This is a genomic window from Pseudomonas sp. Colony2 (genome assembly GCF_019382755.1).
Classification (GTDB): domain Bacteria; phylum Pseudomonadota; class Gammaproteobacteria; order Pseudomonadales; family Pseudomonadaceae; genus Aquipseudomonas.
On sequence record NZ_CP080030.1, the window covers coordinates 235,228 to 280,349 of the forward strand.

The window sequence follows — 45,122 nt, forward strand, 5'->3', positions numbered from 1 at the left end:
AAGGAGCCTGCATGGGCGGTCCCAAACTCACATTTATCCTCGGCCTTGGCCTGCTGGCGCTGCTGAGCGGTTGCGGCCAGGAAAAAGCCGAACCCAAGGAACATTCCCGGGTGTTTGTGCAGACGGTGAAGTCCACCGACTTTGCCGCCGCCGTGACCTTGACCGGCGATATCCAGGCCCGGGTGCAGACCGATCTGTCGTTCCGCGTCGGCGGCAAGATCATCCAGCGCATGGTGGATGTCGGCGACCGCGTCAGCGCCAAGCAGGTGCTGGCCAAGCTCGATCCGAAAGATTTGCAGACCAATGTCGACTCCGCCCAGGCCCAGGTGGTCGCCGAGCAGGCGCGGGTCAAACAGACCGCCGCCGCGTTTGTGCGCCAGGAAAAACTCTTGCCCAAGGGCTACACCAGCCGCAGCGAATACGACTCTGCCCAGGCCGCGTTGCGCAGCAGCCAGAGCGCGCTGACCGCCGCCCAGGCGCAGTTGGCCAATGCCCGCGAGCAGTTGGGCTACACCTCGCTGGTCGCCGACGCGCCGGGCATCATCACCGCCCGCCAGGCCGAGGTGGGCCAGGTGGTGCAGGCCACCGTGCCGATTTTCAGCCTGGCCCGGGATGGCGAGCGCGACGCGGTGTTCAACGTCTATGAATCGCTGCTGGTGGAGCCGCCGCCGGACAAGCCGATTACCGTCAGCCTGCTGGAAAACCCGCAGATCACCGCCGTGGGCAAGGTGCGCGAAGTCACCCCGGCCGTTGCCGCCAATACCGGCACGGTGCAAGTCAAAATCGCCCTCGACGCGCTGCCCAAGGGCATGCAACTGGGCTCGGTGGTCAGCGCCACCGCCAACGGGCCGGCCAAGGCCAGCATCGAATTGCCGTGGGCTGCCTTGACCAAAGACATCAGTGCGCCGGCTGTCTGGCTGGTGGACGACGACGGCAAGGCGCAACTGCACAAGGTCACGGTCGCGCGTTATCTCACCGGCAAGGTGATCATCAGCGACGGCCTCAAGGGCGGCGAAAAAGTCGTGGTGGCCGGCGGGCAATTGCTGCATCCCGGCATGATCGTGGAAATCGCCCAGCCGCCGGATCAGGCCCAGGCCCAGGGAGTGCAGCCATGAAGCAGTTGACGTGTGTGCTCGCCGCCAGCCTGCTGTTGATGGCGTGTTCCAAGGAAGAACCGGCACCGGAACCGGTGCGCCCGGTGCTGTCGATTGAAGTGAAAGCCGAGGACCAGGAAAACCTCGGCCGCTTCGCCGGCACGATCCAGGCCCGCTACGAAAGCAATCTCGGTTTTCGTGTGCCAGGCCGTATCGCCCGGCGCGCGGTCGACGTGGGCGCTGAAGTGCAGCAGGGCGCGTTGCTCGCCGTGCTCGACCCCACCGATCAACAGAACCAGTTGCGCGCCGCCCAGGGCGACCTGGCCCGGGTCCAGGCACAGTGGATCAACGCCCAGGCCAATGCCCGTCGCCAGCAGGAATTGTTCAACCGTGGCGTCGGCGCCCAGGCCCAGCTGGACATCGCCCAGACCAACCTGAAAACCACCCAGGCTTCCCTGGATCAGGCCAGGGCCTCGGTCAACCAGGCCAAGGACCAGCTCAACTACGCCGAACTGCGCACCGACCATGCAGGCATCGTCACCGCCTGGAATGCCGAGGCCGGCCAGGTGGTCAGCGCCGGGCAGCAAGTGGTGACCCTGGCACGACCGGACATCAAGGAAGCCGTCATCGACTTGCCCGCCGGCCTCGCCGAGCGCCTGCCGCCGGATGTGGTGTTCCTGGTCGCCGGGCAGATGGACCCCACGGTCAGCACCACCGCCACCGTGCGCGAGATCGAACCCCAGGCCCAAAGCGCCACGCGCACCCGTCGCGCCCGCCTGACCCTGGCGGAAACACCGCCCGCGTTCCGCCTTGGCACCGCCATCAGCGTGACCCTGAGTTCAGCCATCGCGCCGCGTATCGAATTGCCCCTCAGCGCCTTGCAGGAAGCCGACGGCAAGACCCGCATCTGGGTCATCGACACCCAAAGCCAGACCGTACAGCCCCGAGACGTCACCATCGTCAGCCGCGACGCCGACAGCGCCTTGCTCAACGCAGGCGTCAAACCCGGCGAGCGGGTGGTGAGTGCCGGCGTGAACAGCCTGAAGCCCGGGCAAAAAGTCAAAATCGACGAGGACAGCCCGCGATGAAAGGGAGCTTCAACTTATCCGACTGGGCCCTCAAGCATCAGTCCTTCGTCTGGTACCTGATGTTCGTCGCGCTGCTGATGGGCGTGTTCTCGTACATGAACCTCGGTCGCGAGGAAGACCCGTCGTTCACCATCAAGACCATGGTGATCCAGACCCGCTGGCCGGGCGCGACCCAGGAAGAAACCCTCAAGCAGGTCACCGACCGCATCGAGAAAAAACTCGAAGAGCTGGACTCCCTCGACTACGTGAAGAGCTACACCCGGCCCGGCGAGTCCACGGTGTTCGTGTTCCTGCGGGACACCACCAGCGCCAAGGACATCCCGCAGATCTGGTACCAGGTCCGCAAGAAGATCGACGATATTCGCGGCAGCTTCCCCCAAGGCTTGCAGGGGCCGGCGTTCAACGACGAGTTCGGGGATGTGTTCGGCTCGGTGTACGCGTTTACCGCCGACGGCCTGTCGATGCGCCAGCTGCGCGATTACGTGGAGCAAGTGCGCGCCGAAATTCGTTCGGTACCGGGGCTGGGCAAGGTCGAGATGATCGGCCAGCAGGACGAAGTGATTTACCTGAATTTCTCCACTCGCAAACTCGCAGCGCTGGGGATCGATCAGCGCCAGGTGGTGCAGAGCCTGCAATCGCAGAACGCCGTGACCCCGGCTGGGGTGATCGAGGCCGGGCCGGAGCGGATTTCGGTGCGCACTTCCGGGCAGTTCGCCTCGGAGAAGGACCTGGCCAACGTCAACCTGCGGCTCAATGACCGTTTCTATCGGCTGGCCGACGTGGCGGAAATCACCCGTGGCTATGTCGACCCGTCGACGCCGATGTTCCGCTTCAACGGCAAGCCCGCCATCGGCTTGGCCATCGCCATGCAGAAGGGCGGCAACATCCAGGACTTCGGCAAGGCCCTGCACAAACGCATGGACGACCTGACCGCCGACCTGCCAGTGGGTGTGGGCGTGCACAAGGTTTCCGACCAGGCCGAAGTGGTGGAGGAGGCCGTCGGCGGCTTTACCAGCGCGTTGTTCGAGGCGGTGATCATCGTGCTGGTGGTGAGCTTTATCAGCCTCGGCGTGCGTGCCGGGTTGGTGGTGGCGTGCTCGATCCCGCTGGTGCTGGCGCTGGTGTTCGTGTTCATGGAATACAGCGGCATCACCATGCAGCGGGTGTCGCTGGGCGCGTTGATCATCGCCCTCGGCCTGTTGGTGGACGACGCGATGATCACCGTGGAGATGATGATCACGCGCCTGGAAAAAGGCGAGACCAAGGAGCAGGCGGCGACGTTCGCCTACACCTCCACCGCGTTCCCGATGTTGACCGGTACGCTGGTGACCGTCGCCGGGTTTGTGCCGATTGGCCTCAACGCCAGTTCGGCGGGGGAGTACACCTTCACGCTGTTCGCGGTGATTGCCGTGGCGATGCTGGTGTCGTGGGTGGTCGCGGTATTGTTCGCGCCGGTGCTGGGCGTGCACATCCTCAGCAGCAAGGTAAAACCCCACAATGCCGAGCCCGGCCGAGTGGGCCGGGCGTTCAATGGTGGCATGTTGTGGGCCATGCGCAATCGCTGGTGGGCCATCGGCATCACCGTGCTGTTGTTTGTGGCGTCGGTGTTTTCCATGCAGTTTGTGCAGAACCAGTTTTTCCCGTCTTCGGACCGTCCGGAAATTCTCGTCGACCTCAACCTGCCGCAAAACGCCTCGATCAACGAGACCCGCAAGGCCGTCGACCGTCTTGAGGCGATCATCAAGGACGACCCGGACATCGCCCGCTGGAGCACCTATATCGGCCAGGGCGCGATCCGTTTCTACCTGCCGCTGGACCAGCAACTGGAGAACCCGTACTACGCGCAACTGGTGATCGTCAGCAAGGGCCTGGAAGAGCGCGGCGCCTTGATTGCGCGCCTGCAAAAACGCCTGCGGGAAGATTTTGTCGGCGTGGGCAGCTTTGTGCAGCCGCTGGAAATGGGCCCGCCGGTGGGGCGTCCGATCCAGTACCGGGTGTCTGGCAAGGACATCGACCAGGTGCGCAAACACGCGATCGAACTGGCGACGATGCTCGATAAAAATACCCACATGGGCGAGATCATCTACGACTGGAACGAGCCGGGCAAAGTCCTGCGGGTGGACATCGCCCAGGACAAGGCGCGGCAACTGGGGCTGTCGTCGGAAGACGTGGCGCAGTTGATGAACAGCGTGGTCAGCGGTGCGTCGGTGACCCAGGTGCATGACGATATCTACCTGATCAACGTGGTCGGCCGCGCCGAAGATGCCGAACGCGGTACGCCGGAAACCTTGCAGAACCTGCAGATCGTCACGCCCAACGGCACCTCGATTCCGCTGCTGGCGTTCGCCACCGTGCGTTATGAGCTGGAACAGCCGTTGGTATGGCGTCGCGACCGCAAGCCGACCATCACCATCAAGGCGGCGGTGCGCGACGACATGCAGCCGACCGACCTGGTGAAACAGCTCAAGCCGGACATCGACAAGTTCAGTGCTGGGTTGCCGGTGGGCTACAAGGTCGCCACCGGCGGCACCGTGGAAGAAAGCGGCAAGGCCCAGGGCCCGATTGCCAAGGTAGTGCCGTTGATGCTGTTCCTGATGGCGACCTTCCTGATGATCCAGCTGCACAGCGTGCAGAAGATGTTCCTGGTGGCCAGCGTGGCGCCGCTGGGGCTGATTGGCGTGGTGTTGGCGCTGATTCCCACGGGCACGCCCATGGGCTTTGTGGCGATTCTGGGGATCCTTGCGCTGATCGGCATCATCATCCGTAACTCGGTGATCCTGGTGACGCAGATCGACGCCTACGAGCGCGACGGCTACACGCCGTGGGACGCGGTGGTGGAAGCCACCGAACACCGGCGCCGGCCGATCCTGCTGACCGCAGCAGCGGCCAGCCTGGGCATGATCCCTATCGCCCGTGAAGTGTTCTGGGGCCCGATGGCCTACGCGATGATCGGCGGGATCATCATCGCCACCTTGCTCACGCTGCTGTTCCTGCCGGCGCTGTACGTGGCCTGGTACAAGATTCGCGAGCCGAAGAAAGAACAAGCCTGACGGCCACAGCGGTGACATTCCTACACGGACGTGGGAATGTTCCCTGAAACATTTTTTTGCCCTTCGCACCCGATCAATTGTTTTACCCTCCGGGCCTGATCCTTTGCCAAGGCCTGCCCCATGCGTTGTTTCCTGCTGGTTTGTAGCTTGTTACTGTCGCCCGTGGCCCTTGCCGGCACGGTGCTGGAGAACGCCCTGTGGCGGGTTGAGATCGACCCGGCGACCCTTGCGATCCACGTTATCCCCAGCGACAAGACCGCCGTGCAGGCTTCAAGCGGAGGCCCTGCGCACAGGGTCAACCAGCTCTCCCAAAGCACCCGTCAGGCCAGTTGGCAATGGGACGATGGCGCCTATCGCCTGAGCGCCACCCTCGAGCAACGGGATCTTGCCCTGACGATTACCGCCCGTGATGCCGGTGAGTTGGCGATCCTGCGCCAACCCGCCAGCGCCATGGGCAAGGGCCTGATCTGGCCCCTGGCCGAAGGGCATTACGTGCCGGCGGGCAATGGTGTGTGGCAGGACTTCCTGCTGGAACAGGGCGACGTCAACACCACCCAGGACCTCAGCTTGCCGCTGTGGGGCGTGGATCACGGCGCGTTTACCCTCAACTGGCTGATGACCAATCCTTACAACAACCGTCTGCACTGGCAGGCCGACGGCAAAGGACTGGCGTTGTCCGCCTTCCATGAATTCACCACGCTGGACCCCGCGGCACCGATGACCGTTCTGTTGCACCTGGGCGAAAGCGACCCGCTGGCCGGCGCCAAGCGTTATCACCAGTGGCTGGTGGAGCAGGGGCTGTTTGAACCGTTGGCGGACAAGTTGCGGCAAACCCCGGAAGCGGAAAAGCTGCTGGGCGCCAGCCATATCTACCTGTGGGGCAATGATCTGCTGGCTCCGGGGGATGTGCGCGACTGGCCGCAACTGCTCAAGCTGCTACGCAGCGGCAAAGGCTTGGCGGCTGAATTGAATGGCTTGCTGGACAAAGAGGCTGCGCAGGTTCGGCAGGTCAAGCAACCGTATGAGCAGGCTGTCCTGCTGCGCGGCCTGAACGCGGCGATCAACACAAAGGCCCGGCAAAGCTGGCAGCCCTCCACCGAGCCGAATATGACCCAACTCGCTGATGGCTATGGTGCGCTGCGTCGCGAGTTGGCCGTGGCTTTTGCCGGTGCCTTGAGCGCAACGCCCGAGACCTGGGGCAATACCTTGTCGGTCACCAATGCATTGAAAGGCGCTGGCCTCAAACGCTTGTTGGTGACCCAGGGCGAAGGCTGGGAAGGCGGGCTCTGGCATCCTGAGGCGGTGAAGACCGGGGTCGAAGCCGGTTACCTGATGGCGCCCTACGACTCTTATGAAACGGCACTGTCTGCCACTGAAAATCCCGACTGGACCACCGCGCACCTGGGCAGCAAGGCCTATGGCGAGTGCGCGATCGTGTTGAAGGGCGGCCAGCTCAAGACAGGCTTCCAGAAGTCCGGCCACTACACCGACCCGCGCTGCGTGCGGCCGTTGCTGGAGGCGCGGATCAAGGCGGTGCAGGCCAAGTCCGGGTTCAACGCCTGGTTCCTCGACGCCTATGCCACCAGCATGTTGTTCGACAGCTATCGCACGGGTGCGAGCATGACCCAGGCACAAAACGCCGAAGGCAATATCGATGCGGCCCGCTGGATCAATACGGCGCTGAAGTTGCCGGCAGGTTCCGAGGACGGCAACGCGATCACCGCCCGAGGCATCCTGTTTGCCCACGGCATGCAAACGCCGGTGCTGGGCTGGGGTGATCGGGAGATGACCAAGGACAAGCAGTCGCCGTATTACGTCGGGGCTTGGTACCCGCCGGAACAGCCGGCGGTGTTCTTCAAGTCGGTGCCGTTGAAAGAGCCGTTTCGCACGGTCTACTTTGACCCGACGATGCGCCTGCCGCTGTATCAGGCGGTGTTCCATGGCTCGGTGATCACCACCCACCATTGGCTGTTCGACAGCCTGAAACTGAGCAACGTGCGGGCCGAAAACGAGCTGACGCAACTGCTCTACAACGTGCCGCCGCTGTATCACCTGAGTGCGGCGACGGTGAAGCAGCGCTTGCCGGTGATTCAGCGCCAGGACGCGTTCTTTCGGCCGCTGCATGAGCGGTTGGCGACTCAGGCCATGACGGATTTTCGCTGGCTGACGGAAGATAAACAGGTGCAGCAGACCACGTTTGCCGATGAAACGCGGTTGGTGGCGAATTTTGCTGAGGGGCGTATTACGGCTTTTGTGCCTGGCGCCCAGGCTGTGGTGTATCAGGTGGATGAGTGGCGGCTGTGAGTCCTTCGCGAGCAAGCCCAAACAACAAAGACCTACAGCTTGCGCCACACACTCGCCAGCCACGGCTGTTGTTCCCGAGGCAATCCCGCTGGCCGGTAGTAATGCTCCAGCTCCACAAACCCCGCAGCCGTCAGCAATTCCTGCCACGCCTGCAAGTCGTGATACGAGCCATACCGTGGCCCATTCCAGCCCTCCTGGTTTTCACCCCGAGGGTTTGAGCTGAACAACACTCCACCGACCTTCAACGCCCCATGCAACTGCCCAAGAATGCGCGGCAGTTCCTGCTTGGGAATATGAAACAGCACCGCATTGGCGAAGATCCCGTCGAAACGGCCGGCTGGCAAACCCAGCTTCAGGAAGTCCTGTTGCAGCACTTCACAGCCGCTGTCTTCCCGGGCCATCTGTGCAAAGCGCTCCGAACCATCGAGCCCCACCGCGATGTGGCCCATGCGGGTAAACGTCTGCAAATCCCGCCCCGGCCCGCAGCCGAAATCCAGCACGGTAAACGGTGCGTCGCCCTGGATATGCCGCAGCAACGCATCAATGTTCTGGCTCACATCGTGATCGCGGGTGCCTTCACGAAAATCCTCGGCCACTTTGTTGTAGTGGCCAAGGGTGGTGGAGGTGATCTGGTCGAGGTCGTCGGGGGCAAGTTTCATGGCAGGTTATACCGGGCGCTGAGATGGCCCGACTATACCTCACCTCTTGTTCAGAACCCTGGCCAACCGATCGCCGCCCAACTGAATCACGGCTACCAGGATCACCAGCAGCACAATCACGGTGAGCATGATCTGCGTGTCAAAACGCTGATAGCCATAGCGATAGGCAATATCCCCCAGCCCACCGGCGCCAATTGCGCCGGCCATGGCCGAGGAGTTGATCATCGTCACCAGGGTAATCGTGAACCCGCCGACAATCCCCGGCAGCGCCTCCGGCAGCAGCACATGCCAGACGATATGCCAGCGCCGGCAACCCATGGCTTGCGCCGCTTCGATCAAGCCGTGATCGACTTCGCGCAAGCTGACTTCGGCGATCCGCGCAAAGAACGGCGTGGCCGCGATGGTCAACGGCACCACCGCCGCCCACACGCCATAGGTGGTGCCGACGATCAACCGGGTGAACGGAATCAGCGCCACCATCAAAATCAAAAACGGGATCGAGCGGAACAGGTTAACGAACGCCCCCAGCACCCGATTCAAGGCAGGCGCCTGATAGATGCCGCCCTTGTCGCTGGTCACCAGAAACACCGCCAGCGGAATCCCCACCAGCAATGCAATCAACGACGACACTCCGACCATCAACAGTGTGTCGATGGCGCCCTGCAATAAACGATCAAACCACATAGCCCAGCACCTCCACCTGTTGTGCCCAGCGCCCGGCGCGGCTGCGCAGTTCTTCGGCGGTCAGGGACGAGCCGCTCACCGCCAGCAGCAATTGCCCCAAGGCGTGGCCCTGGATGCGTTCCACACCGCCTTGCAGCAAGCGCACGCGCCCGCCGAGGGCGCTGAACAACGCAGCAAGATCGGGTTCGTCTTCGGCACTGCCAGTCAGTTGCAAGCGCAGCACCACGGCGGCGTCCTTTGAGGTCGGATTGGCCTGCAGGCGGCTTTGCAACTCTTCAGGCAGGCCATGTTGCAGTGGCGCCAGCAGGGTTTTACTGACCTCATGCTGCGGGTTGCCGAACACTTCCCACACCGGACCTTGCTCGACCACATGGCCGTGTTCCAGCACCACCACGCGGTCGCAGATTTCGCGAATCACGGCCATTTCGTGGGTGATCAGCACGATGGTCAGGCCCAGGCGTTTGTTGATCTCCCGCAGCAGGCCGAGGATGGATTGCGTCGTCTCAGGGTCGAGCGCCGAAGTGGCTTCATCGCACAACAGAATCTGTGGGTCATGCACCAGTGAGCGGGCGATGCCCACCCGCTGTTTCTGCCCGCCGGACAGCTGCGCCGGGTAAGCCTTGTGCTTATCCTGCAAGCCGACCAATTCCAGCAGTTCACGAACCTTCTTCTCGCGCTGCTCCTTGGGCACGCCTGCGACTTTCAACGGCAGTTCGACGTTCTGCCACACGGTCTTGGCCGACATCAGGTTGAAGTGCTGGAAGATCATGCCGATGCGTCGGCGCAGGGCGACCAGGCGGTCTTCGTCGAAGTCGCCGATGTCCACCTGGTCAATCAATACCCGGCCGCTGCTCGGTTGTTCCAGGCGGTTGATGGTGCGGATCAGCGACGACTTGCCGGCGCCGCTGCGGCCGATGATGCCGAAGACTTCGCCGCGCTGGATCGCCAGGTCGATGCCTTGCAGGGCGGGCACGGATTGGCCGTCATAGGTCTTGCCCAGGTTGATAAAGCGCACGTGCGCGCGGTTCAGGTCCGGGTGCAGTTCTGTCTGTTCGGCGTCCCTGGGCGGCAAGCCCAGGTCGCGCAGTTGAGAGTGGGCGGCGGTCATTTTTTATCTTCCCAGCCCACTTGGTAGAGCTTGCCAAGGGATTTATCCAACGCGGCGCGCACCACCGGCGAGTGCTGGTAGATGTCGACGAACTTGATCACCCGCGGGTCGGTTTTGCTCTTGGGCTGGACCACGAACTGGATCACGTATTCCGGATGGTCGAGGCCGTCGAACAGCAGCGCCGACTCGGCATCGAAGGTCTTGGACAGGCGGATATACGCCGGGTAGCCCTGCACCAGGTCGGCGTCGTCATAAGCGCGCACCAGTTGCACGGCTTCGACTTGCAGGATCTTGATCTTCTTCGGGTTGGTGACGATGTCTTCTTCAGTGGCCTTGTAGCCCACGCCCGGCTTGAACGTGATCAAGCCGGCCTTGGCCAGCAGTTGCAGGCCGCGACCACTGTTGATCGGGTCGTTGGCAATCGCCACGCTTGCGCCCTGGGGCAGGTCGTTGATGCTCTTGTACTTCTTCGAATACAGGCCGACGTTGTTGATGATGCCCGGCGCGTACGGCACCAGGTCAAAGCCCGCAGCGGCCTTGGCGTTTTCCAAAAACGGGATGTGCTGGAAGTAGTTCACGTCGATATCGCCGGCTGCCAGGCTGACGTTGGGTGCGATCCAGTCGGTGAATTCCACCAGTTCGACTTTCAAACCCTGTTTGCCGGCCTCTTCGACGGCGGCTTCCAGGGGAATGGCGAAGGCGGCGGTGGTGCCGACTTTCAACGGTGCGTCAGCGGCGAATACCGCCGAGCTGAACAATCCGAGGGCGAGAGCCAGTGCTTTGACTGGGTGGCTGAGCAATGTTTTTTTCATAGTGGATTTCCAGTCATAAGGTGTGAGTGCAAACAACTCGGTCAACTGTGGGAGCGGGCTTGCTCGCGAAAGCGGTGTGTCAGTGAATGCATCCGGCGACTGATACAGCGCTTTCGCGAGCAAGCCCGCTCCCACATTTTGGTTCAGTGGCGGTAGGTGGAGCCGGTGTGTTGTTCAGGTAAGTGCGCCGAGTGGTGGAAGACTTTCTCCCGCAACGTCCCGGTCTCATACGCGGTCTTGTACGAGCCCCGGCGCTGCAGCTCCGGCACCACCAGTTCGATGAAGTCGACGTAGCTTTCCGGGGTGACGATGCGCGTCAGGTTGAAGCCATCCAGGCCGGTTTCGCTGATCCATGATTCAAGTTCATCCGCCACCTGTGCCGGCGAACCCACCAGGGTGATGTAGCGCCCGCCCAGGGCGTGCTGCTCAAGCAACTTGCGCCGGGTCCAGTCATTGTTCTGCAGGTTCTTGGTCGCGGACTGGATGGCGTTGCTCTTCACGTACTGGATCGGTTCGTCGATTTCGTACTGTGAAAAATCAATCGCCGTAGAGGCCGAGAAATGCGCCACGCCGGCTTCCGCACTGGCGTAGCTCAGGTACTCGGCGTGCTTGGCCCATGCGGCTTCTTCGGTGGCGCCGACAATCACGTTCAGGCCCATGAACACCTTGATATCGTCCGGGTTGCGCCCGGCTTCCACGGCGCTGGCGCGCACCTTGTCCACCTGGATCTTGGTCGAGGCCTTGTTCTGCCCGCTGATGAACACGCACTCGGCGTGGCGCCCGGCAAACAGCAGCCCACGGTCGGAGCTGCCCGCCTGGAACAGCACCGGCGTGCGTTGCGGCGACGGCTCGCACAGGTGATAACCCTCCACCTGATAGAACTCGCCCTTGTGCTCGACCTTGTGCACCTTCTCCGGCTGGGCATACACCCGCGCCTGCGGATCGTTGATCACCGCGTCGTTTTCCCAGCTGCCTTCCCAGAGTTTGTAGAGCACCTCCAGGTATTCGTCGGCCTGGTCGTAGCGCCGGTCGTGCTCGACCTGCTCGGTCAGGCCCATGGCCTTGGCGGCGCTGTCGAGGTAGCCGGTGACGATGTTCCAGCCCACCCGGCCACGGCTCAGGTGGTCGAGGGTCGACATGCGCCGGGCGAACAGATACGGCGGTTCGTAGGTGAGGTTGGCGGTCAGGCCGAAGCCAAGGTTTTTGGTCACCGCCGCCATGGCCGAGACCAGCAGCAACGGGTCGTTGACCGGCAGCTGGATCGCTTCCTTGAGCGGCACGTCCACCGAGTTCTGGTAGACGTCATACACGCCGACGATGTCGGCGATGAACAGCCCGTCGAACAGTCCGCGTTCCAGCAACTGCGCCAGTTCGGTCCAGTACTCGATGGTTTTGTACTGGGTCGAGTTGTCCCGTGGATGGGTCCACAGGCCATGGTTGATGTGCCCGATGCAGTTCATATTGAAGGCATTGAGCAGGATCTTTTTCTTCGCCATCAGATAGTCCCCCGCAGTGGCGGGTTTTCATCGTTGAGGTAGTAATTGCCCACAGCAAAGTACTTCCAGCGCACCGGGTCGTGCAGGGTGTGCACCCGGGCGTTGCGCCAGTGGCGGTCCAGGCCGTGTTCGGCGAGGGTCGCCTGGCTGCCGGCGAGTTCGAACAGGGTGCTGCCGGCCGCCAGGGAAATCTCGGTGCTGAGGGCGCGCACTTCGGCGACCGCGATGGATGCGGCCGCGACGGTGCCGGCATTGCTGTCGGCCTGGGCGCGGTCGAGGAATTCGCCTGAGCGTTCCAGCAGGGCTTCGGTGGCGTGCAGGCGGATGCTCAAGTGGCCGAAGCTTTTCAGGGTCAGCGGATCTTCGGTGGCCTTGTCGCTGGTGGCATCGATCCACGGCCGGGTCTTGGTGCGCACGAAGTGCAGCGCATCCTCATAGGCTGCGCGGGCAATGCCGGTGTCGATGGCGGCGTGAAGGATCTGCGCCAGCGGGCCGACAGTAGTCGGGCGTTCGAAGGCACTCTGGAACGGGATCACGTCCTGGGCCGCGACCCACACGTTATCGAATACCACCGAACCGCTGCCGGTGGTGCGCTGGCCGAAGCCGCTCCAGTCGTCGATCACGCTCAGGCCCTCGCTGTCACGGGTGACAAAGGCCAGTTGCTGCACACCGTTTTCGTCCACCACTGACGTGGGAATACGTTGGGCGTAGATCGCGCCGGTCGAGTAGAACTTGCGGCCGGTGATACGGAAACCGTCACCGTCGCGGGTGATCTTGGTGATGCGGTCGTGGGCGGTCTTGGTGCCCAGTTCTGCCAGGGCATTGCCGAAGCGCTGGCCGGCGAGCACTTCGGCGTACAGGCGTTTTTTCTGCGCCGGGCTGCCGTTCACCCGCAGCACTTCGAGGGCATAAAAATGGTTTTGCGGGATCTGCCCCAGGGACGCATCCGCCTGGGCAATCAGTGCCGTGACCTTGGCCAGGGTGACGTTGGAAACGCCGGCACCGCCGAACTCCTTGGGTACGCTGATGCCCCACAGGCCGGAGCGGGAAAACACGTCCAGCTCAGGCAAGGGCAGGCGGCGTTCACGGTCACGCAAGGCGCTGTCGCGGCGGAAGTCTTCGGCCAGGTCGCTGGCGACAATGAGGGCTTGTTCATCGCTGGTAATAACCGCGACGTGATGAGAAAGGGTCATGCGTTTCTCCAGAGGTCTGGTCGGTTAAATCCAGGAATGTCGGGCAGGCAAAGTGCCGTTGAGGTGGTAAGCGCCCACCGCGTGGTACTTCCAGCGGACCGGGTCGTGCAGGGTGTGCACCCGGGCGTTGCGCCAGTGGCGGTCGAGGTTGAATTCGGCGAGGGTCGCGCGGCTGCCGGCCAGCTCGAACAGCTTTTCGCTGGCGAGCAGGGAAATCTCGGTGGTCAGCACCTTGGCTTCGGCCACGGCAATCGAGGCGCGTGCGGCGGACTGCGCGGTGATCGGCGCGGCGCTGACTTGGTCCAGTACCTGGCCGGCCTTGCGCAGCAGGGCTTCAGCGGCGTGCAGTTCGATCTTCAGCTTGCCGATATCGGCGATCACATACAGGTCATCGCTGGCCCGTTCGACCTTGGCGTCGATCCATGGCCGCGAGCGTTCGCGTACAAAGCTGATGGTGTCGTCGATCGCGCCACGGGCGATGCCGGCATCGATGGCCGCCTGGATCAATTGCGAGACTGCTCCCTGGATGCCCGGTGTTTCGCCGAGTCGCCAGGTTTCCACCACCAGTTCGGCGTCCACCGCCACTTGATCCAGCAGCACTGTGCCGCTGGCGGTGGTGCGTTGGCCAAAGCCGGACCAGTCATCGACGATGCGCAGGCCTTCGGTGCCACGGCGCACGAACGCCATGACGACTTTGCCGTCATCGTTCAAGGCCTTGACCGCCACCCAATGGGCGAACAGCGCGCCAGTGGAGTAGAACTTCTGGCCACTGACGACGTAGCCGTCACCTTCGGCGGTGATGCGTGACTTGAGGTCCAGGGTGTTTTTAGTACCGCGTTCCGGGCCGCCGTTGCCGATGCGCCAGCCGTCCAGAACGCTCTGGAACAGCTGCTTTTTCTGGCGCTCGCTGGCCGCACCTTGCAGCACGTGCAGGATGCCGAAATGGTTCTGCGGGATTTGCCCCAGCGCCGGGTCGGCCGCGCTGATGATCGCGAACACCTCGGCCAGGGTCACGAAGGACACCTGCGGGCCGCCGTACTCACGGGGAATGGAAATACTGCCCAGGCCGCTGCGGGTGAAGTGTTCGATTTCAGCCCAGGGCAGTTTGCGTTGCTGATCGCGCCTGGCCGCTTGCAGGCGCGCGGCCTGTGCCAGCTCGTGGGCGGCGCTCAGGGCCTCGGCGTCGTTGCGCAGCACTTTGGCGGGCAACAACAGCGGGGCAACGTCCAGATCACTCTGGGGGGGTGTTTGTGCCAAGTTAGACATCAGCGCCGCTCCTTGGCTGCACGCAATGCCCTGGCGTTACGCACCGGGGTAATTTTGACCATACCTACCTCACATCCGTTGAAAAGATAAAAAAATCAGGAATGTCCGGTGGTCCGGTGCATATACCCTAAGCGTGTTAAATTTTTTAATAAACTAACTTTTAGGAATATGCATAGAAGGTCTGTCACCCCGGTTCACAGGGCGAGCCGGGGCGACGGGGTTGGTAGGCCAGCGGGGCCCTGGCGGGGCTGGTCGGGGCCTGGGGAGCGAGCGCGGCGATGCGCAGGATGCGGGCTGGCGCCCAGCTTGAATTGTTGCCGACCCGGTCGAGAATGCAGTAGGTCACTTCGAGGCGATGGTCGTCCCCAGCCTCGACAATGATGGCCGACGGCACCCACACCTGCACCGCCTTGCCCACATCGCCAGCCTGGATGCTCGGCAGGTCCAGGCGCACGTCACCCCAGCGCAGGGTGATCTCGTCATCGGTCGCCATGTTCAGGTACGGCTCGATGGTCAGGGGCACGCCACGGCGGATCTGGCTGCTGTTGACGCCATGGCGACGGATGGTCTCGGGCAGGCTGACGGCGGCCAGGTTCTGGTTTTCATCAAGGCTCAGTGCCGAGGGCATGCCGCCGGGGTAGTCGGTCTTGACCTGCACCCGGGTGATGGCCGAGCGCGCCGGGCCGTGGCCGACCTGCATGACCCGGTAATGAATCCGTGCCGGGCCATTTTGCACAAAGCTCTCCGGCACTCGCAGGCTGGTGGGCATGCCGATCTTGCCGGCGGTGATGCGCCGGGAGGCGGCAAAGCAGTTGTTCCAGAACAACTCGATCAGGTCGCCCTCGTCCATGCCGCAGTAAGGCGCGATATCGACCTGCAGGTTTGTCGCAGCGAGGGCATTGATGCCTTCTCGATGGGCCTGGGGCAAGGTCGGGGCAGTGAGCAGCGCCTGGGTGGAAATACGCTTCATAAATAATCTCCTTGGTGCAGCCAGCAGCAATCGTTCCGGACATCAGGCGCGGGCAGGCGACGTAGTCCGAAAGAAACGATTTAATAAAAAACCAGAATGGATCCAATCCTCTGGGCGTTAGATAAGAGGCTTGGTTAGTTGGCGTCAAGAGGCTGGGCGGGGCAAACAGGGGGTTATGGAATATTCAGAAGGGTCTTACCGGGAGGGCGCTGCAAGTGCGTGCTTCAGGGTGACTTTTACCCAATGAATAAAGGGTGTTTCCCCAAAAAAACTAAAGAGGCGAGTTGCCTTTCGGCAACTCTATAAAGCGAAGCTTCTTACAATGAATCGGCGCAAGTTAGTTGTTGATGAACTTGCTGAGAAACTGCCGGGTACGTTCTTCTTTCGGGTTGGCAAACAGCGCCTTGGCTTCGCCTTGTTCAACAATGACGCCCTTGTCGAAGAAGATCACCCGGTTGGCCACATCCCGGGCGAAACTCATTTCGTGGGTCACGATGACCATGGTGCGGTTTTCTTCCGCGAGGCTGCGAATGGTCGCCAGTACTTCGCCTACCAGCTCCGGGTCCAGGGCCGAAGTCGGCTCATCGAACAGGATCACCTCCGGCTCCATCGCCAGGGCCCGGGCAATGGCCACCCGTTGCTGCTGCCCACCGGAGAGGCGGCGTGGGTAGGCGTCTTCCTTGCCTGCCAGGCCGACCCGGGCCAATAGCTTGCGGCCCAGGGCATCTGCGGCGGCCCGGGGCATCTTCTTGACCACGACCGGGCCTTCGATGACGTTCTCCAGGGCCGTGCGGTGCGGGAACAGGTTGAAGTTCTGGAACACAAAACCCACGTGCTGGCGCAGGCGCCGCACCAGGCTTTGCTGTTGGTTGAGCGGGCGGCTGCTGTCGATCTCGATGTCACCGACCTTGATTCGGCCACTGGTGGGTTCTTCGAGGAAATTCAGGCAGCGCAGCAAGGTGGTCTTGCCGGAACCGCTGGGGCCGATGATGGCGACGACTTCGCCTTCCTTGACCTCAAGGTCGATCCCGTTAAGCACCACCTGACCCTTGAATTGTTTGGTCAGTTTTTCAACCACGATCATGCTTCAAGACTCCAGGTCATGCCGGTTGACTCGTGCTTCCAGGCGGTTTTGCACGTGTGCCAGGACGCTGGCAAGAATCCAGTAGATCAAGGCGGCGGACAGATACATGGTGAAAATTTCGAAGGTACGGGCCGAGACCAATTGCGCCTGGCGGAACAGCTCCGGCACCTGGATGGTGGCGGCCAGGGCAGTGTCCTTGACCAGGGAAATAAAGCTGTTGCCCAGCGGCGGCAAGGCCGTGCGCATGGCCTGCGGCAGGATGGCCCGGCGCAGGGTCTGCGCACGGGTCATGCCGATACTGGCCGCAGCTTCCCACTGGCCGCGCTCGATGGAACCGATGGCGGCACGCAGGATTTCACAGGCGTAAGCAGCCATGTTCAGCGAAAAGCCGATCATGGCCGCCGGGATCGGATCCAGCTCGATGCCCACTTGCGGCAAGCCGTAGTAGATCAGGAACAGCTGTACCAGCAAGGGCGTGCCGCGAAAGAACGACACGTAGACGCGGGCGGTCCAGCTCAACAGCTTGAAGCGCGACAGGCGCATCAAGGCCAGGCCGAAGCCCAGCAGCAAGCCGAAAAACATCCCGCCGAGGCTAAGGATGACCGTGAAGTACGCGCCCTTGAGCAGAAAGGGCGCGGAGTCCAGCGCGAGTTGGAAACCTGCTTCCATTATTGAGTAACGTCAGCGTTGAAGTACTTCTCGGACAGCTTCTTCAAGGTACCGTCGGCGCGCAGTTCGTCCAGAGCCTTGTTCACCGCGGCCAGCAGTTCAGGCTCGCCTTTGCGCAGGGCAATACCGGCTTCCTGACGGGAGAACGCAGCACCTGCAGCGGCGGTGTCCTTGGCTTTCTTGGCGTATTCCAGCGCGGCGAGGCGGTCGATCAGGATGGCGTCGACACGGCCGATGCGCAGGTCCTGGAACTTGGTTGGGTCATCGTTGTAGGTTTTGACGATGGCTTTCGGTTGGTTTTCCTTGAGCCATTGTTCGTAGTTGGTGCCCAGGCCCACACCGATTTTCTTGCCGGCCAGGTCGTCGGCGGTCTTGATGGTGTCGACGTTCTTCGCCAGGGTCAGCGCCTGGATCCCGGAAACGGTGTAAGGCTTGGAGAAGTCATACTTTTCCTTGCGCGCATCGGAGATGGTCACCTGGTTGACGACCGCGTCCAGACGCTTGGATTCCAGGGCGGCGAGGATGCCATCCCACGGCGTGGCTTGCAGCTTGACCTTGACGCCCAGCTTCTTGGCCAGCGCTTCAGACAACTCGACCTCGAAACCGCTGAGCTTGCCGCTTTCGTCGACGAAGCTGAACGGCGGGTAGGTGCCTTCCAGGCCAATCTTGATTTCGCCGGCTTTCTTGATGTTGTCCAACTGCTCGCCAGCAACTGCCTGACCGAGCCACCCGGCGCCAAGCGCCAGCCCCAATGTGCCAACCAGTAACGTGCGACGGAATACGGAAATAGTCATGAAAAGCCCCTGTGTTTTTTATGTTGAGCGATGCAGGTGACGCGGTAGTCGTATCCTGCCTTAAAAGCGCCGTGTGTGGGAGCCGGGCTTGCCCGCGATTGCATCAACTCGGTGTTTTGGATCTGCCCAGTCATGCGTATCGCCATCAAGCTCGCCTACGGCGCGACTATAAAGCCGGTTTTTAAGACTTGAAAATAATATAAAATCAGATTGATATTTCTTTATGGAATATCAAAAGCTCGAATCATAAGCAAACAACGCCGGTGCGCCACCCGTGTGCAGGAAGATGATCGGCCCCTCTTCAAAGCGCTGGCGTCCAATGCCATCCAGCAACCCGGCCATGGCCTTGCCCGTGTAGACCGGGTCCAGCAGCAGGCCTTCCTGGCTGGCCACCAGCTTGATCGCCGCCAGCGTGCCGGCACTCGGCTCGCCATAACGGGGGGCGAAGTACTCGTCCCACAGGATCACCTTGAACGCGTCCGGCAGCGGCACGCCGAGCAGTTCGGCGGTACGTTCGGCCAGGCCCTGCACCTTGGGGCGCTGGGCTTCGTCGGTACGGGACACCGTGATGCCAATCACTTGCAGGTCGGGCAGCACTTCGGCCAGGGCCAGGGCCAGGCCGCTGTGGGTGCCGGCGCTGCCGGAGGCCAGGACCACGGTGGAGAACGGGATGCCGCTGTCTTCAATCTGCCCGGCCAGCTCCAGCCCGGCGCGCACGTAACCCAGGGCGCCGAGGGCGTTGGAGCCGCCGATGGGCACCAGGTACGGCTTCTTGCCGTTGCTGCGCAGGCGGTCGGCGAGGGCGTTGAGCTGGTCGTCGACGTTGTCCAGGTTCTCCACCAACTCGACCTTGGCGTCGAACAGCTCCAGCAACAGGCGGTTGCCGTTGGCCAGGTAGTTGGGGTCTTCGGTGCCCGTCGGGTTTTCCAGCAGGGCAACGCAGCCCAGGCCCAGCTTGGCGGCCAGCGCAGCGGTCTGGCGTACATGGTTGGACTGGATCGCGCCGGCGGTCACCAGGGTGTCGGCACCCTGGGCCAGCGCATCGGCGGCGAGGTATTCAAGTTTGCGCAGCTTGTTGCCGCCCATCGCCAGCGGCGTGGTGTCGTCGCGTTTGACGTAGACGTCACGCCCCAGCCAGGCCGACAGCCGCTCGAGTTTTTCCAGGGCGGTGGCGCCGCCCAGCAGTTCCAGACGGTTAAAGCGGTCGAGCTGTTGTTTGATCATGGCTACGCACGGGTGGTCAGAGATGCTGGGACTATAGGCAGGCACTTTTGCGTCGGCAACCGCCAATCGCTTATGTCGACGGGTTATTAGCATTGCACTATTGGTTCTTAAGGACGCTCAGGTTCCTTGCCGTAAAGTGATGGGCATTTCGTCAGGAGTGAAAACCGTGAGTGAGCGTTCCAGTCATTGGCAATTACAGACCATCGTCAGCCAGCTGCGCAGCGCCCGGGACCAGTGGCGCACCCGCAACGGCCGGGTCAGCGGCGAGCAGGGCGGGCGCGAGCTGCCTTCACGGGAAGCCGTGGCGCAGATTCTCGAGGCGTTGTGTGGTGCGCTGTTCCCCATGCGTCTGGGGCCGGTGGACCTGCGTGAAGAAAGTGAAGACTTCTACGTCGGCCACACCCTGGATGTGGCGCTGAATGCATTGCTCGCCCAGGCGCGCCTGGAGCTGCGATATGCCGCGCGGCAAGGTGGCCAGGATGACAGTGAAGTCGACGCCCATGCCATCCACCTGATCCAGGATTTCGCCCTGGCGTTGCCAGGCTTGCGCAGCCTGTTGGACACCGACGTGCTCGCCGCCTACCACGGCGACCCGGCGGCGCGCAGCGTGGACGAAGTGCTGTTGTGCTACCCGGGGATTTTGGCGGTGATTCACCATCGCCTGGCGCACCACTTGTATCGGGCAGGCTTGCCGTTGCTGGCGCGCATCAGCGCGGAAATCGCGCATTCGGCGACCGGGATTGATATTCACCCGGGCGCGCAGATCGGCCCGAGCTTCTTTATCGACCACGGGACGGGTGTGGTGATTGGCGAGACGGCGATCATCGGCGAGCGGGTACGGATCTACCAGGCCGTGACATTGGGCGCCAAGCGTTTCCCGGCGGATGAGGATGGGCAATTGCAGAAAGGCCATCCGCGGCATCCGATTGTCGAGGATGATGTGGTGATCTATGCCGGGGCGACGATCCTGGGGCGGATTACGATTGGCAAGGGCTCGACCATTGGCGGCAATGTGTGGCTGACGCGCAGTGTGCCGGCGGGGGCGAACCTGACCCAGGCGAATCTGCAGCATGATGATGGGACGCAGAAATAGAGCAGCGCCCTCTCTAACGATCACACAGATCCAATGTGGGAGCGGGCTTGCTCGCGAATGCGGTGTATCAGTCGCCAGAAGTGTTGGCTGACACGCCGCATTCGCGAGAAAGCCCGCTCGCACATTTTGTCTGCATTCCAAATTTGAGCCGCACTACTCAAATTCGAGCCGTATTTCACTCAGCAATCGCTGAACGTTTCGTCATCCCCATACGTCATACCTTTCCTTGAGCTAGTGTAGGAAACACCTACCACTCGGCCCTGCGATTAGTCCTCAAACCCCTATCCATGTTTAACTTGACTGTTCGTTCAAGTTAAATCGGTGGTTCGCTGCCCGCTCACAACAGGAGGCTTACCTTTGCTGAGTCCGTTTTTTACAGCCACATCCCATACCCTTGAGGTGCGCCCTACATGAGTGCATCGTCCACACCTTCCAGCGGTCTGGTCCGCATGAACCCGCCGGTGTTTTACTTCGCCGCGAGCTTCATCCTGCTGTTCGGCCTGACCGTCATCGCGATTCCCGAACAAGCCGGCGCCTGGCTGCTGGCCGCACAAAACTGGGCGGCCAACACGGTCGGCTGGTACTACATGCTGGCGATGACCCTGTATCTGGTCTTCGTGGTGGTCACCGCGTTATCGGGCTACGGCAAGATCAAACTCGGTGCCGACCACGACGAGCCCGAATTCAGTTACCTGTCCTGGGCCGGCATGCTGTTCGCCGCCGGGATCAGCATCACGCTGTTTTTCTTCTGCGTGTCCGAACCCCTGACTCACCTGGTGCAACCGCCCCAGGGCGAGGCCCTGAACGGTGACGCGGCGCGCCAGGCCATGCAGATCCTGTTTCTGCACTGGGGCCTGCATGGCTGGGGCGTGTTCGCCTTCGTCGGCATGGCCCTGGCGTACTTCGCCTACCGGCATAACCTGCCGCTGGCGTTGCGCTCGGCGCTGTATCCGCTGATCGGCAAGCGCATCAACGGCCCCATCGGTTATGCGGTGGACGGCTTCGGCATCATCGCCACGGTGTTCGGCCTCGGCGCCGACATGGGCTTTGGCGTGTTGCACCTCAACTCAGGGCTCGATTACCTGTTCGGCGTGGCCCACACCCAGTGGATCCAGGTCGGCCTCATCACCTTGATGATGGGCGCGGCGATCCTGGTGGCGGTCTCCGGTGTCGATAAAGGCGTGCGGGTGATGTCCGACATCAACATGCTGCTGGCCTGCGCGCTGCTGCTGTTCGTGTTGTTCGCCGGCCCTACCCAACACTTGCTCAACACCCTGATCCAGAACATCGGCGACTACCTCGGCGCCTTGCCGACCAAGAGTTTCGACCTCTACGCCTACGACAAACCGAGCGACTGGCTGGGCGGCTGGACCGTGTTCTATTGGGCCTGGTGGATCGCATGGTCGCCGTTCGTAGGCCTGTTTATCGCGCGCATTTCCCGCGGTCGTACCATCCGTGAATTCGTGTTCGGCGTGCTGTTGATCCCGCTGGGCTTCACCCTGGCGTGGATGTCGATCTTCGGCAACAGCGCCATCGACCAGGTGCTCAACCACGGCCTTACGGCGCTGGGACAGTCGGCCATTGATGACCCGTCGATGAGCCTCTACCTGCTGCTGGAAACCTACCCGTGGAGCAAGACGGTGATCGCGGTCACGGTGTTTATCAGCTTCGTGTTCTTCGTCACCTCGGCCGACTCCGGCACGGTGGTGCTCTCGACCTTGTCGGCCAAAGGCGGCAACGCCGATGAAGACGGGCCGAAGTGGCTGCGGGTGTTCTGGGGCGCGATGACCGCGTTGGTGACCAGCGCGCTGCTGTTTGCCGGCAGCATCGACTCGCTCAAGTCGGCCGTGGTCCTGACCTCGCTGCCGTTCTCGATGATCCTGCTGCTGATGATGTGGGGGCTGCACAAGGCGTTCTACCTTGAGTCGCAGAAGCAGATTGCGCAGATGCATTCCCTCGCGCCGGTATCGGGCTCACGCAAGGGCACGGGCGGTTGGCGCCAGCGCCTGAGCCAGGCGGTGCATTTCCCGTCACGGGATGAGGTGTACCGTTTCCTCGAGACCACGGTGCGCCCGGCCATCGAAGAAGTGACGGCGGTGTTTGTCGAAAAAGGCCTCAACGTGGTCACCCAGCCTGACCCGGCCAATGACAGCGTCAGCCTGGAGATCGGCCACGGCGAGCAGCACCCGTTTGTGTATCAGGTGCAGATGCGCGGCTATTTCACCCCGTCATTCGCACGGGGCGGCATGGGTTCCAAGCAGCTCAACAACCGCCGCTACTACCGGGCGGAAGTGCACTTGAGCGAGGGCAGTCAGGACTACGATCTGGTGGGCTACACCAAGGAGCAGATCATCAACGACATCCTCGACCAGTACGAACGGCACATGCAGTTCCTGCACCTGGTTCGTTAAGGCTCAGGCCCTGATAAACAGGGCCAGTGCCACCAACGGCGCACCGAATACCCCGCTGCCGATCACCAGCTCCGAGACCAGGTGCTGGCCGGCAGTGACCACGCCTACCGCGCCGTTCACCACCGACACCACCAGCCAGATCCCGACAAAGCTGTAGGCCAGAATGTGCCGGCTGACGCCCAGCTTTTGGCCGATGAACAGCATCAGCGCGAGGAGGATCAGGCCGCAGGTGATGACGAGGGCGGTGTGCATATCTGAAGTCTCCTGATACCCGCTGATTTTCCATGGACAGCAAACCTGTGGCGAGGGAGCTTGCTCCCGCTGGGCTGCGCAGCGGCCCCAAAAAAGATGGGAGCGCTGCGCACTCCAGCGGGAGCAAGCTCCCTCGCCACAATAGTAGTTTGCCGTTGAACGAGCGTTTGCCGGCCTTCAGACCAAACCACCATTGGCCCGCAGGATTTGCCCGTTCACCCAACCACCGGCCGGGCTCACCAGGAACGCCACCACGCTGGCGATATCTTCCGGTTGGCCCAGGCGTTCCAGCGGTGCCATCTTGGCCAGGCCCTGAATCTGCTCTTCGCTTTTGCCATGCAGGAACAGTTCGGTCGCCACCGGCCCCGGGGCAACGGCGTTGACGGTGATGCGCCGGCCGCGCATTTCCTTGGCGAACACCTGGGTCAGGGATTCCACCGCTGCCTTGCTGGCGATGTACACCGCATAACCGGGGAAGTTGAGGCCGACGGTGCTGCTGGAGAAATTGACGATGCGCCCGCCGTCGTTCAGGCGGGTGGCGGCTTCACGCAGGGCGTTGAAGGTGCCGCGGGTATGGATGTCGAAGTTCTGGTTGTAGAGCTCATCGCTGTGTTGGGCCAGCGGCAGCACCTTGAGGATCCCGGCGTTGTTGATCAGCACATCAACCTTGCCCAGCTGGGCTTCGGTCTCGTCGAACAGGCGCTTGACGTCGGCGGCGCTGGCCACGTCGCCCTGGATCGCTATGGCTTGGTGGCCGGCCTGGCGCAACTCCACTACCAGCCTTGACGCTTCGGTGGCGCTGTTGGCGTAGTTGATGGCGACGGCATAACCGTCGGCAGCCAGTTGTCTGGCAACCACGGCGCCGATGCCGCGAGAGGCGCCGGTAACGATAGCAACTTGGGTAGTCATGATCTGGTTTCCTTGGGGCAGTGGTTGGGTGTGGAGGCAGATTCACATGTTTACCCAGGCCGATAAATGCGCCAGAGTTGCCTTGACTGTTCAAGAATCGCCAACAATGGAGACGCGCCGTGGACCAGGTCAAAGCGATGAAAGTGTTCGTGAGGATTTACGAACGCAGCAGCTTCACGCTGGCGGCCGATGACCTGAACCTGCCGCGCGCCACCCTGACCCACACCCTCAACCAGTTCGAGGCCTGGCTCGGCACGCGCCTGCTGGAACGCAGCACCCGCCGCGTCCGCCCGACCCTCGATGGCGAGGCCTATTACCTGCGCTGTGTGCAACTGCTGGCGGAGCTGGAAGAGGCGGAACTGGCCTTCCGTTCGGTGGCCCCCAAGGGCCGCCTGCGGGTGGATTTGCACGGCACCCTGGCCAAGTACTTCGTGATCCCGGCGCTGCCGCAATTCATGGCGCGCTACCCGGAAATCGAGCTGTCCATCAGCGAGGCGGACCGCTTCGTCGACCTGATCGCCGAAGGCGTGGATTGTGTGCTGCGGGCGGGCACCCTGGGGGATTCGGCATTGATCGGTCGCCGGGTTGCGACGCTGCGCCAGGTGACCTGCGGGAGCCCGGCCTACCTGCGCAAATACGGCGAGCCGAAGCGCCTCGCCGACCTGGGCGAGCACCGTGCGGTGAACTATGTTTCACGCACCACCGCGAAGCTGTTCCCCTTCGAGTTCATGGTCGACGGCCAGGTGCAGGAAGTGACGATCGAGGGGGCACTGTCGGTGTTCGGCGCAGAGATTTATTCCGCCAGCGCAGTCGCCGGACTGGGCATTATCCAGTGCCCGCACTACCGCATCGCCGAGCTGATCAACCAGGGCGTGATGCAGGAAATCCTCATTGATACACCACCGCCGCCCATGCCGGTTTCGGTGCTCTACCCGCAAAACCGACACATGTCGCCGAGGGTGCGAGTGTTCGTCGATTGGCTCGCCGAAATCTTCGCCACTGCCCGCTAACCCGCGTCTTTACTGGGTTTCTTAAATTTAATTTCATCCGGGTAAAGGGTGTTTTGACTCCGAACTGTCACATGGCCATCGCCTAATTGTGTGAAGCGTTTGACGCTTTCATTTCAGAACAGTGACGGAGACCGGTACCAATGAAGACGTTATTAAGCCCCATGGTGGGTGCCGCCATGGCGAGCTTTATGCTGTCCGCCCACGCCGATTTTATCGATGACAGCCACGCCGACGTGACCCTGCTCAACCGCTACCTCAACCAGCAGGGGCGGGATGTGGTGAACAGCAATAACAAGGCCCACAGCATCCGTGATTGGGGCCAGGGTTTTGAGTTCAATTTCAAGTCCGGCTACACCGATGGGCCGGTGGGCTTTGGCCTGGACCTGCAGGCGTTCTACGGTTTGAAACTGGACTCCGGCGGCGACCTCAATGACAAGGATCACCAGGGCCGCTACCCCGGCAGCATGTTCCCGCTGGATAACGGCAAGTCGGCCGACCAGTTCGGCGTGCTCAGCCCGACCTTCAAGATGCGCTTCGCCCAGGATGAATTGCGCGTCGGTACGCTGTACGGCAACAACCCGGTGCTGGCCAACACCGACGGCCGCCTGTACCAGCAGACCAACACCGGCGTGCAGTTGGTTTCCAAGGACTTGACCGACTTCACCTTTACCGCCGGTGACATCCTCAAGACCAAGATCCGCAACGAAACCGGCGACCAGGGCATGATCACCGCCGGCGGCACCAAAGAGAGCGATCGCTTCCTCTACGGCGGCGCGGACTACAAAGGTTTGCCGGACACCACCGTCAGCCTGTGGTACTCCAACCTTGAGGATTACTACCAGCAGTTCTTCCTCGGTGCCAAGCGTCATGACGCCTTGCCTGTCGGCGCGATCGACACCGACGTGCGCCTGTACCGCAGCCTGGGTGTGGGTGAAAACGCCGCGGGCGACAAAGACTATTCGGCTGCGGGTCTCTACGGCGATGGCACCTCCAAGGGCCGCATCAACCAGTCCACCGTCAGCCTGTTGGAAAGCTACAGCCTGGACGGCCATACCGTCGGCCTGGGCATCCAGAAAAACAGCGGCGACAGCGACTTCCCGTACCTGGATTCCGGCCTGAACAGCGGTGCCAGCAACCAGGGCCCGGGCTCGGGCGCCGACACCCCGGCACTCACCAACATGCAACTGAACAAATTCCAGCATGCCGGCGAGCGCACCTGGCTGGCGCAGTACAAATATGACTTCGGCAAACTCGGCCTTAACGGCCTGACCTTCGCCACGTCCTACGCACACGGCGATGACATCCGCACCACCCAAGGCACTACCAGTGAATGGGAACGTAACGTCACCGTGGCTTACCAGGTGCCCACCGGCACCCTCAAAGGCCTCGGCGTAACCTGGCGAAATGCCCACGCCAGCCCGGATATCACCGGTGCCACGGTGCAAGATGAAAACCGCTTCTATGTAAGCTACGTCGTTCCACTCTGGTAGGACTTTGCTGTAAAAGGGATAGGCAGACTTAAGCGATTCAGCTGCTTAAAAGGCCCGGGAATATGCTTATTCCCGGGCCTTATTTGCCCCAAGTCCAAGAGAGGATTCGATGACTTACATTGCTGCCGAAAACCGCTATGAATCTATTCCTTACCGCCGCGTAGGTCGCAGCGGACTGGTGCTGCCGGCACTGTCCCTGGGGCTGTGGCACAACTTTGGCGACAGCACCCCGATCGATACCCAGCGCGCCTTGCTGCGCACCGCGTTCGACCTGGGTATCAACCACTTCGACCTGGCCAACAACTACGGCCCTCCATACGGCAGCGCCGAGATCAACTTCGGTCGTTTGCTGCGGGAAGACTTCAAGCATTACCGCGACGAACTGATCATCTCCAGCAAGGCGGGCTGGGACATGTGGCCGGGCCCTTATGGCCAGGGCGGCGGTTCGCGCAAGTACGTGCTGGCGAGCCTCGACCAGAGCCTGCAACGCCTGGGCGTCGACTATGTGGACATCTTCTACTCCCACCGTTTTGATGCCGACACCCCGCTGGAAGAAACCGCCAGCGCACTGGCCACCGCCGTGCAACAGGGCAAGGCGTTGTACATCGGGATCTCGTCCTACTCCGGCGTGAAAACCCGGGAAATTGCGGCGCTGCTCCAGGAGTGGAAAGTCCCGCTGCTGATCCACCAGCCGGCCTACAACCTGCTCAACCGCTGGGTGGAAAAAGACCTGCTGGACGTCACCGAAGAACTCGGTGCCGGGGTGATCGCGTTCACGCCATTGGCCCAGGGCCTGCTGACCGACAAATACCTCAACGGCGTACCGGCGGATGCGCGGGTCAATCGTCCGGGGGGTGGTTCGTTGCAGGCCAAGCACTTGTCCGAGGCCAACATCGCCCACGCCCGCGCGCTGAATGAAATTGCCAAGCGCCGTGGCCAGAGCCTGGCGCAGATGGCGTTGGCGTGGACGTTGCGTGATCCACGGGTCACCAGCGCCCTGATCGGCGCGAGCCGGCCGGAGCAGATCATTGAAAACGTCGGTGCGTTGCAGAACCTGAGCTTCAGCGCGCAGGAACTGGCGGAGATTGATCGGTTTGCCCAGGAAGGCGGGATTAACCTGTGGGAGAAGCCGTCTACGGCTGAATAAGCAGTAGAGCCCGATTCCTGCATCAACCTCTACCCAATGTGGGAGCGGGCTTGCTCGCGAAAGCGGAGTGTCAGTCACTGGATATGTCGACTGATTCACCGCTTTCGCGAGCAAGCCCGCTCCCACATTTGATTTGTGGTGTGCCTGCTAGAACGGCACATCTCCAAGAATCGTCGCCCGATGCATCACCCGCCGCTGCGGCCGGTAATCATCCACCGCGTAATGCTGGGTCACGCGGTTATCCCAGAACGCCACGTCATTTTCCTGCCAACGCCAGCGAATGGTGAATTCCGGCCGTGTTGCATGGGCAAACAGCAGCTTCAACACCACGTCGCTTTCCGCCGGCTCCAGTTCGTTGATCTTGCTGGTGAACCCCTCGCTGACGAACAGCGATTTACGCCCGCTCACCGGGTGCGTACGAATCACCGGGTGAGACAGCGGCGGGTTCTTGCGCCGGGCTTCTTCCCAGCGCGCCAAATCTTCCGGCGTGTTGCCGTAACGCTCCAGCGGGAAGGAGCGGGTGAAGTCATGGGTTGCCGTCAAACCGTCCAACAGCTTCTTGAACGGCTCGGACAACGCCTCATACGCGGCAATCCCGCTGGCCCACAACGTATCGCCACCAAACTCCGGCAGCAGCTTGGCGCTCAGTACCGCACCGAGGGCCGGGGTCGGSAGGAAGGTCACATCGGTGTGCCAGATGGCGTTGTCGCGSACRTCGGTCACGGCGGTGTCGAGGATCAGCACTTCAGGCTGCTCCGGCACGTTGGGGTAGATCGGGTGAATGTGCAGGTCGCCGAAATTCGCCGCGAACCGCGCCTGTTGCTGCGGGTTGATCGGCTGGTTGCGGAAGAACAGCACCGAATGCTTGAGCAGCGCCTGTTCGATGGCGTCGCGGTCTTCAATGTTCAACGGTTGGGTGATGTCGACGCCACTGATCTGGGCGCCAAGGGCGGTGCTGAGAGGTGTTACGGTCAGGCTGCTCATGGGATTCTCGTCGAAAATTTTTCAGTGTGCCTGGCCATGCCACGGCACCAATTTGCGCTGCAGGGCACGCAAGCCCATTTCCATGGCGAAGGCGATCAGCGCGATCACCAGAATCCCCAGCACCACCACGTCGGTGACCAGGAATTGCGCGGCGGACTGCACCATGAAGCCCAGGCCGCTGGTGGCCGCGATCAATTCTGCGGCTACCAGGGTCGACCAACCCACGCCCAGGCCAATTCGCACGCCGGTGAGGATGTCGGGCAGGGCGCTCGGCAGGATCACATGGCGAATCAGTTGTGCCCGGGTAGCGCCCAACGACTGCGCAGCGCGCAGTTTGGCCGGGTCGACGGTACGTACGCCGGTGGCGGTCGCGATGGCAATCGGCGCAAAAATCGCCAGGTAGATCAGCAGTACTTTGGACAGCTCGCCGATGCCGCACCAGATCACGATCAGCGGCAGGTAGGCCAGTGGTGGAATCGGCCGGTAGAACTCGATCAGCGGGTCGAGAATGCCCCGGGCGATGCGGTTGGAGCCGATGGCAATCCCCACCGGCACGGCGGTCAGCACGGCAAAGCCGAGGCCCAGGCCGATGCGCTTGAGGCTCGCGCCCAGGTGCTGCCACAGGGTGGAATCCATATAGCCGGTGGTCGCCAGCAGCCAGCCTTTTTGCAGCACGGCCGAAGGCGGTGGCAGGAACAGCGGCTCGATCAGCCCGCTGGCGGTCACGGCCCACCAGATGGCAACCAGGGTCACCAGGGTCAGCACGCTGATCCAGCGGGTGCTCAGGCTGCGGCGTACGGGCACGACGGGTTTGCTCGCCGGCTTGGTGGCCGTGGCCGGTAATTCGTAACTGCTCATGCGGACACCTGCCTTTGCGAGAACACCTTGCCCAGCACGTGTTCGCGGGTTTCGATAAAGCGCGGGTCGGACTTGATCGCGCGTGCCGACTCACCGGCGGCGTAGCGCTGGCCGAAGTCCAGGCTCAGGCGCTCGACGATCTGGCCGGGGTTGGGCGCCAGCAGAATCAAATCCGTGGCGAGGAACACCGCTTCTTCGATGTCGTGGGTAATCAGGAATACCGGTTTGGCCGTGCGCCGCCAGACTTGCAGCAACAGCTCCTGCATCTGTTCGCGGGTGAAGGCATCAAGGGCGCCGAAGGGTTCGTCCATCAGCAGTACGCGGGGGTCGGCAGCCAATGCACGGGCCAGTCCGACACGTTGCTTCTGGCCACCGGAGAGTTGCCAGATACGGCGGCGGTCGAAACCGGCGAGGTCCACCAGGGCGAGCATTTCCCGGGCGCGGATTTCCCGCTGGTCCTTGGGCACGCCTGCCAACTCCAGGCCGAAGCCGACGTTGGCCAGCACGTCCTGCCAGGGCAGCAGGGCGTCGTCCTGGAACACCACGCCGCGTTCGGCGCTCGGCCCCTTTACCGGCACACCGTCAAGGGTGATGCGCCCGGCGCTGGGTTCGACAAAGCCGGCAATCAGGTTCAATAGCGAAGTCTTGCCACTGCCGGAAGGGCCGAGGGCCACCAGCAATTGCTGGGGCCCAAGGCTCAGGGAAATATCTGCCAGTACTGGCTCCGGGCTGCCTGGGTACTGTGCGCTGATGCGCTCCAGTTGTAGCAAGGCCATCGCGGTTAACTCCTGGTATCAGTTAGTGATGAACTTCGGGCTGACGTACGGGGCGTAGTCCGGCAGTACGGCGTCGACCTTGCCTTGTTCCTTGAGGAACGCGGCGGTATCGGTGACAGCCTTGGTGGTCGGTGCGCCGAGCAGGGTGACCTGGTCAGCCGCCAGCGGGTAGACGTTGCCTTGCAGCAGCAGCGGAATGTCGCTGGCCTTGGCCCCGGAGAGCTTCACCAGTTTGTCGACGTTGCCTTTGTCAGCCAGCCAGGCTTGTGGGTCTTTGCGGTAAGCGGCATAGGCATCCAGGGTGACCTTGGCAAAAGCCGTGACGATTTCCGGGTGCTTCTCGGCGAAATCCTTACGCACGATCCAGGCATCGAAGGTCGGCGCGCCGAACTTGGCCAGTTCGCCGGAGGTGATCAGCACCTTGCCGTTTTCCTTGGCTACGCCAAGCGCTGGGTCCCACACGTAGGTGGCGTCGATATCACCACGTTTCCAGGCGGCGATGATGGCCGGCGGGGCGAGGTTGAGGATGGTCACTTTGGACGGGTCGATGTTCCAGTGCTTCAACGCGGCCAGCAGGCTGTAGTGGCCGGTGGAAACGAACGGCACGGCGACTTTCTTGCCGATCAGGTCCTGCGGGCTGTTGATCCCGGAACCGTTGCGGGCCACCAGGGCCTCGGCCCCGCCGATCTGGGTGGCGATCAGGAAGGTTTCCACCGGAACCTTGCGGGTCACGGCAGCGGTCAGCGGGCTGGAACCGAGGTAGCCGATCTGCACGTCACCGGAAGCGATGGCGGCGATGATGTCGGCACCGTTGTCGAATTTGCGCCAGTCGATCTTGGCGTTGGTGGCTTTTTCGTACGCGCCGTCGGCCTGAGCGACTTTCGCCGGGTCAACGGTGGTCTGGTAAGCGATGGTCACGTCGGCGGCCTGGGCAAACAGGCTGGCACCGGCCAGGGACAACGCCGCCAAGAGGCGAAGGGGGAAGTGCAGTTTCAAGGGGGAAGTCCTCATCAGGCGGCCGGAGGTCGGCGTGTGAGAAGACTAAATGATCTAAGAATCCGAAAATAAATAACATTTTCGAATTAGCTTATGAGGAGAAACTCGCGCGCCAGGCTAGAAGGCGCATAGGTCAAATGTGGGAGCGGGCTTGCTCGCGAAAGCGGTGAATCAGTCACCGAATACATCGACTGATACAACGCTTTCGCGAGCAAGCCCGCTCCCACAGGGGTCTGTGTCAGGCTTTTAGTTGCTGATGGCGAGGATGCTCGCCTGGTACGACCCGACAAACACGTCAAAATCACCCACTTCGTTCTGCTCAAGCTCCGCCTGCTGCGCCAGCGAACTGCGCGCCAGCTCCTCAAAACGTGCCTGTTCCTCTGCCTTCAACGGCTCGCTGCGGAAGTACTCCGCATGCACCTGGCTCTGATGCAGCGAGAACTGCGCAAAGCTCTCTTTACGCTCGCTCATCGCCGCCAGCACCTGGGCCGACGGGGTCAGGGACGAATCCTTGACCTTCGCCAGCTGCGCGTCCAGCGCCTGGCTGTGTTCATTGATGCCCTGGCTCTGGTCCAGCATCGCCGCCAGCGGAGCAATCTGCTCCAGCAGCTCTGCCGCCCATTCCTTCATGTCCACCGATTCGCCACGGCGCTGCAATTGCAAGCCCGGACGGCGGCCTTCCTTGACCACGCTGAGGAAGTTGGAGGTGGCGTTGCCGCACTCATTGTCGGCGAACAGCGGGCTGTCATTCAGCGCGCAATACAGCAGGAACGCATCGAGGAAGCGCGACTCTTGCAAGTCGATGCCCATCGGCAGGAACGGGTTGATGTCCAGGCAGCGCACTTCAATGTACTGGATGCCACGGGCCATCAGCGCCTGGATCGGCCGTTCGCCGGTGTAGGTCACGCGCTTGGGCCGGATGTTGGAGTAGTACTCGTTTTCGATCTGCAGGATGTTGGTGTTGAGCTGAACCCACTCACCGTCCTTATGGGTGCCGACTTCGACGTACGGTGCGTAGGGTGTTGCCACAGCTTCGCGCAGGCTGTCGGTGTAGCTCGCCAGGTCGTTGTAGCACGGCGTCAGGCCGGCCTGGGCGTTGCTCTGGTAACCCAGGTCGCTCATGCGCAGGCTGGTGGCGTACGGCAGGTACAGGGTGTCGGCGTCCAGCACTTCGAGCTGGTGCGAGCGACCGCGCAGGAAACCCGCGTCCAGGGCCGGCGAGGCGCCGAACAGGTACATCAGCAGCCAGCTGTAGCGGCGGAAGTTACGGATCAGCGCGATATAGGCCGTGGACTGGTAATCCCGGTCGGTGCCCACAAAGCCTTCGGCTTCCTTGAGCAACGGCCAGAGGTCTTCCGGCAGGGAAAAGTTGTAGTGGATCCCGGCGATGCACTGCATGGTCTTGCCGTACCGCAGGGCCAGGCCCTTGCGATACACGTACTTGAGCTGTCCGATGTTGGAGGTGCCGTAGTAGGCAATCGGAATATCTTCCTCGGCCGGCAACGGGCACGGCATCGATGGACTCCACAGGTACTCGCTGCCGAGCTTGCTGTAGGCAAAACGGTGGATCTTGTCGAGGCTGCTCAGGGTATCGGCCGGGTTGGGCAACGCCGGCGTGATGAATTCAAGCAGCGACTCGGAATAGTCGGTGGTGATCTGTTCGTGGGTCAGTGCAGCGCCCAGGGCCTCGGGATGCGGCGTTTGTGCCAGTCGGCCTTCACCGGTGACGCGCAGGCATTCGCGCTCGATGCCGTGCAGGCATTGCTCGAGCAAAGAGAGGTGTTCGTGCTTGCCGAGCAGGGCCAGGCGGCGGTTGAGAAGTTCGCTCAAGTTGGATTCCTTCACGCGTCAGTCGCCCCAATATGGGGGTGGTCAGGACGGTCTACAAGGGTGAAGTGGAAACTGGCGTTATCGCCTGGTTTTTGAGCCGGATTGACCCACTCTGAAAGAGCCGCCCTCGTCCCTGAATCTGGCTATCGCGCACGAGGAAAAGTTCGGCGCAACTTTCGAAGCGCCGAAATTAACTCAAATCGATGACAGGGAGCTATAGGACAGCGAAGGTGCCTTGTGCTTTTGCGACCAGTTTTTCGTCCTGGTACACGTCCGCCTCGACCACCAGCGTGCGCCGACCCGGGTGAATCACCCGGGCGGTGCACAGCACATCGCCGTCGGAAACGGCGCGGATGTAGTTGATCTTGCATTCGATGGTCGCGCTCTGCTGGTCGAAACCATGGGAGCTGGAACACGCCAGCCCCATGGCAATGTCCACCAGGCTGAAGATCGCCCCGCCATGGAGCTTGCCAGCGCGGTTGCGCAACTGCGGTTCCAGGGTCAAGGCCACCTCGGCAACACCGGTTTCCAGGCGCTGCAGGCGGCAGCCAATGAGTTCGCTGAACGCGCTGTGGGTCAAGCCGGCTGGCAGTTCCATTAACGTTTCTTCAGTTGTTTGGCGTTGGCGAACAGCGAAGCCATGGCGTTGTTGGCCGGGGCTGGCGCAGCGGTTTCCTTGCGGGGGGCGGCGCCTTGGGACTGGCGTGGCGCCGAGCCCGGGCGTGCGCCGCGGGCACCGTCGATTTTCTCGCCCGGGGTGTCGCTCATGCGCATCGACAGGCCGACGCGTTTGCGCGGGATGTCGACTTCCATGACCTTGACCTTGACCACATCACCGGCTTTCACCGCTTCACGCGGGTCCTTGATGAACTTCTCCGAAAGCGCAGAGATGTGCACCAAACCGTCCTGATGCACGCCGATATCCACAAACGCGCCGAAGTTGGTCACGTTGGTCACCACGCCTTCGAGGATCATCCCCAGTTGCAGGTCCTTGAGGTCTTCGACGCCTTCCTGGAACTCGGCGGTCTTGAACTCGGGACGCGGGTCGCGGCCAGGTTTTTCCAGCTCTTGCAGGATGTCGGTGATGGTCGGCACGCCGAAGGTTTCGTCGGTGTACTTCTTCGGGTCCAGGCGCTTGAGGAACGCGGCGTCGCCGATCAGCGAGCGGATGTCGCGGTCGGTTTCGGCGGCGATGCGTTGTACCAGCGGGTAGGCTTCCGGGTGGACAGCCGAGGAGTCCAGCGGGTTGTCACCGTTCATGACGCGCAGGAAGCCGGCGGCTTGCTCGAAGGTTTTTTCGCCAAGGCGTGCGACTTTTTTCAGTGCTGCACGGGTCTTGAACGCACCGTTTTCGTCGCGGTGGGTCACGATGTTCTGCGCCAGGGTGGCGTTGAGGCCGGAGATTCGGGCCAGCAGCGCAACCGAGGCGGTGTTCACGTCCACGCCGACCTTGTTCACGCAGTCTTCCACTACCGCATCCAGGCCGCGAGCCAGTTTCAGTTGCGATACGTCGTGCTGGTACTGGCCGACGCCGATGGATTTCGGATCGATCTTCACCAGCTCGGCCAGTGGGTCCTGCAGGCGGCGAGCGATGGACACTGCGCCACGGATCGACACGTCGAGGTCCGGGAATTCCTTGGAAGCCAGTTCAGACGCGGAGTACACCGAAGCGCCGGCCTCGGAGACCATCACCTTGGTCATCTGCATGCCTGGGTATTTTTTGATCAGCTCGGCGGCCAGCTTGTCGGTTTCACGGCTGGCGGTGCCGTTGCCGATGGCAATTAGGTCCACCGAGTGCTTGGCGCACAGGGCGGCCAGGATGGCGATGGTCTGGTCCCACTTGTTGTGCGGCACGTGGGGGTAAACCGTGGCGTGATCCAGCAGCTTGCCGGTGGCGTCGACCACGGCAACCTTGCAGCCGGTGCGCAGGCCCGGGTCGAGGCCCAGGGTCGCGCGTGGGCCGGCGGGTGCGGCCAGCAGCAGGTCGTGCAGGTTGTGGGCGAATACGCTGATGGCTTCGGTTTCGGCGCCGTCGCGCAACTCGCCCAGCAGGTCGGTTTCGAGGTGGGTGTAGAGCTTGACCTTCCAGGTCCAGCGCACGACCTCACTGAGCCACTTGTCCGCAGGACGATTCTGATTCTGGATGCCGAACTGTTGACCGATCATGCCTTCGCACGGGTGCATGGTGCCTGGCAGCTCGTCGCCGACTTTCAGCGCGGAGCTCAGGATGCCTTCGTTGCGGCCGCGGAAAATCGCCAGTGCACGGTGGGACGGCATGCTTTTCAGCGGCTCGTCGTGTTCGAAGTAATCGCGGAACTTGGCGCCTTCCTCTTCCTTGCCGGCGATCACGCGGGCACTCAGGGTGGCTTCCTGCTTCAGGTAGTTGCGCAGTTTTTCCAGCAGGTTGGCGTCTTCGGCGAAGCGCTCCATGAGGATGTACTTGGCGCCTTCGAGGGCGGCCTTGACGTCGGCCACGCCTTTTTCGGCATCGACAAAGCGTGCAGCTTCGGTTTCCGGGGCCAGGGACGGGTCGTTGAACAGACCGTCGGCCAGCTCGCCGAGGCCGGCTTCCAGGGCGATCTGGCCCTTGGTGCGGCGCTTCTGCTTGTACGGGAGGTACAAGTCTTCGAGGCGGGTCTTGGTGTCGGCGAGCTTGATGTCGCGTTCCAGCTGCGGGGTCAGCTTGCCTTGTTCTTCAATGCTGGCGAGGATGCTGATACGCCGTTCGTCGAGTTCTCGCAGGTAGCGCAGGCGCTCTTCCAGATGCCGCAACTGGATATCATCGAGGCTGCCGGTGACTTCTTTACGGTAACGGGCGATGAAGGGCACTGTGGAGCCTTCATCCAGTAGAGCGACGGCCGCTTCGACCTGTTGTGGGCGTACGCCGAGTTCCTCGGCGATGCGGCTGTTGATGCTGTCCATAAAACCACCTGAAATTCTGAAAGCAGGCTCGCAGGCCCGGAAAACAAGGCTCGCGAGGCTGGTTGAGCGGCCCGTCTGGCGCCGCTGCCTGGGTCAAGAGGCAGCCTATTGACCCTCGAAATCGAAAAAATCACTACAAGCGGGTGAAAAAAATCCCCTGGCAGTAAACGGTAACGAACTGACGTTGCCCTGCACAAAGGCGCCGCATTATAACCAGCGTTCTGCCCTTGGGGGGATTGCCGCCAAGGTTGTAGGGCGCGGGTTCGCTGGCGGTAGAGGAAAAATCTGCTAACAATGCACACGGTGCGTATAACGGCAGCTACGCCATAATGCGCGCCGAGATAAGAGGAGCATCTAATGAGCAGCACTGCACAAACTGCTGAAGGCGAAAAAATTCTCATCGTTGATGACGATCCGGGGCTGAGCAGCCTGCTGGAGCGTTTCTTCAACTCCAAGGGCTACCGTGCCCGCGCGGTGCCAAACACCGAACAGATGGACCGCCTGTTGGGACGTGAAGTCTTCAACCTGGTGGTGCTGGACCTGATGCTGCCCGGCGAAGACGGCCTGACCGCCTGCAAACGCCTGCGCGGCGCCAACAATCAGATCCCGATCATCATGCTGACCGCCAAGGGCGATGAGCTGAGCCGCATCAAGGGCCTGGAACTGGGCGCCGACGATTACCTGGCCAAGCCGTTCAACCCGGACGAGCTGATGGCACGGGTCAAGGCCGTACTGCGTCGCCAGGCCGCCCCGGTACCGGGCGCTCCAGGCAGCGAAGACGAAAGCGTGACCTTCGGCGACTACGAGTTGTCGCTGGCCACCCGTGAGCTCAAGCGTGGCGATGAAGTGCACATGCTGACCACCGGCGAATTCGCCGTGCTCAAGGCACTGGTGATGAACGCTCGCCAGCCGCTGACCCGCGACAAGCTGATGAACCTGGCCCGTGGCCGTGAGTGGGACGCCCTCGAGCGCTCCATCGACGTACAGATCTCCCGTCTGCGCCGGATGATCGAGCCCGATCCATCCAAGCCGCGTTATATCCAGACGGTGTGGGGTGTGGGTTACGTGTTTGTGCCGGATGGCACTGCAACCAAGTGACCGATGATTTGCAGAGGCGGGCGTGCCGGTGATGACTCGATAAGAGTCAGCCGGTTGCCCGGCGTTTGCAATTCTGCGAGCCTCGCTCGCTCCTGCAAGGTGTCCAGCTGTCTTTTATGAAAACCCCGTTGTGGTTCCCGCAGAGTTTCTTCTCACGCACCCTTTGGCTGGTGCTCATCGTCGTACTGTTTTCCAAGGCCCTGACACTGGTTTATCTGTTGATGAACGAAGACGTGCTGGTCGACCGGCAGTACAGCCACGGTGTCGCGCTGACCTTGCGCGCCTACTGGGCCGCAGACCCCGAGAACCGCGAGAAGATCGCCAAGGCCGCTACCCTGGTCCGGGTCGCGGGCGCGGGCGTGCCCGAGGGCGAGCAACATTGGCCCTACAGCGAAATCTACCAGCGCCAGATGCAGGCCGAACTGGGTGACGACACCGAGGTGCGGCTGCGCATGCATGTGTCGCCGGCGCTGTGGGTGCGAGCGCCGAGCCTGGGGGAGGACTGGCTGAAAGTGCCGCTGTATCCGCATCCGTTGCGGGGGCAGAAGATCTGGAACGTGCTGGGCTGGTTCCTGGCGATTGGCTTGCTTTCCACCGCGTCTGCCTGGATTTTCGTGCGCCAGCTCAACCAGCCGCTCAAGCGCCTGGTGTTTGCGGCACGCCAGCTGGGCCAGGGCCGCAGTGTGCGCCTGCCCATCAGCGATACGCCGAGTGAAATGACCGAGGTGTACAGCGCGTTCAACCAGATGGCCGAGGATGTCGAACAGGCGGGGCGCGAGCGCGAGCTGATGCTGGCGGGGGTGTCCCATGACCTGCGCACGCCGCTGACGCGTCTGCGGCTTTCCCTGGAACTGATGGGTAACCACACCGACCTTACCGACGACATGGTTCGAGACATCGAGGACATGGACGCGATTCTCGACCAGTTCCTGGCGTTTATCCGCGATGGCCGGGACGAGGTGGTGGAAGAGGTCGACCTGACGGACCTGGTTCGCGAGGTGGTTGCGCCCTACAACCAGAATGGCGAGCAGGTGCGCATGCGCCTGGAGCCGATCCAGCCGTTCGCGTTGCGTCGGGTTTCGATGAAGCGCCTGCTGAATAACCTGATTGGTAACGCGCTGCATCACGCTGGTTCCGATGTGGAAGTGGCAGCCTACGTTTCCGGGGATACCAGTGCGCCTTACGTGGTGCTGAGTGTCATGGACCGTGGGGCCGGCATCGATCCGGCGGAACTGGAAGGTATCTTCAACCCGTTCACCCGCGGCGACCGTGCCCGGGGTGGCAAAGGCACGGGCCTGGGGCTGGCGATTGTGCGGCGGATTGCTTCGATGCATGGCGGCAATGTCGAATTGCGCAACCGGCCGGATGGCGGCCTGGAAGCGCGAGTGCGCTTGCCGTTGGGGCTGATGTTGCCCAGGGACGCGGTCTAAATGTGGGAGCGGGCTTGCTCGCGAAGGCGGTGGGTCAGTCCATAGAAATGTCGACTGATCCACCGCCTTCGCGAGCAAGCCCGCTCCCACACTGGTTTTGCGGTGCTTTATAGGTTGGGTGTATTCAGCCCTTGCCTTTGGTGCGCGTCATATTCGGCCCACCACTCTTCTCCAGATGCTGAATGATGATCCCCGCCACATCCTTGCCGGTGGTGGTCTCAATTCCTTCCAGGCCCGGTGACGAGTTCACCTCCATCACCAGCGGCCCGTGGTTGGAGCGCAATATATCCACACCCGCCACGCTCAACCCCATGACCTTGGCTGCCCGCAGTGCGGTCATGCGTTCTTCCGGGGTGATCTTGATCAGGCTGGCACTGCCGCCACGGTGCAGGTTGGACCGAAACTCACCCGGCTTGGCCTGGCGCTTCATCGCGGCAATCACCTTGTCGCCCACCACGAAGCAGCGGATATCCGCACCGCCGGCTTCCTTGATGTACTCCTGCACCATGATGTTCTGCTTGAGGCCCATGAACGCCTCGATCACCGACTCGGCCGCAGTCGCGGTTTCACACAGCACCACGCCGATGCCCTGGGTACCTTCCAGCACCTTGATCACCAGCGGCGCGCCGTTGACCATCTCGATCAGGTCGGGAATGTCATCCGGGGAGTGCGCAAAGCCGGTGACCGGCAAGCCAATGCCACGGCGCGACAGCAACTGCAGCGAGCGCAGCTTGTCCCGCGAACGGGCGATAGCCACCGATTCATTGAGGGGAGACACCCCCATCATTTCAAACTGGCGCAGTACCGCGCAGCCATAGAACGTCACCGAAGCACCGATACGCGGGATCACCGCATCGAAGCCTTCCAGCGGTTTGCCCCGGTAGTGGATCTGCGGCTTATGACTGGCAATGTTCATATAAGCGCGCAACGTATCGATCACCACCATCTCATGGCCACGTTCGGTGCCGGCCTCGACCAGGCGACGGGTGGAATACAGACGCGGGTTACGCGACAGCACAGCGATCTTCATGCAGCACCTGTGGCAGAGGTAGTAGAGACCGGGAACACCGGCTTGTCTTGAACGTATTTGACGCCGGGACTGACCACCAGTTGGCCGTCAATCAGGGCCTTGGAGCCCAGCAACAGGCGGTAACGCATGGCCTTGCGGCAGGCGAGGGTGAATTCCACCCGCCATACCCGATCGCCCAGGGCCAGGGTGGTGCTGATCACATACCGCACCTGGGCCTGGCCGTTGGAGCTTTTAATGGTTTTCATCGCCACCAGCGGTGCTTCGCAGCGCCGGTGACGCAGTTGCACCACGCTGCCCAGGTGCGCGGTGAAGCGCACCCACTTTGCACCGTCGCGCTCAAATGGCTCGATCTCGGTGGCATGCAGGCTTGAGGTACTGGCGCCGGTGTCGATCTTGGCGCGCAGGCCTGCCACTCCCAAGTCGGGAAGTGCCACCCACTCACGCAGACCCACAACGGTCAAATGGTCAAATGTCTTCAATATGAATAACCGGCAATTAATTCGCCCAGGCGGCGGGTGATACCTCGGCCAGGGCTTTGAATGCAGGCTTGGCGAACCAGTAGCCCTGCATCAGAAATATTCCACAGTCGGCGAGAAAGTCCCGCTCGCCGGCACTTTCGATGCCCTCGGCGATGACAGTAACGCCCAACTGCTCACAGATTGTGACAATCCCCCGGACGATCACCTGACGGACACGATCACGGTCGACATCGCGGATCAGCGCCATGTCGAGTTTGATCAGGTCAGGTTGGAAATCGGCCAGCAGATTCAGCCCCGAATAGCCCGCCCCGAAATCGTCGATGGCGGTCTTGAAGCCGAATTCGCGGTATTCACGCAGAATATTCGTCAAATGGCGATAGTTATCTACATGCTCGCTTTCCAGGGTCTCGAAAATCAGCCGATCCAACGGAAAATTATGCGCGCGGGCCGCCTCCAGGGTGCTGCGGATGCACAGTTCTGGTCGATAGACCGCATTGGGCATGAAGTTGATTGAAAGGTGCGTCTGCATGTTGAGTGTCGAAGCGGTGGCGATCGCGCGGGTGCGGCATTGCTGGTCGAAACGGTAGCGATTGCTGTCGTTGACCTGATCCAGCACCGACAGCGCGCCCTCACCATTCACGCCGCGCACCAAGGCTTCATGGGCAAAAATCGACTGGTCCCGCAGGTCCACGATAGGCTGATACGCAAAGGCAAACTCAAAGCCCAGCGGCTCACTTTGCTGGCAGCCCGCACAGGCTTGTTTGGGCGAGGTCAGTGAAATGGGAAAGTCGGTCACACGTTAACCTCGCGAAAACAGGATGCTACCTGGCGTATCTTAGGTGAGCTCAAGGGTTTATGCGTTGAAGGGTTTCAACGGTAAAGTTGCGACATTTTTCAGAGCGAGGAATTCAAGTGGCTCAGAAGCAGGAAGAGGAAGAAAAAGTCCGTTTGGACAAGTGGTTGTGGGCGGCGCGTTTCTTCAAGACCCGTGCCTTGGCCAAGGCGGCGATCGAGAGTGGCAAGGTGCATTGGCGCGGCGAGCGTTGCAAGCCCGGCAAGGAGCCGCGCATCGGCGATGAGTTTCAGATCCGTGCCGGGTTTGATGAGCGAACCGTCGTAGTCCAGGCCCTTTCAATTGTGCGAAGGGGCGCTCCCGAGGCGCAGGCGTTGTATACCGAGACCGAAGCCAGCATCGCCAAACGCGAAAACGCGGCGGCCATGCGCAAGGCGGGGTCCCTGGGCATGACCACCGACGGCAAGCCAAGCAAGAAACAGCGGCGCGACCTGTTCAAGTTCCGCGGCAGTGGCAATGATGATTAATCGGCAGACCGCAGGAGCCAGGTCGGCTCCTGCTATTTCAACTCAAACGCTGCGAATCACGCTCAAGCGATTAACCAGCGGTACTCGCCGAAACAACTCAAACACCGGGCCCGTCACTCGCACCAGCCCCCGCGAAACCTTCGCTGCAAAGGGCGTGTAGTAACCCCAGCCCAACGCCAACAGCGCCAGCAACACCCCACCGATATAATCGTCCTGCCCCCAATGCGCACCGGCCACCAGCCGCGGCATCATGAACAGCAGCGCCAAGCCCCAGATCACCAGCACTTGCCCGATCCGCTTGGCAAACACGGTCATGAACATGCCCCAGATCAGCAATACCGATGCATGATCCCCCGGGAAGCTCTGGCTGGAGCGGTCCTTCAACTCCCATGTCTTCTCCAGGCCTGGGAAATAGTCGCTCATCTGAATCGCGCCGCTGATCACCATCGACGGGCTATGGTGTTGCCAGCCCATTTGCGCCGCCAGCTTGGAAAACAGCATGCGGATAAACAGCAACAGCAGCAGAATGCCCAGGAAGCCGAAAAACGCCTGGCGCACTTCAATCGCCTTGAACACCCAGTCGCCACGGACCAACAGCGTCAGCAGAATCACCCCGACCACCGCGTCAAACGGCCGCAAACTGGCCACCGCCCACACATGCAGCCACGCCGAGCTGCTTGCCAGCGGGTCATTGAGCAGATGAAACAGCCACTCGTCGAAAACCGTGCAGAGCGCCTGGCCCGCCGGCCAGAGCCAGAAACACAACAGCCCCACAGCGAGTAAATTGCACAGGGCCAATCGCCCGAGGTCCCACCTGGCTTGGAACAAACCCGGATTGTTCATAAACTGTTTCCTCTTTGCTTTAAAGCGCTTCGTTTTCCCGCAGAAGGCCGCACCAAAACGGTGCTAAAGCGTGTAATTCTATAAACCTTGTCATCTTTTTGTCATCAATTCAGATACCCAGACCTATGACTGATCTACCGGATACCGACTTCACCCAACGCTTCATCTTCGACGACAGCGACGCCCGCGGCGAACTGGTCGCCCTGGAGCGCAGCTATGCCGAAGTCCTCGCCAAGCACCCCTATCCGGAGCCGGTCGCGCAATTGCTCGGCGAACTGATGGCGGCTGCCTCGCTGCTGGTGGGCACCCTGAAATTCGATGGTTTGCTGATCCTGCAGGCCCGTTCCGAAGGCCCGATCCCGCTGCTGATGATCGAATGCTCCAGCGAGCGCGAAATCCGTGGGCTGGCCCGCTACGACGCGGACCGCATCGCCGCCGATGCGACCCTGGCTGACCTGATGCCAGACGGCGTGCTGGCCCTGACCGTCGACCCGACGGTAGGCCGGCGTTACCAGGGTATCGTCGACCTCGACGGCGAAACCCTGTCCGACTGCTTCACCAATTATTTCGTGATGTCCCAGCAAGTGGGCACCCGCTTCTGGCTCAACGCCGACGGCAAGCGCGCCCGTGGCCTGCTGCTGCAACAACTGCCGGCCGACCGCATCAAGGACGAAGAAGACCGCGCCGACAGCTGGGCCCACATCACCGCCCTGGCCGGCACCCTGAAAGCCGAAGAGTTGCTGGGCCTGGATAACGAAACCATCCTGCACCGCCTCTACCACGAAGAGGCCGTGCGCCTGTTCGACGTGCAGTCCCTGCGCTTCCACTGCAGCTGCTCCCGCGAGCGCTCGGCCACTGCCCTGGTCAGCCTGGGCCTGGAAGATGCGCAGGACCTGGTGGTGGAACACGGTGGCAACATCGAGATCGACTGCCAGTTCTGTAACCAGCGCTACCTGTTCGACGCCGCCGATATTGCTCAATTATTCGCCGGCGCGGGCGTAGACACCCCTTCAGGCACCCGCCACTAAAACGTTTAAGCACAGGTAAATCACCTGACAAACGCCGGATTTCCGCCGTTCTGACCGGAGGGCCCTACTCTTTTTGGGCTTTTCTGGCATAATCCGGCCCACTTTTTTCGCGGTAGTAGTGCGCAACTTTCTACTACAAAACGTTTGGAGCACTCGGCCACTGGCCGACGGGGAACCTCATGACGCAAGCCAATAACGCCGTATACACCGATCTGAGTGTTGACGATCTGGTCAAAGAAGCCCTGCAGCGCGGTGAAGGCGTGCTTGCCGATACCGGTGCGCTGGTCGTAGAAACCGGTCATCGTACCGGCCGTTCGCCAGTCGACCGCTTCATCGTTGAAGAGCCTTCCACCCAGGCTGCCATTGCCTGGGGCCCGATCAACCGCAAGTTCCCGGCCGACAAGTTCGATGCCCTGTGGGCTCGCGTTGAGGCATTCAACAACGCGCAAGAGCATTTCGTTTCCCACGTTCACGTAGGGGCTGCAGAAGACCACTACCTGGCCGTGAAAATGACCACCCAGACTGCCTGGCAGAACCTGTTCGGTCGTTGCCTGTTCATCAACCCGGCCCAGTACAACCCGGCCGGTCGTGACGAGTGGCAAGTGCTCAACGTGGCCAACTTCGAGTGCGTGCCAGAGCGTGACGGCACCAACTCCGACGGTTGCGTGATCCTCAACTTCGCCCAGAAAAAAGTCCTGATCGCCGGCATGCGTTACGCCGGTGAGATGAAAAAAGCCATGTTCTCGGTGCAGAACTTCCTGCTGCCGGCCTCCGACGTGCTGCCGATGCACTGCGCAGCCAACATCGGCGAAGCCGGCGACGTGACCCTGTTCTTCGGTCTGTCGGGCACCGGTAAAACCACCCTGTCCGCCGACGAAAGCCGCTACCTGATCGGCGACGACGAACACGGCTGGGGCGAAGGTGTGGTGTTCAACATCGAAGGCGGTTGCTATGCCAAGTGCATCGACCTGTCCGAGAAGAACGAGCCGGTGATCTGGAAAGCCATCAAGCACGGCACCGTGCTCGAAAACGTGGTGATCGACGATGCCAAGCACGCCGACTACACCAACGTCAGCCTGACCCAGAACAGCCGCGCCGCCTACCCGCTGGAGCACGTGGCCAAGCGTTCCGAGAAAAACCTCGGTGGCGAGCCAAACGCTGTGATCTTCCTGACCTGCGACCTGACCGGCGTACTGCCGCCCGTGTCGATCCTCAGCGAAGAACAAGCGGCCTACCACTTCCTGTCCGGCTACACCGCTCTGGTGGGCTCGACCGAAATGGGTTCGGGCGGCGGCATCAAGTCGACCTTCTCCACCTGCTTCGGCGCGCCATTCTTCCCACGCCCGGCTGGTGAATACGCAGAACTGCTGATCAAGCGCGTGCGTGGCTTCGGCTCCAAGGTCTACCTGGTCAACACCGGCTGGACCGGCGGCGGCTACGGCGTTGGCAAGCGCTTCAACATCCCGACCACCCGTGGCGTGATTGCAGCGATCCAGAGCGGTGCGTTGATTGGTGCCGAGACCGAGCACCTGGATACCATCAACCTGGACGTGCCATTGGCCGTACCGGGCGTCGAGACTGGCCTGTTGAACCCACGTAACACCTGGGCTGACAAGGCTGCCTACGATGAAGCGGCGAAAGCGCTGGCGGGTCTGTTCATCGAGAACTTCAAGAAGTTTGAAGTGAGCGATGCGATCAAGGCTGCGGGTCCGAAGTTGTAA

Annotated in this window: 39 protein-coding genes; 14 read left to right on the forward strand and 25 right to left on the reverse strand. The window is 61.9% G+C overall.

The window, feature by feature from the left end; genetic code table 11:
• Positions 1 to 11: 11 nt before the first annotated feature.
• From JV201_RS01025 to JV201_RS01040, 4 genes are all read left to right on the forward strand, one after another.
• Complete coding sequence (locus JV201_RS01025) at positions 12 to 1,115, forward strand: efflux RND transporter periplasmic adaptor subunit (protein WP_003211832.1); 1,104 nt, start codon at positions 12 to 14, stop codon at positions 1,113 to 1,115.
• Positions 1,112 to 2,182 (forward strand): efflux RND transporter periplasmic adaptor subunit, encoded by a 1,071-nt coding sequence (locus JV201_RS01030; RefSeq protein ID WP_219406390.1) that lies wholly within the window; start codon positions 1,112 to 1,114, stop codon positions 2,180 to 2,182. Before JV201_RS01025 ends, JV201_RS01030 begins: the two co-directional genes overlap by 4 nt.
• Entirely contained in the window at positions 2,179 to 5,232 is a 3,054-nt protein-coding gene (locus tag JV201_RS01035; protein ID WP_087692737.1) for an efflux RND transporter permease subunit, read from the forward strand. The genes JV201_RS01030 and JV201_RS01035 overlap by 4 nt, the downstream gene beginning before the upstream one ends.
• A 120-nt stretch (positions 5,233 to 5,352) precedes the next feature.
• On the forward strand, positions 5,353 to 7,536 hold the full coding sequence (locus JV201_RS01040; protein WP_219406391.1) for a glycoside hydrolase: 2,184 nt from the start codon (positions 5,353 to 5,355) through the stop codon (positions 7,534 to 7,536).
• Between the two features lie 32 nt (positions 7,537 to 7,568).
• On the opposite strand, the gene JV201_RS01045 is transcribed toward JV201_RS01040, so the two are convergent.
• The 12 genes from JV201_RS01045 to JV201_RS01100 all read right to left on the reverse strand — a co-directional run bounded on the left by JV201_RS01045 (position 7,569) and on the right by JV201_RS01100 (position 19,495).
• Positions 7,569 to 8,195 carry a bifunctional 2-polyprenyl-6-hydroxyphenol methylase/3-demethylubiquinol 3-O-methyltransferase UbiG gene (locus tag JV201_RS01045; RefSeq protein WP_219406392.1) on the reverse strand — a complete coding sequence of 209 codons (627 nt, stop codon included), beginning with the start codon at positions 8,193 to 8,195 and terminating at the stop codon, positions 7,569 to 7,571.
• Positions 8,196 to 8,234: 39 nt separating this feature from the next.
• Positions 8,235 to 8,879: a methionine ABC transporter permease gene (locus tag JV201_RS01050; RefSeq protein WP_003211840.1), complete on the reverse strand. Its 645-nt coding sequence runs from the start codon at positions 8,877 to 8,879 to the stop codon at positions 8,235 to 8,237.
• Positions 8,869 to 9,987, reverse strand: a complete 1,119-nt coding sequence (locus JV201_RS01055) for a methionine ABC transporter ATP-binding protein (RefSeq protein WP_003211842.1) — start codon at positions 9,985 to 9,987, stop codon at positions 8,869 to 8,871. The genes JV201_RS01050 and JV201_RS01055 overlap by 11 nt, the downstream gene beginning before the upstream one ends.
• Entirely contained in the window at positions 9,984 to 10,799 is an 816-nt protein-coding gene (locus JV201_RS01060; protein WP_219406393.1) for a MetQ/NlpA family ABC transporter substrate-binding protein, read from the reverse strand. Before JV201_RS01060 ends, JV201_RS01055 begins: the two co-directional genes overlap by 4 nt.
• A 143-nt stretch (positions 10,800 to 10,942) precedes the next feature.
• Complete coding sequence (locus JV201_RS01065; protein WP_003211846.1) at positions 10,943 to 12,295, reverse strand: LLM class flavin-dependent oxidoreductase; 1,353 nt, start codon at positions 12,293 to 12,295, stop codon at positions 10,943 to 10,945.
• Positions 12,295 to 13,488 (reverse strand): SfnB family sulfur acquisition oxidoreductase, encoded by a 1,194-nt coding sequence (locus JV201_RS01070; RefSeq protein WP_219406394.1) that lies wholly within the window; start codon positions 13,486 to 13,488, stop codon positions 12,295 to 12,297. Before JV201_RS01070 ends, JV201_RS01065 begins: the two co-directional genes overlap by 1 nt.
• A gap of 24 nt (positions 13,489 to 13,512) precedes the next feature.
• The gene (locus tag JV201_RS01075) at positions 13,513 to 14,754 is read right to left on the reverse strand and encodes an SfnB family sulfur acquisition oxidoreductase (RefSeq protein ID WP_008435817.1); all 1,242 of its coding nucleotides are present in this window, start codon (positions 14,752 to 14,754) and stop codon (positions 13,513 to 13,515) included.
• A gap of 184 nt (positions 14,755 to 14,938) precedes the next feature.
• Positions 14,939 to 15,724 carry a hypothetical protein gene (locus JV201_RS01080; protein ID WP_003211852.1) on the reverse strand — a complete coding sequence of 262 codons (786 nt, stop codon included), beginning with the start codon at positions 15,722 to 15,724 and terminating at the stop codon, positions 14,939 to 14,941.
• A 337-nt stretch (positions 15,725 to 16,061) separates the two neighbouring features.
• On the reverse strand, positions 16,062 to 16,808 hold the full coding sequence (gene tcyN, locus JV201_RS01085) for an L-cystine ABC transporter ATP-binding protein TcyN (protein ID WP_219406395.1): 747 nt from the start codon (positions 16,806 to 16,808) through the stop codon (positions 16,062 to 16,064).
• A gap of 3 nt (positions 16,809 to 16,811) precedes the next feature.
• Positions 16,812 to 17,477, reverse strand: a complete 666-nt coding sequence (gene tcyL / locus JV201_RS01090) for a cystine ABC transporter permease (RefSeq protein WP_003211857.1) — start codon at positions 17,475 to 17,477, stop codon at positions 16,812 to 16,814.
• Positions 17,477 to 18,271: a cystine ABC transporter substrate-binding protein gene (gene tcyJ / locus JV201_RS01095; protein WP_003211859.1), complete on the reverse strand. Its 795-nt coding sequence runs from the start codon at positions 18,269 to 18,271 to the stop codon at positions 17,477 to 17,479. The genes tcyL and tcyJ overlap by 1 nt, the downstream gene beginning before the upstream one ends.
• Positions 18,272 to 18,502: 231 nt before the next feature.
• Positions 18,503 to 19,495, reverse strand: a complete 993-nt coding sequence (locus tag JV201_RS01100; RefSeq protein ID WP_003211860.1) for a D-cysteine desulfhydrase — start codon at positions 19,493 to 19,495, stop codon at positions 18,503 to 18,505.
• A 166-nt stretch (positions 19,496 to 19,661) separates the two neighbouring features.
• Here JV201_RS01100 and epsC point away from each other — a divergent pair, with 166 nt between their 5' ends.
• Positions 19,662 to 20,588 (forward strand): serine O-acetyltransferase EpsC, encoded by a 927-nt coding sequence (gene epsC, locus JV201_RS01105; protein ID WP_003211862.1) that lies wholly within the window; start codon positions 19,662 to 19,664, stop codon positions 20,586 to 20,588.
• Between the two features lie 449 nt (positions 20,589 to 21,037).
• Positions 21,038 to 22,999, forward strand: coding sequence for a choline transporter BetT (gene betT / locus JV201_RS01110; protein WP_003211865.1), 1,962 nt, complete (start codon positions 21,038 to 21,040; stop codon positions 22,997 to 22,999).
• Positions 23,000 to 23,002: 3 nt separating this feature from the next.
• Here betT and JV201_RS01115 read toward each other — a convergent pair whose 3' ends face one another.
• Both JV201_RS01115 and JV201_RS01120 read right to left on the reverse strand, forming a co-directional pair.
• Positions 23,003 to 23,251 carry a hypothetical protein gene (locus JV201_RS01115; RefSeq protein ID WP_219406396.1) on the reverse strand — a complete coding sequence of 83 codons (249 nt, stop codon included), beginning with the start codon at positions 23,249 to 23,251 and terminating at the stop codon, positions 23,003 to 23,005.
• Positions 23,252 to 23,428: 177 nt separating this feature from the next.
• A complete protein-coding gene (locus JV201_RS01120; RefSeq protein ID WP_134325543.1) occupies positions 23,429 to 24,160 on the reverse strand; it encodes an SDR family oxidoreductase in 732 nt (243 codons plus the stop codon).
• 119 nt (positions 24,161 to 24,279) lie between these two features.
• On the opposite strand from JV201_RS01120, the gene JV201_RS01125 reads away from it, so the two are divergent.
• The 3 genes from JV201_RS01125 to mgrA all read left to right on the forward strand — a co-directional run bounded on the left by JV201_RS01125 (position 24,280) and on the right by mgrA (position 27,807).
• Positions 24,280 to 25,170, forward strand: coding sequence for a LysR family transcriptional regulator (locus JV201_RS01125; RefSeq protein WP_219406397.1), 891 nt, complete (start codon positions 24,280 to 24,282; stop codon positions 25,168 to 25,170).
• Positions 25,171 to 25,331: 161 nt separating this feature from the next.
• Positions 25,332 to 26,660: an OprD family outer membrane porin gene (locus tag JV201_RS01130; RefSeq protein ID WP_080673292.1), complete on the forward strand. Its 1,329-nt coding sequence runs from the start codon at positions 25,332 to 25,334 to the stop codon at positions 26,658 to 26,660.
• 109 nt (positions 26,661 to 26,769) lie between these two features.
• Positions 26,770 to 27,807 carry an L-glyceraldehyde 3-phosphate reductase gene (mgrA, locus tag JV201_RS01135; RefSeq protein WP_003211877.1) on the forward strand — a complete coding sequence of 346 codons (1,038 nt, stop codon included), beginning with the start codon at positions 26,770 to 26,772 and terminating at the stop codon, positions 27,805 to 27,807.
• 147 nt (positions 27,808 to 27,954) lie between these two features.
• Here mgrA and tauD read toward each other — a convergent pair whose 3' ends face one another.
• The 7 genes from tauD to JV201_RS01170 all read right to left on the reverse strand — a co-directional run bounded on the left by tauD (position 27,955) and on the right by JV201_RS01170 (position 36,173).
• Positions 27,955 to 28,791: a taurine dioxygenase gene (gene tauD, locus JV201_RS01140; RefSeq protein WP_003213162.1), complete on the reverse strand. Its 837-nt coding sequence runs from the start codon at positions 28,789 to 28,791 to the stop codon at positions 27,955 to 27,957.
• A gap of 21 nt (positions 28,792 to 28,812) precedes the next feature.
• Positions 28,813 to 29,649: a taurine ABC transporter permease TauC gene (gene tauC, locus JV201_RS01145; protein ID WP_003213163.1), complete on the reverse strand. Its 837-nt coding sequence runs from the start codon at positions 29,647 to 29,649 to the stop codon at positions 28,813 to 28,815.
• Positions 29,646 to 30,425, reverse strand: coding sequence for a taurine ABC transporter ATP-binding subunit (gene tauB, locus JV201_RS01150; RefSeq protein ID WP_177045585.1), 780 nt, complete (start codon positions 30,423 to 30,425; stop codon positions 29,646 to 29,648). Before tauB ends, tauC begins: the two co-directional genes overlap by 4 nt.
• Before the next feature lie 18 nt (positions 30,426 to 30,443).
• Positions 30,444 to 31,421 carry a taurine ABC transporter substrate-binding protein gene (gene tauA, locus JV201_RS01155; RefSeq protein WP_003213167.1) on the reverse strand — a complete coding sequence of 326 codons (978 nt, stop codon included), beginning with the start codon at positions 31,419 to 31,421 and terminating at the stop codon, positions 30,444 to 30,446.
• 246 nt (positions 31,422 to 31,667) lie between these two features.
• Entirely contained in the window at positions 31,668 to 33,251 is a 1,584-nt protein-coding gene (gene gshA / locus JV201_RS01160) for a glutamate--cysteine ligase (RefSeq protein WP_008435798.1), read from the reverse strand.
• A gap of 214 nt (positions 33,252 to 33,465) precedes the next feature.
• Entirely contained in the window at positions 33,466 to 33,849 is a 384-nt protein-coding gene (locus JV201_RS01165) for a PaaI family thioesterase (RefSeq protein ID WP_003213170.1), read from the reverse strand.
• The gene (locus JV201_RS01170) at positions 33,849 to 36,173 is read right to left on the reverse strand and encodes a Tex family protein (RefSeq protein WP_177040740.1); all 2,325 of its coding nucleotides are present in this window, start codon (positions 36,171 to 36,173) and stop codon (positions 33,849 to 33,851) included. The genes JV201_RS01165 and JV201_RS01170 overlap by 1 nt, the downstream gene beginning before the upstream one ends.
• 357 nt (positions 36,174 to 36,530) lie before the next feature.
• Between JV201_RS01170 and ompR the strand changes: the two genes are divergently transcribed.
• Both ompR and JV201_RS01180 read left to right on the forward strand, forming a co-directional pair.
• Positions 36,531 to 37,271, forward strand: coding sequence for a two-component system response regulator OmpR (gene ompR / locus JV201_RS01175; RefSeq protein ID WP_003213175.1), 741 nt, complete (start codon positions 36,531 to 36,533; stop codon positions 37,269 to 37,271).
• Between the two features lie 116 nt (positions 37,272 to 37,387).
• Positions 37,388 to 38,701, forward strand: a complete 1,314-nt coding sequence (locus JV201_RS01180) for an ATP-binding protein (RefSeq protein WP_177049464.1) — start codon at positions 37,388 to 37,390, stop codon at positions 38,699 to 38,701.
• A gap of 124 nt (positions 38,702 to 38,825) precedes the next feature.
• Here the strand turns inward: JV201_RS01180 and rimK are convergent, their stop codons facing one another.
• Genes rimK through JV201_RS01195 form a run of 3 tightly spaced genes read right to left on the reverse strand, consistent with a single transcriptional unit; the run spans position 38,826 to position 41,006 of the window.
• On the reverse strand, positions 38,826 to 39,731 hold the full coding sequence (rimK, locus tag JV201_RS01185; protein WP_003213178.1) for a 30S ribosomal protein S6--L-glutamate ligase: 906 nt from the start codon (positions 39,729 to 39,731) through the stop codon (positions 38,826 to 38,828).
• The gene (locus JV201_RS01190) at positions 39,728 to 40,192 is read right to left on the reverse strand and encodes an ATP-dependent zinc protease (protein ID WP_371132397.1); all 465 of its coding nucleotides are present in this window, start codon (positions 40,190 to 40,192) and stop codon (positions 39,728 to 39,730) included. The genes rimK and JV201_RS01190 overlap by 4 nt, the downstream gene beginning before the upstream one ends.
• A 34-nt stretch (positions 40,193 to 40,226) precedes the next feature.
• Positions 40,227 to 41,006 carry an EAL domain-containing protein gene (locus JV201_RS01195; protein ID WP_177028475.1) on the reverse strand — a complete coding sequence of 260 codons (780 nt, stop codon included), beginning with the start codon at positions 41,004 to 41,006 and terminating at the stop codon, positions 40,227 to 40,229.
• 116 nt (positions 41,007 to 41,122) lie between these two features.
• On the opposite strand from JV201_RS01195, the gene JV201_RS01200 reads away from it, so the two are divergent.
• Positions 41,123 to 41,530, forward strand: a complete 408-nt coding sequence (locus JV201_RS01200) for an RNA-binding S4 domain-containing protein (protein WP_003213184.1) — start codon at positions 41,123 to 41,125, stop codon at positions 41,528 to 41,530.
• A 42-nt stretch (positions 41,531 to 41,572) separates the two neighbouring features.
• On the opposite strand, the gene JV201_RS01205 is transcribed toward JV201_RS01200, so the two are convergent.
• Complete coding sequence (locus JV201_RS01205; RefSeq protein ID WP_219406398.1) at positions 41,573 to 42,373, reverse strand: phosphatase PAP2 family protein; 801 nt, start codon at positions 42,371 to 42,373, stop codon at positions 41,573 to 41,575.
• A 125-nt stretch (positions 42,374 to 42,498) separates the two neighbouring features.
• Here JV201_RS01205 and hslO point away from each other — a divergent pair, with 125 nt between their 5' ends.
• Positions 42,499 to 43,401 (forward strand): Hsp33 family molecular chaperone HslO, encoded by a 903-nt coding sequence (gene hslO, locus JV201_RS01210; RefSeq protein WP_219406399.1) that lies wholly within the window; start codon positions 42,499 to 42,501, stop codon positions 43,399 to 43,401.
• 179 nt (positions 43,402 to 43,580) lie between these two features.
• Entirely contained in the window at positions 43,581 to 45,122 is a 1,542-nt protein-coding gene (locus JV201_RS01215) for a phosphoenolpyruvate carboxykinase (protein ID WP_177009301.1), read from the forward strand.

What these genes read in the sequence shown, in the direction of transcription:
- JV201_RS01165 (WP_003213170.1), bottom strand. Translation starts at nt 33,849, where the DNA reads ATGGAACTGCCAGCCGGCTTGACCCACAGCGCGTTCAGCGAACTCATT.
- JV201_RS01075 (WP_008435817.1), bottom strand. Translation starts at nt 14,754, where the DNA reads ATGTCTAACTTGGCACAAACACCCCCCCAGAGTGATCTGGACGTTGCC.
- rimK (WP_003213178.1), bottom strand. Translation starts at nt 39,731, where the DNA reads ATGAAGATCGCTGTGCTGTCGCGTAACCCGCGTCTGTATTCCACCCGT.
- tcyJ (WP_003211859.1), bottom strand. Translation starts at nt 18,271, where the DNA reads ATGACTATTTCCGTATTCCGTCGCACGTTACTGGTTGGCACATTGGGG.
- JV201_RS01040 (WP_219406391.1), top strand. Translation starts at nt 5,353, where the DNA reads ATGCGTTGTTTCCTGCTGGTTTGTAGCTTGTTACTGTCGCCCGTGGCC.
- JV201_RS01205 (WP_219406398.1), bottom strand. Translation starts at nt 42,373, where the DNA reads ATGAACAATCCGGGTTTGTTCCAAGCCAGGTGGGACCTCGGGCGATTG.
- tauB (WP_177045585.1), bottom strand. Translation starts at nt 30,425, where the DNA reads ATGGCCTTGCTACAACTGGAGCGCATCAGCGCACAGTACCCAGGCAGC.
- JV201_RS01050 (WP_003211840.1), bottom strand. Translation starts at nt 8,879, where the DNA reads ATGTGGTTTGATCGTTTATTGCAGGGCGCCATCGACACACTGTTGATG.
- tauC (WP_003213163.1), bottom strand. Translation starts at nt 29,649, where the DNA reads ATGAGCAGTTACGAATTACCGGCCACGGCCACCAAGCCGGCGAGCAAA.
- JV201_RS01025 (WP_003211832.1), top strand. Translation starts at nt 12, where the DNA reads ATGGGCGGTCCCAAACTCACATTTATCCTCGGCCTTGGCCTGCTGGCG.
- JV201_RS01115 (WP_219406396.1), bottom strand. Translation starts at nt 23,251, where the DNA reads ATGCACACCGCCCTCGTCATCACCTGCGGCCTGATCCTCCTCGCGCTG.
- JV201_RS01215 (WP_177009301.1), top strand. Translation starts at nt 43,581, where the DNA reads ATGACGCAAGCCAATAACGCCGTATACACCGATCTGAGTGTTGACGAT.
- JV201_RS01030 (WP_219406390.1), top strand. Translation starts at nt 1,112, where the DNA reads ATGAAGCAGTTGACGTGTGTGCTCGCCGCCAGCCTGCTGTTGATGGCG.
- JV201_RS01060 (WP_219406393.1), bottom strand. Translation starts at nt 10,799, where the DNA reads ATGAAAAAAACATTGCTCAGCCACCCAGTCAAAGCACTGGCTCTCGCC.
- JV201_RS01065 (WP_003211846.1), bottom strand. Translation starts at nt 12,295, where the DNA reads ATGGCGAAGAAAAAGATCCTGCTCAATGCCTTCAATATGAACTGCATC.
- JV201_RS01055 (WP_003211842.1), bottom strand. Translation starts at nt 9,987, where the DNA reads ATGACCGCCGCCCACTCTCAACTGCGCGACCTGGGCTTGCCGCCCAGG.
- tcyL (WP_003211857.1), bottom strand. Translation starts at nt 17,477, where the DNA reads ATGGAAGCAGGTTTCCAACTCGCGCTGGACTCCGCGCCCTTTCTGCTC.
- ompR (WP_003213175.1), top strand. Translation starts at nt 36,531, where the DNA reads ATGAGCAGCACTGCACAAACTGCTGAAGGCGAAAAAATTCTCATCGTT.
- betT (WP_003211865.1), top strand. Translation starts at nt 21,038, where the DNA reads ATGAACCCGCCGGTGTTTTACTTCGCCGCGAGCTTCATCCTGCTGTTC.
- JV201_RS01100 (WP_003211860.1), bottom strand. Translation starts at nt 19,495, where the DNA reads ATGATCAAACAACAGCTCGACCGCTTTAACCGTCTGGAACTGCTGGGC.
- JV201_RS01035 (WP_087692737.1), top strand. Translation starts at nt 2,179, where the DNA reads ATGAAAGGGAGCTTCAACTTATCCGACTGGGCCCTCAAGCATCAGTCC.
- tcyN (WP_219406395.1), bottom strand. Translation starts at nt 16,808, where the DNA reads ATGATCGTGGTTGAAAAACTGACCAAACAATTCAAGGGTCAGGTGGTG.
- JV201_RS01130 (WP_080673292.1), top strand. Translation starts at nt 25,332, where the DNA reads ATGGTGGGTGCCGCCATGGCGAGCTTTATGCTGTCCGCCCACGCCGAT.
- mgrA (WP_003211877.1), top strand. Translation starts at nt 26,770, where the DNA reads ATGACTTACATTGCTGCCGAAAACCGCTATGAATCTATTCCTTACCGC.
- hslO (WP_219406399.1), top strand. Translation starts at nt 42,499, where the DNA reads ATGACTGATCTACCGGATACCGACTTCACCCAACGCTTCATCTTCGAC.
- JV201_RS01080 (WP_003211852.1), bottom strand. Translation starts at nt 15,724, where the DNA reads ATGAAGCGTATTTCCACCCAGGCGCTGCTCACTGCCCCGACCTTGCCC.
- JV201_RS01070 (WP_219406394.1), bottom strand. Translation starts at nt 13,488, where the DNA reads ATGACCCTTTCTCATCACGTCGCGGTTATTACCAGCGATGAACAAGCC.
- JV201_RS01170 (WP_177040740.1), bottom strand. Translation starts at nt 36,173, where the DNA reads ATGGACAGCATCAACAGCCGCATCGCCGAGGAACTCGGCGTACGCCCA.
- JV201_RS01045 (WP_219406392.1), bottom strand. Translation starts at nt 8,195, where the DNA reads ATGAAACTTGCCCCCGACGACCTCGACCAGATCACCTCCACCACCCTT.
- JV201_RS01180 (WP_177049464.1), top strand. Translation starts at nt 37,388, where the DNA reads ATGAAAACCCCGTTGTGGTTCCCGCAGAGTTTCTTCTCACGCACCCTT.
- JV201_RS01120 (WP_134325543.1), bottom strand. Translation starts at nt 24,160, where the DNA reads ATGACTACCCAAGTTGCTATCGTTACCGGCGCCTCTCGCGGCATCGGC.